The 56,984-nt window shown below is 60.4% G+C and carries 55 protein-coding genes and 1 tRNA gene (1 of these 56 running past the window's edge); 18 read left to right on the top strand and 38 right to left on the bottom strand.

Going from position 1 to position 56,984, the window contains the following annotated elements:
• The 5 genes from FHT85_RS21760 to FHT85_RS21740 form a co-directional block, all read right to left on the bottom strand.
• Positions 1-469: the 5' end (the start) of an efflux RND transporter permease subunit gene (locus FHT85_RS21760; RefSeq protein WP_112410089.1), read on the bottom strand. Its footprint begins 2,690 nt before the window's first position; only the first 469 of its 3,159 coding nucleotides appear in the window; it begins with the start codon at positions 467-469; its stop codon lies beyond the left edge, outside the window.
• A gap of 23 nt (positions 470-492) precedes the next feature.
• Positions 493-1,641 (bottom strand): efflux RND transporter periplasmic adaptor subunit, encoded by a 1,149-nt coding sequence (locus tag FHT85_RS21755; protein ID WP_112335251.1) that lies wholly within the window; start codon positions 1,639-1,641, stop codon positions 493-495.
• A 58-nt stretch (positions 1,642-1,699) separates the two neighbouring features.
• Complete coding sequence (locus FHT85_RS21750; RefSeq protein WP_112410090.1) at positions 1,700-2,308, bottom strand: TetR family transcriptional regulator; 609 nt, start codon at positions 2,306-2,308, stop codon at positions 1,700-1,702.
• Positions 2,309-2,536: 228 nt separating this feature from the next.
• A complete protein-coding gene (locus tag FHT85_RS21745) occupies positions 2,537-3,016 on the bottom strand; it encodes a hypothetical protein (RefSeq protein ID WP_112410091.1) in 480 nt (159 codons plus the stop codon).
• A gap of 117 nt (positions 3,017-3,133) precedes the next feature.
• Positions 3,134-3,565, bottom strand: coding sequence for an OsmC family protein (locus FHT85_RS21740; RefSeq protein WP_004117925.1), 432 nt, complete (start codon positions 3,563-3,565; stop codon positions 3,134-3,136).
• A gap of 343 nt (positions 3,566-3,908) precedes the next feature.
• Here FHT85_RS21740 and FHT85_RS21735 point away from each other — a divergent pair, with 343 nt between their 5' ends.
• Positions 3,909-4,703, top strand: a complete 795-nt coding sequence (locus tag FHT85_RS21735; RefSeq protein WP_112410092.1) for a FadR/GntR family transcriptional regulator — start codon at positions 3,909-3,911, stop codon at positions 4,701-4,703.
• Between the two features lie 30 nt (positions 4,704-4,733).
• Positions 4,734-5,882, top strand: a complete 1,149-nt coding sequence (gene dgoD, locus FHT85_RS21730) for a galactonate dehydratase (protein WP_092712672.1) — start codon at positions 4,734-4,736, stop codon at positions 5,880-5,882.
• A gap of 333 nt (positions 5,883-6,215) precedes the next feature.
• Here the strand turns inward: dgoD and FHT85_RS21725 are convergent, their stop codons facing one another.
• The 6 genes from FHT85_RS21725 to FHT85_RS21700 all read right to left on the bottom strand — a co-directional run bounded on the left by FHT85_RS21725 (position 6,216) and on the right by FHT85_RS21700 (position 10,444).
• Positions 6,216-6,932, bottom strand: coding sequence for a Bax inhibitor-1/YccA family protein (locus tag FHT85_RS21725; protein ID WP_112410093.1), 717 nt, complete (start codon positions 6,930-6,932; stop codon positions 6,216-6,218).
• A gap of 22 nt (positions 6,933-6,954) precedes the next feature.
• Positions 6,955-7,725: an anti-sigma factor family protein gene (locus FHT85_RS21720; RefSeq protein WP_112410094.1), complete on the bottom strand. Its 771-nt coding sequence runs from the start codon at positions 7,723-7,725 to the stop codon at positions 6,955-6,957.
• Complete coding sequence (locus FHT85_RS21715; RefSeq protein ID WP_112335257.1) at positions 7,712-8,251, bottom strand: sigma-70 family RNA polymerase sigma factor; 540 nt, start codon at positions 8,249-8,251, stop codon at positions 7,712-7,714. The genes FHT85_RS21720 and FHT85_RS21715 overlap by 14 nt, the downstream gene beginning before the upstream one ends.
• Positions 8,252-8,316: 65 nt before the next feature.
• Positions 8,317-9,240 (bottom strand): bestrophin family protein, encoded by a 924-nt coding sequence (locus FHT85_RS21710; RefSeq protein ID WP_112335258.1) that lies wholly within the window; start codon positions 9,238-9,240, stop codon positions 8,317-8,319.
• Positions 9,241-9,364: 124 nt separating this feature from the next.
• Positions 9,365-10,117 (bottom strand): peptide-methionine (S)-S-oxide reductase MsrA, encoded by a 753-nt coding sequence (gene msrA / locus FHT85_RS21705; RefSeq protein ID WP_112410095.1) that lies wholly within the window; start codon positions 10,115-10,117, stop codon positions 9,365-9,367.
• Between the two features lie 117 nt (positions 10,118-10,234).
• On the bottom strand, positions 10,235-10,444 hold the full coding sequence (locus FHT85_RS21700) for a SlyX family protein (RefSeq protein WP_112335260.1): 210 nt from the start codon (positions 10,442-10,444) through the stop codon (positions 10,235-10,237).
• 236 nt (positions 10,445-10,680) lie between these two features.
• Here FHT85_RS21700 and FHT85_RS21695 point away from each other — a divergent pair, with 236 nt between their 5' ends.
• Genes FHT85_RS21695 through FHT85_RS21675 form a run of 5 tightly spaced genes read left to right on the top strand, consistent with a single transcriptional unit; the run spans position 10,681 to position 15,721 of the window.
• Complete coding sequence (locus FHT85_RS21695) at positions 10,681-11,514, top strand: metallophosphoesterase family protein (RefSeq protein ID WP_112335261.1); 834 nt, start codon at positions 10,681-10,683, stop codon at positions 11,512-11,514.
• A complete protein-coding gene (locus FHT85_RS21690; protein ID WP_112410096.1) occupies positions 11,511-12,674 on the top strand; it encodes an ABC transporter ATP-binding protein in 1,164 nt (387 codons plus the stop codon). The genes FHT85_RS21695 and FHT85_RS21690 overlap by 4 nt, the downstream gene beginning before the upstream one ends.
• Complete coding sequence (locus tag FHT85_RS21685) at positions 12,667-13,590, top strand: carbohydrate ABC transporter permease (RefSeq protein ID WP_112335263.1); 924 nt, start codon at positions 12,667-12,669, stop codon at positions 13,588-13,590. Before FHT85_RS21690 ends, FHT85_RS21685 begins: the two co-directional genes overlap by 8 nt.
• Positions 13,587-14,423 carry a carbohydrate ABC transporter permease gene (locus FHT85_RS21680; RefSeq protein WP_112410097.1) on the top strand — a complete coding sequence of 279 codons (837 nt, stop codon included), beginning with the start codon at positions 13,587-13,589 and terminating at the stop codon, positions 14,421-14,423. Before FHT85_RS21685 ends, FHT85_RS21680 begins: the two co-directional genes overlap by 4 nt.
• A gap of 32 nt (positions 14,424-14,455) precedes the next feature.
• A complete protein-coding gene (locus FHT85_RS21675; RefSeq protein ID WP_112410098.1) occupies positions 14,456-15,721 on the top strand; it encodes an ABC transporter substrate-binding protein in 1,266 nt (421 codons plus the stop codon).
• 71 nt (positions 15,722-15,792) lie between these two features.
• Here FHT85_RS21675 and FHT85_RS21670 read toward each other — a convergent pair whose 3' ends face one another.
• Entirely contained in the window at positions 15,793-16,776 is a 984-nt protein-coding gene (locus FHT85_RS21670; protein WP_112410099.1) for a substrate-binding domain-containing protein, read from the bottom strand.
• Between the two features lie 251 nt (positions 16,777-17,027).
• Between FHT85_RS21670 and FHT85_RS21665 the strand changes: the two genes are divergently transcribed.
• Positions 17,028-17,942 carry a YncE family protein gene (locus tag FHT85_RS21665; RefSeq protein WP_112410136.1) on the top strand — a complete coding sequence of 305 codons (915 nt, stop codon included), beginning with the start codon at positions 17,028-17,030 and terminating at the stop codon, positions 17,940-17,942.
• A gap of 32 nt (positions 17,943-17,974) precedes the next feature.
• Here FHT85_RS21665 and FHT85_RS21660 read toward each other — a convergent pair whose 3' ends face one another.
• The gene (locus tag FHT85_RS21660; protein ID WP_112410100.1) at positions 17,975-18,430 is read right to left on the bottom strand and encodes a MarR family winged helix-turn-helix transcriptional regulator; all 456 of its coding nucleotides are present in this window, start codon (positions 18,428-18,430) and stop codon (positions 17,975-17,977) included.
• 74 nt (positions 18,431-18,504) lie between these two features.
• Between FHT85_RS21660 and FHT85_RS21655 the strand changes: the two genes are divergently transcribed.
• Entirely contained in the window at positions 18,505-19,665 is a 1,161-nt protein-coding gene (locus tag FHT85_RS21655) for an FAD-dependent oxidoreductase (RefSeq protein ID WP_112410101.1), read from the top strand.
• 69 nt (positions 19,666-19,734) lie between these two features.
• Here the strand turns inward: FHT85_RS21655 and FHT85_RS21650 are convergent, their stop codons facing one another.
• Positions 19,735-21,321 carry an aldehyde dehydrogenase (NADP(+)) gene (locus FHT85_RS21650; protein WP_112410102.1) on the bottom strand — a complete coding sequence of 529 codons (1,587 nt, stop codon included), beginning with the start codon at positions 21,319-21,321 and terminating at the stop codon, positions 19,735-19,737.
• A 225-nt stretch (positions 21,322-21,546) separates the two neighbouring features.
• On the opposite strand from FHT85_RS21650, the gene FHT85_RS21645 reads away from it, so the two are divergent.
• Positions 21,547-23,061 (top strand): mechanosensitive ion channel family protein, encoded by a 1,515-nt coding sequence (locus tag FHT85_RS21645; protein ID WP_112410103.1) that lies wholly within the window; start codon positions 21,547-21,549, stop codon positions 23,059-23,061.
• A gap of 43 nt (positions 23,062-23,104) precedes the next feature.
• On the opposite strand, the gene FHT85_RS21640 is transcribed toward FHT85_RS21645, so the two are convergent.
• Entirely contained in the window at positions 23,105-24,634 is a 1,530-nt protein-coding gene (locus tag FHT85_RS21640) for a S10 family peptidase (RefSeq protein WP_112410104.1), read from the bottom strand.
• Between FHT85_RS21640 and FHT85_RS21635 the strand changes: the two genes are divergently transcribed.
• On the top strand, positions 24,633-24,812 hold the full coding sequence (locus tag FHT85_RS21635) for a hypothetical protein (RefSeq protein ID WP_112410105.1): 180 nt from the start codon (positions 24,633-24,635) through the stop codon (positions 24,810-24,812). The two genes, FHT85_RS21640 and FHT85_RS21635, sit on opposite strands and share 2 nt — an antisense overlap.
• Here FHT85_RS21635 and FHT85_RS21630 read toward each other — a convergent pair.
• Both FHT85_RS21630 and FHT85_RS21625 read right to left on the bottom strand, forming a co-directional pair.
• Positions 24,802-25,506 carry an isochorismatase family protein gene (locus FHT85_RS21630; protein ID WP_112410106.1) on the bottom strand — a complete coding sequence of 235 codons (705 nt, stop codon included), beginning with the start codon at positions 25,504-25,506 and terminating at the stop codon, positions 24,802-24,804. The two genes, FHT85_RS21635 and FHT85_RS21630, sit on opposite strands and share 11 nt — an antisense overlap.
• A gap of 129 nt (positions 25,507-25,635) precedes the next feature.
• The gene (locus tag FHT85_RS21625) at positions 25,636-26,115 is read right to left on the bottom strand and encodes a MarR family winged helix-turn-helix transcriptional regulator (RefSeq protein ID WP_112400900.1); all 480 of its coding nucleotides are present in this window, start codon (positions 26,113-26,115) and stop codon (positions 25,636-25,638) included.
• A gap of 76 nt (positions 26,116-26,191) precedes the next feature.
• Here FHT85_RS21625 and FHT85_RS21620 point away from each other — a divergent pair, with 76 nt between their 5' ends.
• From FHT85_RS21620 to FHT85_RS21610, 3 genes are all read left to right on the top strand, one after another.
• Entirely contained in the window at positions 26,192-27,055 is an 864-nt protein-coding gene (locus FHT85_RS21620) for a haloalkane dehalogenase (protein ID WP_112410107.1), read from the top strand.
• Positions 27,056-27,201: 146 nt separating this feature from the next.
• Positions 27,202-28,092, top strand: a complete 891-nt coding sequence (locus FHT85_RS21615; RefSeq protein ID WP_112335274.1) for an amino acid ABC transporter substrate-binding protein — start codon at positions 27,202-27,204, stop codon at positions 28,090-28,092.
• A gap of 190 nt (positions 28,093-28,282) precedes the next feature.
• Positions 28,283-30,844 (top strand): FAD-dependent oxidoreductase, encoded by a 2,562-nt coding sequence (locus FHT85_RS21610; protein WP_112410108.1) that lies wholly within the window; start codon positions 28,283-28,285, stop codon positions 30,842-30,844.
• A gap of 65 nt (positions 30,845-30,909) precedes the next feature.
• On the opposite strand, the gene FHT85_RS21605 is transcribed toward FHT85_RS21610, so the two are convergent.
• On the bottom strand, positions 30,910-31,773 hold the full coding sequence (locus FHT85_RS21605) for an alpha/beta fold hydrolase (RefSeq protein ID WP_112410109.1): 864 nt from the start codon (positions 31,771-31,773) through the stop codon (positions 30,910-30,912).
• A 139-nt stretch (positions 31,774-31,912) separates the two neighbouring features.
• Between FHT85_RS21605 and FHT85_RS21600 the strand changes: the two genes are divergently transcribed.
• Positions 31,913-32,689: a class I SAM-dependent methyltransferase gene (locus FHT85_RS21600; protein WP_112410110.1), complete on the top strand. Its 777-nt coding sequence runs from the start codon at positions 31,913-31,915 to the stop codon at positions 32,687-32,689.
• Positions 32,690-33,108: 419 nt separating this feature from the next.
• Here FHT85_RS21600 and FHT85_RS21595 read toward each other — a convergent pair whose 3' ends face one another.
• The 4 genes from FHT85_RS21595 to FHT85_RS21580 form a co-directional block, all read right to left on the bottom strand.
• Entirely contained in the window at positions 33,109-34,251 is a 1,143-nt protein-coding gene (locus FHT85_RS21595) for an alpha-hydroxy-acid oxidizing protein (protein WP_112410111.1), read from the bottom strand.
• A complete protein-coding gene (locus FHT85_RS21590) occupies positions 34,251-35,963 on the bottom strand; it encodes a thiamine pyrophosphate-requiring protein (protein ID WP_312861354.1) in 1,713 nt (570 codons plus the stop codon). Before FHT85_RS21590 ends, FHT85_RS21595 begins: the two co-directional genes overlap by 1 nt.
• A gap of 231 nt (positions 35,964-36,194) precedes the next feature.
• Entirely contained in the window at positions 36,195-36,683 is a 489-nt protein-coding gene (locus tag FHT85_RS21585) for a MarR family winged helix-turn-helix transcriptional regulator (protein WP_112410112.1), read from the bottom strand.
• Between the two features lie 20 nt (positions 36,684-36,703).
• Positions 36,704-38,152 (bottom strand): aldehyde dehydrogenase, encoded by a 1,449-nt coding sequence (locus tag FHT85_RS21580; protein ID WP_112338528.1) that lies wholly within the window; start codon positions 38,150-38,152, stop codon positions 36,704-36,706.
• Between the two features lie 245 nt (positions 38,153-38,397).
• Here FHT85_RS21580 and FHT85_RS21575 point away from each other — a divergent pair, with 245 nt between their 5' ends.
• Positions 38,398-39,321: a ketopantoate reductase family protein gene (locus tag FHT85_RS21575; RefSeq protein WP_112410113.1), complete on the top strand. Its 924-nt coding sequence runs from the start codon at positions 38,398-38,400 to the stop codon at positions 39,319-39,321.
• 35 nt (positions 39,322-39,356) lie between these two features.
• Entirely contained in the window at positions 39,357-40,298 is a 942-nt protein-coding gene (locus FHT85_RS21570; RefSeq protein WP_112410114.1) for a LysR family transcriptional regulator, read from the top strand.
• A gap of 93 nt (positions 40,299-40,391) precedes the next feature.
• On the opposite strand, the gene FHT85_RS21565 is transcribed toward FHT85_RS21570, so the two are convergent.
• From FHT85_RS21565 to iaaH, 15 genes are all read right to left on the bottom strand, one after another.
• Entirely contained in the window at positions 40,392-42,860 is a 2,469-nt protein-coding gene (locus tag FHT85_RS21565) for a beta-glucosidase (protein WP_112410115.1), read from the bottom strand.
• Between the two features lie 29 nt (positions 42,861-42,889).
• The gene (locus FHT85_RS21560; RefSeq protein WP_112338532.1) at positions 42,890-43,981 is read right to left on the bottom strand and encodes an ABC transporter ATP-binding protein; all 1,092 of its coding nucleotides are present in this window, start codon (positions 43,979-43,981) and stop codon (positions 42,890-42,892) included.
• Positions 43,982-43,984: 3 nt separating this feature from the next.
• Positions 43,985-44,848, bottom strand: a complete 864-nt coding sequence (locus FHT85_RS21555; protein ID WP_095433456.1) for a carbohydrate ABC transporter permease — start codon at positions 44,846-44,848, stop codon at positions 43,985-43,987.
• A gap of 3 nt (positions 44,849-44,851) precedes the next feature.
• Positions 44,852-45,694, bottom strand: a complete 843-nt coding sequence (locus FHT85_RS21550; RefSeq protein WP_246780055.1) for a carbohydrate ABC transporter permease — start codon at positions 45,692-45,694, stop codon at positions 44,852-44,854.
• Positions 45,695-45,808: 114 nt separating this feature from the next.
• Complete coding sequence (locus FHT85_RS21545; protein WP_162709587.1) at positions 45,809-47,041, bottom strand: ABC transporter substrate-binding protein; 1,233 nt, start codon at positions 47,039-47,041, stop codon at positions 45,809-45,811.
• Positions 47,042-47,240: 199 nt separating this feature from the next.
• On the bottom strand, positions 47,241-48,224 hold the full coding sequence (locus tag FHT85_RS21540) for a branched-chain amino acid ABC transporter permease (protein WP_112410117.1): 984 nt from the start codon (positions 48,222-48,224) through the stop codon (positions 47,241-47,243).
• Complete coding sequence (locus tag FHT85_RS21535; protein WP_112338537.1) at positions 48,221-49,081, bottom strand: branched-chain amino acid ABC transporter permease; 861 nt, start codon at positions 49,079-49,081, stop codon at positions 48,221-48,223. Before FHT85_RS21535 ends, FHT85_RS21540 begins: the two co-directional genes overlap by 4 nt.
• Before the next feature lies 1 nt (position 49,082).
• The gene (locus FHT85_RS21530) at positions 49,083-49,778 is read right to left on the bottom strand and encodes an ABC transporter ATP-binding protein (protein ID WP_112338538.1); all 696 of its coding nucleotides are present in this window, start codon (positions 49,776-49,778) and stop codon (positions 49,083-49,085) included.
• On the bottom strand, positions 49,762-50,523 hold the full coding sequence (locus FHT85_RS21525) for an ABC transporter ATP-binding protein (protein WP_246780054.1): 762 nt from the start codon (positions 50,521-50,523) through the stop codon (positions 49,762-49,764). Before FHT85_RS21525 ends, FHT85_RS21530 begins: the two co-directional genes overlap by 17 nt.
• Entirely contained in the window at positions 50,520-51,827 is a 1,308-nt protein-coding gene (locus tag FHT85_RS21520) for an ABC transporter substrate-binding protein (protein ID WP_112410118.1), read from the bottom strand. Before FHT85_RS21520 ends, FHT85_RS21525 begins: the two co-directional genes overlap by 4 nt.
• Positions 51,828-52,094: 267 nt before the next feature.
• Complete coding sequence (locus FHT85_RS21515) at positions 52,095-52,601, bottom strand: nitrile hydratase accessory protein (RefSeq protein WP_246780061.1); 507 nt, start codon at positions 52,599-52,601, stop codon at positions 52,095-52,097.
• Positions 52,601-52,954, bottom strand: a complete 354-nt coding sequence (locus FHT85_RS31005; protein WP_112410120.1) for an SH3-like domain-containing protein — start codon at positions 52,952-52,954, stop codon at positions 52,601-52,603. Before FHT85_RS31005 ends, FHT85_RS21515 begins: the two co-directional genes overlap by 1 nt.
• Positions 52,944-53,267 (bottom strand): SH3-like domain-containing protein, encoded by a 324-nt coding sequence (locus FHT85_RS31000; protein WP_112410121.1) that lies wholly within the window; start codon positions 53,265-53,267, stop codon positions 52,944-52,946. Before FHT85_RS31000 ends, FHT85_RS31005 begins: the two co-directional genes overlap by 11 nt.
• A gap of 13 nt (positions 53,268-53,280) precedes the next feature.
• The gene (gene nthA, locus FHT85_RS21500; protein WP_112410122.1) at positions 53,281-53,889 is read right to left on the bottom strand and encodes a nitrile hydratase subunit alpha; all 609 of its coding nucleotides are present in this window, start codon (positions 53,887-53,889) and stop codon (positions 53,281-53,283) included.
• Positions 53,890-54,026: 137 nt separating this feature from the next.
• On the bottom strand, positions 54,027-55,433 hold the full coding sequence (iaaH, locus tag FHT85_RS21495; protein WP_162709592.1) for an indoleacetamide hydrolase: 1,407 nt from the start codon (positions 55,431-55,433) through the stop codon (positions 54,027-54,029).
• A gap of 262 nt (positions 55,434-55,695) precedes the next feature.
• Here iaaH and FHT85_RS21490 point away from each other — a divergent pair, with 262 nt between their 5' ends.
• Positions 55,696-56,421 (top strand): response regulator transcription factor, encoded by a 726-nt coding sequence (locus FHT85_RS21490; RefSeq protein ID WP_112410124.1) that lies wholly within the window; start codon positions 55,696-55,698, stop codon positions 56,419-56,421.
• A 362-nt stretch (positions 56,422-56,783) separates the two neighbouring features.
• Here the strand turns inward: FHT85_RS21490 and FHT85_RS21485 are convergent.
• A tRNA-Met gene (locus FHT85_RS21485) sits at positions 56,784-56,860 on the bottom strand.
• Between the last annotated feature and the right edge of the window lie 124 nt (positions 56,861-56,984).

The following is a 56,984-nucleotide window of genomic DNA, read 5'->3' as shown; positions in this document are numbered from 1 at the left end:
TCGAATGCAGCGTGATGAAGGTATCGCCAAATTCGTCGTTGAAATAGGGGCCGAGCAGGCCGGAGGGCAGCTCGTTGCTGATATCGCCCACCTTCTTGCGGATCTGATAGAAGGCGTCCTTCACCTCAGCGGTGTTGGTGTCGCCCTTGATCTGGATGGTGGTGATGGCAAAGCCGGCGCGGGTATAGGATTTGACCCAATCGAGATGCGGCGTTTCCTGCAGCTTGCGCTCGATCTTGTTGACCACCTGGTCTTCCATGTCCTGCAGCGAGGCACCGGGCCAAACGGTTTGCACGACCATTACGCGGAAGGTGAAATCCGGATCTTCCTTCTGGCCCATATGGGTGAGGCCAAGCGCGCCAGCGATGATGATGAGCCCGAAGAGGAACCGCGCGATGCTTGGATGGGCGATCGCCCACCGCGACAGGTTGAAACGCTTCCTCTCACCGGAGGTGCTATTGATGGACATAATCTCGTCCCCCTCGATCCGGGTCAGCGTACGATATCCGCCGAGGCGGCGTTGATTTCTGCGGAAGCCTGCTGGGCTGATGCAGCCGCAAGCTTGACCTTCATGTTCTCGGTCATGAATTGCGTGCCGGCGGCAACGACAACATCGCCGGCTTTCAGGCCATCGGCGACCCTTACGCCGTCATCGGCGAAATCGGCAACCTTGATCGCGCGGGAATGAACCGTGCCGGCGCTGCGATCGACCAGCCAGACGATCTGCTTTCCGTCCTTCTGCGCGAGAGCGCTGAGCGGAATGGAAACATAGGGCTGGGTATTGTCAGCAAGCGCCTCGATCGTCGCGGTCATGCCAAGCAGCACGCGCGGATCGTTCGGCACGCTCACGCGCACAGCGAAGGTGCGCGACTGATCGGCACTGCCGGACACTTCCCTCACCTTTCCATTGAGCACGAGGGCGGCGTCGGACCAGAAGCGCGCCTTGACGTCCTTGCCGACCTTGAATTGGGCGATGTCCATTTCCGGGACAGCGACTTGCACTTCCTTTTCGCCATCGACAGCAACGGTGATGACAGGTGTGCCGGAACTGACCACTTGGCCGACATCGGCATTGATTGCAGTCACGATACCGTTCATGTCGGACGTCAGGTCGGCATAGGCGACCTGGTTCTTGGCTTCGCTCAGTGCCGACACCGCAGAATCCCGGGTCGAGATGGCCTGCTCGTAGGAAAGTTCCGCCTGTTCGAGCTGCGACTTGGAGGTGACATTCTTGTTAAAGAGTGTCTGCGCACGCGTGCGGGCAAGCTCGGTCGTCTGCACCTGTTTCTCGGCCGCATCCAGATCGGCCTGCGAGCGGCGCACCGCGAGAATATAGTCGGTGGCGTCCATGCGGGCGATCACATCGCCGGGCTTTACCTTCTGGCCAATATCCACCTTGCGCTCTACGATCTTGCCGTTGACGCGAAACCCGAGATTCATTTCAGTGCGCGCCCGAACGGCGCCGGAATAATCAAGCTTGCGCGTCGTGTCAGCTTGAGCGATTTCAACGACCTTGACTGGCCGGACCACCTCCGCCGTCTCCTCTTTCTTCTCATTGCAGCCCGTAAGCCCAAGCCCGAAAGCGGCAAAGAGAGCCGCACCGGCAATGGTCCGTAAAGTGTTGGTCGTCAGCGAAACCATGTCGCTCTCCTAAAGTCGAACAAAGAGTGAGAGCACGCCGGACATCCGGAGCGCACCGTTATTTCTTCAAAGCCCTGATGACAAATTCGATGATATCCTCGGGATCCGCCTGGTAGGGCTTGGCAAGGCATTGCGCCACCATCTGCGGATGACAGAGATCGACGGTGGTCGCAGCAAAGCATTTGGCGGCAAGATGCGGGTCCTGTTCGGCGAATTCGCCGGCAGCAATTCCCTCCGCGATGATCTCCGCGACCAACGCCTGCGTGCGCTCGATATGCTTTTCGATGACGTGCCAGTCGCGCTCGATGGCCACGATGACCATCTCGTGAACCTTCTGCTCATCGAGCATGGTCTCCAATATCATCTTGTACTGGGATAGCGCGTAGGTCCGCAGCCGCTCGGTCGCGCTGATTGGGCGATTGCGGATGGCGAGAGCCATCTGGTAGCTCTGGCCGAGCATACGCCCACAGATAGCCTGGTGGATTTCCGTCTTGGAACCGAAGAACCGATAGATATTCGCCGTCGACATGCCGAGATCGCGCGCAATATCGGCTACGTTCGTCTTGCTGTATCCGTAGTGGCGAAACAGCCTTTCAGCGGCATCGAGAATGCGCGTGATGTTTTCCTGACGGGCAGGATCGGCGTTGACATCGGAAAGCTCGAGCATGAAGGAAGCCTGATAGATTACGAGTGACGATTTTCAATTTTCATCACTCGTAATCTATCAGAGTGCCGATGTCAAGAAGCCGCCCACAACCGTAGGCAGCTTCAGATGCTACCGAATAAACCGATGATGTGGCGAAGAACTTGAAACAACAGTTAAACGTTCAACAACGCTCCTTGCGGAACGCGCTAAAAGTGTCAGGCATTTTGCCGCAGGCTGATCGCCGCGTGATCAGGCGCCTACAAAAGCCGGATGGAAACGCCGAATGCTGAAATAGCCAACAAACAGGCAGACCACCAAAAGCGCCACCTGCGCCGCAAGGATCGGCGGCTCGTTACCGGTAGGCGCCAGCGCATTGAGCGTCGGAATCTTCTGGAACGATTGGATGATGAGCACCAGGCAGTTGAAGAACAGCAGCGCGAGCGCGCCGATCACGAAGACGGCACGCCATAAGCCGGCAAGGTGGAATGTGTAACGCGCCAGTGCCGTCGGAATGAAGATCAGCAGACAGATGATGCCGACGATGATCGCCGGCGTCACGCCATGGAACGGGAACAGAAAACCCGTCAAGCTCGTGAGAGCCGTCATCAGCATATAGACGAGCGTCGAGCGGTTATGACGATCGGCGGTGAGAAAGCCGTAGGCTACCACGATGCCGCTGATGATGGCGACCAAGCTGATGACGACGTGAATCAAGAGAATTCCAGACATTCGCCCCTCCAAGGGGCATTGCATTCCGACGGAAATGACAGCCCAACGCCCCGAATGCGGAATATATACGAAACGCGCCGCGCCAGCCAGCGCGACGCGAAGGCCTGAAAAGGCCACTTAGGCGGCGTGAACTTCCAGGGAGATCGGAACGGAGGCAAGCGCCTTGGAAACCGGGCAACCGGCTTTCGCCTTGTTGGCAAGCTCGGTGAAGGTCGCTTCATCGGCGCCAGGCACCTTGCCGGTCAACGTCAGGTGGATGGCGGTGATGGCGAAGCCGCCTTCGACGCTTTCGAGTGTCACCTTGGCCGTCGTCTCCATGCTTTCGGCGGTGAAACCGGCCTCGTTGAGGATCAGCGACAAGGCCATAGTAAAGCAACCCGCATGAGCCGCGCCGATCAGCTCTTCCGGATTGGTGCCAGCAACGCCTTCGAAACGGCTGGCGAAGCCGTAAGGATAGTGATTGAGTGCGCCGCTTTGGGTCGAGATCTGACCCTTGCCGTCCTTCAGACCGCCCGACCATTGAGCCGAACCCGTACGATTGATCTGCATGTCGTTCTCCTTGTCGTTGAATGAACTTGGGGAGGCGGTCCCGCCTCCCCGTAACGATCGACGGCAGGCGGAATGGCCGCCTGCGTCGTCACCATAATCCTTCTATCTCTCGAAGACGACGCCGCAGTAACAGCAGGGGCGCCAACTTTGAAAAGCCTGGTGGTCGCGGATTGTTCCCAAACGGCTGGAATGCAGCAGGCTAAATCATCATACAAGAATATTGCCAATGTATGATGATTAGCGTATCTTCATCTCAATGCGAAAAGGGAAGGTGCCAATACGCCCAGCTCCTTCGCAGTAAGAGGTTTCCGCAGAGAATGCGGAATGGTGTGGAGGAAAAAGCGTGGAATCGCTGCAAGGGCAGGAGCATGGCGCGTCGGCCAAGCCTGAGCGTCGTCCCCGTGTGCGCAAGAATGTGACGGCGGCAATCGCTGAAGACATCTGCGCCGAACGCTATTCATCCGGCTCGACCCTGCCGCGCGAAAACGATCTTTGCGAAATGTACGGCGTCAGCCGCACTGTTATCCGCGAATCCCTCAAGGTGCTGGAATCCAAGGGCCTCGTGCGCGGCAAGCCGCGCATCGGCACCACTGTCTGCGACAGGGATGACTGGAACATTCTCGACCAGGACGTGCTGGAGTGGATGGGTCCCTATATCGCCGATTTCGATATTCTCGGCTCCATCCTCGAGGCACGCCGCACCATAGAACCCGCCGCGGCAGAATATGCAGCCGAACGCGCCACGGCTCGCGAAATTGCGGACCTGGAGAGCGCATGGCAGCAGATGCGCGACAGCGGTGATGATCCGGAAGGCTTTACCGAAGCCGACGTGACGTTCCACAAGCTGCTGCTCAGCGCCAGCCACAACCAGGTGTTCCGCCGCCTCTCCAGTGCCATGCACGCCGGCCTCAAATATGCGCTGCACGCTTCCAACGTCGCTGCCGACAACCGCGACGAAGCAATCGCCGTACACGGCGAACTCGTCGAAGCCCTGCGCCTTCGCGACCGCGATGCGGCGCGCGTCTGCGCTCACCGCATGCTCGATCTTGCCGCCCGTGATCTCGCCGTCGAACGACGGCTGGACAAAGGCCGGAAAACAAATCCCGAAACCCCGAGATCTGCGGCATCGCGCCGCTGACACAACCCAAAGCCAAACGGAATCATTCCCATGAAAATCACCAAGCTGACGACCTATATCGTTCCCCCGCGCTGGCTGTTCCTGAAGATCGAGACCGACGAGGGCATCGTCGGCTGGGGTGAACCCGTGGTCGAGGGCCGCGCGCTGACCGTACAGGCGGCTGTGCACGAGCTGGAAGATTATCTGATCGGCAAGGATCCGTTCCTGATCGAAGATCACTGGAACGTCATGTACCGCGCCGGCTTCTATCGTGGCGGCGCCGTCCACATGTCGGCCCTGGCCGGCATCGACCAGGCGCTCTGGGACATCAAGGGCAAGGCGCTGGGACAGCCGATCCATTCGCTGCTCGGCGGCCAGGTGCGCGACAAGATCAAGGTCTATTCCTGGATCGGCGGCGACCGTCCCTCGGACGTTGCCAACAATGCCAAGGACGTCGTCGCCCGCGGCTTCAAGGCGATCAAGCTCAATGGCTGCGAGGAAATGCAGATCGTCGACACCTATGACAAGGTGGAGAAGGCCGTCGAAACCATCGCCACTATCCGCGAGGCGATCGGGCCATATATCGGCATCGGCGTCGATTTCCACGGCCGCGTCCATCGGCCGATGGCCAAAGTGCTCGCCAAGGAACTCGAGCCCTACAAGCTGCTGTTCATCGAAGAGCCGGTGCTGTCGGAAAACCGCGAGGCGCTGAAGGAAATCGCCAATCATTGCTCAACGCCGATTGCGCTCGGCGAGCGCCTGTATTCTCGCTGGGACTTCAAGTCGGTCCTGTCGGACGGCTATGTCGACATTCTGCAGCCCGACCTGTCGCACGCCGGCGGTATCACCGAGTGCCGCAAGATCGCCGCGATGGCCGAAGCCTATGATGTTGCGCTCGCGCCGCATTGCCCGCTCGGCCCGATCGCGCTTGCCGCCTGCCTGCAAGTCGATGCCGTCAGCTACAATGCCTTCATCCAGGAACAGAGCCTCGGCATCCACTACAACAAGGGCAACGACATCCTCGACTACATCTCCAACAAGGAGGTGTTCCAATATGCCGACGGCTTCGTTTCGATCCCGCAGGGTCCCGGCCTCGGCATCGAGGTTGACGAAGCCTATGTCATCGAGCGTGCCAAGGAAGGCCATCGCTGGCGCAATCCCGTCTGGCGCCACGAGGACGGCAGCGTTGCGGAGTGGTAAGACCACGCTCGTCACCTGACGGACGAGACACCGCATATCTCCAATGATGAAAGGCCCGATGGCAGCAGATCTGCGCTATCGGGCCTTTTCTTTAGACGGTGCTCTCTTGGTCCGGCACCTTCCCCCTTTGCCGCCTGGCGGCGAAGGTGATTTTCGAGCGGTTTAGCCCAGTTGGCTCGCCCTCAAAAAAGTTGCGCCTGCAGTATCGGCGCAGATACTGCAGGCGCGTCATGCGTCTCAACAAGCCCCCAGGGAGACGCATTACCGGAGCATAATCACCAAAGGCGTGGAGTGCCCTTTAGCTTAGACCATGCTCAAGCAGGCAATTTCAAACTACTCCCGCTCGCCGGTGACGTTCAGCAGCAGCTGGAAGATATTGACGAAGTTCAGATAGAGCGACAGAGCACCGAAGACGGCAAGCTTCTGCTGCGATTCCTGATCGTAGTTTTCGGCATACTGTTCCTTGATGTTCTGCGTATCCCAGGCGGTCAGGCCGACGAAGACCACGATACCAATGACCGAGATGGCGAACTGCAGCGCGCTCGAACCCAGGAAGATGTTGACGATGCTGGCGATGATGACGCCGAACAGACCCATCATCAGGAACGAGCCGATGTTGGAAAGGTCACGCTTGGTCGTATAGCCATAGAGGCTGGTCGCGCCGAACATGGTCGCGGCAATGAAGAAGGTGCGCGCGATGCTCGTACCGGTGAAGACCAGGAAGACCGAGGCCAGCGACAGACCCATGACCGCGCAGAAGGCCCAGAACATCATCTGCGCCGTTCCCGCCGACATCGACTGGATGCGGAACGAGAAGAAGAATACGAAGGCAAGCGGCGCCAGCATGACGACCCACTTCAGCGGGCTCTGGAAGATCGGCACATAGAGCGCCGGCGTCGTGCCGACGATCAGCGCGACGATTCCCGTCACGACAAGGCCGATACCCATGTAGTTGTAGACGCGCAGCATGTGCCGGCGCAGCCCCTCGTCGAAGAGCGCCTGAGAGCCGGCGGCGGCTCCGTAGCCGTATCGCGGATTAGTCGGGTTCATGGTCGTTCTCCTTTAATCCAAACTAGTAGAGGCTGCGGGCAAGCTTTTCGGCATCGCCGTCAAGCTGACCCGCCTTGCCGTTGCCGATCAGCGCATAGGCGACTTCGCCAATCTGCCAGTAGGCAGCCTGGACATCGTCACGCTTGATGTGACTGACATCCTGGACGGCGAAATTGCCCGGACGGACGGCAAACAGTGACAAATGTCCGTCTTCGCCGGCATCGACCATCATTTCGACGCTCGGCCCGAATTCGGATGGATAGATTTGCGCATCGGTGACACGCCAGCCACCCGGCAGCTCCGGCAATATGATTGCCGTCGATGCGCGGATTTCATCCGGATTGTAATTCGCAGACGCCGACTGCGGCTTGAGCTCCTCGCGCACGGCCGTCGTCTTGTAAGCGCGTACCGCGTCATCGACAAAGGCCGGTGGACGTGTCGACGCACTAACCTCGCTCGCCGTGAAGGCGCCGAAGGACGTATGCGCAACCCAGCCGGTGGTCACCAGCACGGCGATGGCGGCGATGCGCTGAAACGAGCCCAGCACGCGGCCATAGGCCAGTCCGCGCTCCAGCCGCCGTGCGGCCTCCCGCGTTTCCGCCCGGACCACATTGCCTTCGCCGGCCAGCGCCATGCGCAGCTCGCCACGGATGCTCATGTCGGCCATCACCTTCGCGGCGATCTCCGGATGCTCCGAAAGATAGGATTCCACCTCGATACGGCGCGCAAGCGTGAGCTCGCCGTCGACATAGGCGTCGAGATCGGTATCGATGATCGGATCAACGATTTTCATTGCCACCTCCCTCGATAAGCCTGAGATGCGAAACCTTGGAGGCGGTCTCCTCGAAACTACGCAGCGTCGCGCGAGCCCGGGCAATGCGGGACATCAGCGTGCCGACGGGAATGCCAAGCGCTGATGCCGCCTCCTGATAGGAAAGATCCTCGATCGCCACGAGATGCAGCGCCTCGCGCTGCTCCTCGGGCAGACTGAAGAAGGCTTCGCGGACCTGGCTCAAACGCACCGTATGGTCCTGCGATGCCGGCAATGCCGTTTCGAGGTCGGCCGCAGCCTCCTCGTGACGACGGCTCAGCGACTTTTTCTGGCGCAGGCGGTCAATATGCACATTGTGCAGGATCGACAGCAGCCAGGTGCGCAGATTGCCGTCGCGCCTGAACGATGCCTTGCGCTCATAAGCCTTGACCAGCGCGTCATGCACCAGATCCTCGGCCTCGTCCGCATTGCGCACAAGCGAGCGGGCGTAACGTCTCAGCGAACCGAGCTGCCCCAAAACATCGAATGTGCGTCCTTTGCGTTCCATACACCTATATACGGAAGCACTCCGGATTCTATTCCATCGCCCGGCGAATATTTTTTGCTGATTTTTTACATCAGCAGGAAATCCTTGGGCTGCGGCAACGGCGGCAGGTCGGTTTCCCCAAGCGCTTCGCGCAGATTGATCTCGATCGTATCGGCAAGCGCGCCGATGGCGAGCGCATTGGGGCGCTTGCCGAAAGGGTCTTCCAATTCGTCGCCCAGCGCATCCAGACCGAAGAAGGTGTAGGCGATGAGGGCAGTCACGAAGGGCGAGCCCCAGCCGAGCGTATCGACATAACCGAAAGGCAGCAGGAAACAGAAGAGATAGGCCGTGCGATGCAGAAGCAGCGTGTAGCCGAAGGGCAGCGGGGTGTTACGGAGCCGCTCGCACGCCGCCTGTACCGCACCCATCTGGCCGATCGTGATATCCAGCATCTGATATTGGATATCCGAAATCACACCCGATGCTTTCAGCCGTGCGAGATCGGCGGACATCAGGCGCAGAATGAGATCAGGCTTGTTGCGGGCCGCGTGGTAGAATTCCGCCTCGCTTGCGATCAGCAGGCGAAACACCTTGCCCTCGTCGCTGCCAGGCCGCAGAAGACAGACGAGCGCCTGTGTGAAGGCGATGGTCAGGCGCAGCAGGTTATTGCGCGCCTCGATACCGGCCTCCCCTGCACTCTCCAGCACCAGCGTCTGCCGGGCGAAGCCGCGCGCGAGATGGACGAGCTGCCCCCAATCCTTGCGGCCCTCCCACCAACGGTCGTAGCAGGCATTGTTGCGGAAGCCGAGGAAGATCGAAAGCGCGATACCGAGCAGCGATAGTGCCGAGCCGTTGAAGGAAACGATGAGGTTCGGCCGAGCCTCATGACCCCAGACGATCAGCGCCGATAGCAAAAAGATAGCGATGATTTGCGGCAGGATGCGGCGGATGATCGACCCGCGGACGATGAAGAAAAGCTGGAAGAGATTCGGCCGGTCGCGGACGATCATGACGAAACGCACTCTCGATGAATGTCTGACGGCGCAGCAATACACCAGACGAGCCGGGAGTAACGAGCATTTCTTGCAAGGCGGCCCTGACCGGCTGATATCGCTCGCCGGTCAGGGCAGGCCATCATTTCACACTGGCGCTTGCCGTCACCAGAACCGGGTCGGCGCGATAATCGCCGGGAAAGAGATGCTGCAGGTTCTTGATCTTAGGCAGGTCGTTGATGACGATATAGGGATAGGTCGGATGCGTCGTCAGGAAATCCTGATGATAGGCCTCAGCCGCATAGAATTGCCGCGCAGGCTCGATCTTGGTGACAACAGCCGCATCGAAGACCTTTGCACGATTGAGCTGTTCGATATAGGCCTTGGCGATATCAGCTTGCGACTGACTGGTCGGGAAGATCGCCGAACGGTACTGCGTCCCGGTATCCGGCCCCTGATAGTTCAGCTCCGTCGGATCATGCGCCACCGAGAAATAGATCTGCAGTAGATGCCCGTAGCTGACCTTATGGGGATCGAAGACGATACGCACGGATTCGGCATGACCGGTGTCACCCGCGCTTACCGCTTCATAATGAGCCGCATCCTTGCTGCCGCCCGTATAGCCCGAAGTCGCGCTGATCACGCCATTGACGTGCTGGAAGACGCCCTGGACGCCCCAGAAGCAGCCGCCGGCAAGCACCGCTGTTTCCGTGCTGGCGGTAATCGCCTTTTCATCCATACTCGGCGCGGGAATGACGCGTGCATCCTCTGCCGAGGCGCGGCCGACGAATTGCAGCGCAACGCCGCCGAGTAACACCGCGATCGCCGTAAAGCCGGCCAAGCGGGTGACGCGCGATGAATAAATGCGGATCGTGTCCTTCGATAAAATCTTCATGGTGATTTCCTCTCGACCGCGATTGTAAATGCGACAGTCACAAGGAAATACGGGAAGACGGGCATTTTTGTTACACACGCCCGCGTGCAACACCGAAACGTGAACGCCGAACGCAGCTCAGTAGTGCGGCGGCTTGGTAACGGCCGGTGCGTCGAGCGACTGCTCCTCCAGCGTCAGGAACCGCTCGGTCAGGCGGTCGAGCTTCTGCCTGGTCTGCTCGACTACCTTCCATTGCTCGGCGAGCTGATCGGAAAGCTCCTCGATCGTCTTGGCCTGGTAGGCGACCGTTTCCTCAAGTTTGGTGATGCGGCTCTGTTCGTCTGACATGTCTGATCCCTTTCGCAACGATCTATAGCACCGGTACCCTCGCGTACAGCCCTTCCATTCCGCATAAGGCCAGCTGCGGCGTCGTTTGACGGTAATGTGACAAAACTGAAAAACAGCTGAAAAGACCCGTTACCTAAATGACATGGCGGCCTTCTAAAGAGAGCGCAGAGACGCGCCGGTTTTGAAGGCCATTCCTTCCGCGGGCGCACCCTTTCTGAAGACTGCGGAGAAGCGCCTTGAAGATCATCCAGATCACCGACACGCATTTGAGCCCCAACAAGCCGCATTTCAACGGCAATTGGGAGCCGCTGGCGAAATGGATCGAGGCAAGCGGTGCCGATCTCGTCGTTCACACTGGCGATCTCAGCGTCGATGGCGCCGACAAGGACGAAGATCTCCTCTTTTCCATGGATCTGATGCGGCAAGTGTCGGTGCCGATGCTGATCGTGCCCGGCAACCACGATGTCGGCCACCTGCCCGGCTCCTATCAGCCCGTCAATCCCGAGCGGTTGGACCGCTGGCGCCGCCTCGTTGGCCCGGACTACTGGGCGAAGGACGTCGGCAACTGGCGCCTGATCGGCCTCAACAGCCTACTGATGGGCTTCGAGGACGCCGAGGAGCAGAAGCAGTTCGACTGGCTGCAGGAGAAGTTCGAAAACCGTGGCGAGCGCCGCATTGCCCTCTTTGCCCATAAGCCGCTCTTCGTCGATGCGCCGGATGAGGGCGATACCGGCTACTGGAGCGTTCGTCCGGCGCAGCGCCGCCGGCTCTATGATCTGATCGCGGCCCATGACGTGGCTCTCTTCGGCAGCGGCCACCTGCACTGGACCTGGGAAGGCCGCTTCAACGATACCAACCTGGTCTGGGCACCGCCCGCAGCCTTTATCCTCGGCGAGATGGAGCGCGAAATGCCGGGCGAACGCCTGATCGGCGCAGCAATTCACGAACTTGGCGAGATGGTCTCGACCGAGCTCGTCGCGGTACCCGGCATGAGCGCTTACTTCCTCGATGACGTCGTCATGGAAGTCTATCCGCAGGCCGCCCCCAAGGCAAAGGAGCCGACCGAATGAGTGCGCTTTCGCTTCGCGGCATCGCCAAATCCTTCGGCGGCAACGCCATTCTCAAGGGCGTCGATCTCGATGTCCAGCCCGGTGAGTTCATTGCGCTCGTCGGCCCGTCCGGCTGCGGCAAGAGCACGCTATTGCGCATCCTCGCCGGTCTCGACCATGCCGACAGCGGCGAAATCATCCTCGGCGGCAGCGACGTATCAGCCGTCGCGGCGGCCGACCGCAACATCGCCATGGTCTTCCAGTCCTACGCGCTCTATCCGCATCTGACGACCTCGGAAAACATTGCCGTGCCGCTCGCCATGCGCCGCCTGTCGCGCGTCCAGCGTCTGCCCTTCATCGGCTCGCTGATCCCCGGTCAGCGCGCTGCCCGCTCCGGCATCATCCGCGACGTCCGCGAAATGGCTGTTTCGCTGAAGATCGATCACCTGCTCGACCGCAAGCCCGGGCAGATGTCCGGTGGCCAGCGTCAGCGCGTGGCGCTTGCCCGTGCCATGGTGCGCCGCCCCGCCGTCTTCCTCATGGACGAGCCGCTTTCCAATCTCGATGCCAATCTGCGTGTCCATGCCCGTGGCGAAATCGTCGATCTGCATCGCCGCGCCGGCGTGCCGACTGTCTACGTGACACATGATCAGGCCGAGGCACTGTCGATGGCCGACCGCGTCGCCGTCATGATCGGCGGTCAGCTGCTGCAGCTTGCCTCTCCCCAGACGATCTATGACGACCCGGCCCATGTTGAAGTGGCCCGCTTCGTCGGTCAGCCGCGCATCAACCTTTTGCCGGCGCTCGCCGAAAACGGCATCGTTGCCTTCGGTGGCATCCGGCTTGCGCTGGAAGACGGCGGTGTTACCGGCAAGAACGTGACCCTCGGCATCCGGCCGGAATTCGTGAGCCTCACGCAAAACCGCCAGGATGCGCTCGCCGCCCATATCGAGCGAATGGAGTTCCTCGGCTCCGAAGTCATCCTCTACGCCAAGCTCGATGCCATCGGCGAAACCATGGTCGTCAAGCTCTCGCCGGCCGAAGCTGCCGGCCTTTCCGCAGGAATGCCCGTTGCGCTGACGCTTGCAGCCGAACAGGCGATGGTCTTCGCCGAAGACGGCCGCCGTTTGCGCGCGAGCTCGACGACCGTCGACGCCACGCGGGAGAAAGCGCATGGCTAGCATTGTCGCCACCTCCCTGCCGATGCAGGCGGCCGCGGCCCGCGAGCGAAATGAGGCCCGCACGGCCCTGCTCTTCGCCCTGCCCGCCATCATCCTGATCGTGCTCTTCATCATCGTGCCGATCGTCGCCGTCGTTGTGCTCGGCTTCACGGACTTCCAGCTCGGCGACAAGAGCCTGCGCTTTGTTGCCTTCGAGAACTATGCGCATCTGCTGCGTGACCGCGCCTTCGTAAAGTCGCTCTGGAACACGGCGACCTATACCGCCATCGTCGCGCCCGTCTCGATCGCGCTCGGCCTCGGCGTCGCGCTGCTGATCGAAAGCGAAGGCATCGGCCGCAGCTTCTTCCGCACCGCCTACTTCCTGCCCGTCGCTTCGCTGATCGTCGCGATGGCGACCGTCTGGCAGTATCTCTTCCATCCGACGATCGGCCCGATCAACGCCCTACTTGGCGAGATCGGCGTGCACGGTCCGAACTGGCTCGGCTCGTCGGCAACAGCGCTCTATAGCCTGTCTATCATCGGCGTCTGGCAATCCGTCGGCTTCAACATGGTGCTGTTTCTCGCCGGCCTTACCGCCATTCCGCGAGAACTCTACGCGGCGGCTGAAGTCGACGGCGCGAAATCGGCATGGGACCGCTTCTGGCTCGTCACCTGGCCAATGCTCGGGCCGACGACGCTCTTCGTGACCACGATCAGCATCATCAATGCGGTGAAGGTCTTCGACACGGTGAAGGCCCTGACCGACGGCGGCCCGAACCATGCGTCCGAGGTGCTGCTTTTCACCATCTACCAGGAAGGCTTCGTCTATCTCCGGGTCGGCTATGCCTCGGCGATGACGACGGTGTTCCTCGCCATCCTCGTGGTGCTGACCTTCCTGCAATATCGCGTCCAAGACCGGCAGGTGCATTACACATGACCTCGACAGGCTTCACTCCCGGCCGCATCCTGCGCCTCTCTCTGCTGATTATCGGCTCGCTCATCTTCCTGGCGCCCTACATCTTCATAATCTCGACCGCCGGCAAGGCGCAGGACGATATCTTTACCTCGGCGCTGAAGCTGATCCCGACGCATTTCTATTACGTCGAGAACATCGCCAAAGCGCTGAGCAAGGTTTCCATGGGCACGCTGCTCTTCAATGGCGTCCTCGTCTGCGGCCTGATCTTCTTCTTCCAGGTGCTGATCGCCATCCCCTGCGCCTATGCCATGGCGAAGCTCAAGTTTCCGGCGGCGCGCATGATGATGGTGCTGGTCATGCTCGGCCTGCTGGTCCCGATCCATGCGACGGCGCTGCCGCTCTATGTCGGCTTCAACAGCCTGTCGCTCCTGAACAGCTATACGGCTCTCGTCGCACCCTTCTCGATCTCGGTCTTTGCGATCTTCATGTTCCTGCAGTTCTTCCGTTCCATGCCCGATGATCTAATCCATGCCGCCCGCCTCGACGGCATGTCGGAAATCGGCATCGTCGCCCGTGTCATCGTGCCGAACGCATGGCCGGCCGTGACTGCTTTCGCGATCTTCTCGGTCGTCGCGCACTGGAACGACCTCTACTGGCCGCTGATCGTCATCACCAAGCAGGAATATTTCACGCCGCCGCTGGGTCTCATGTATTTCCGCGCCGCCGAAGCCGGGGACGACTACGGCGCGCTCATGGCGGCAACCCTCATCATTACCCTTCCCCTCGTCGCGGCGTTCCTTCTGGCACAGAAGCGCTTCGTCGAGGGCATCACCATGACCGGTCTCAAAGGCTGACCGGTTCGAAATTCGACAACGGAGAACGAGCGATGAAGCATATCACCCAGATTCTCGCCGCTGCGGCCATTTCTATGGTCGTGACGGTCCCGGCCTATGCCGAAACCACCCTGACGGTTCATTATCCCATGCCGGGTTTCTTCAAGAACGTGATGGACACGATCTCGAAGAAGTTCATGGAAGAAAATCCCGACATCAAGATTCAGTTCGCCGCCCCTTCGGCCACTTATGAGGAAGGTATCCAGACCATCCTGCGTCAGGCCGGCACCAGCGAAATGCCGGATGTCACCTTCATCGGCCTCAACCGCCTGCGCATGATCGACGAGCGCAACGTCGCCGTCGACCTCGGCCCCCTCGTCAAGAAAGAGGGCAATATGGCCGAGAAAGGCTTCTCGGACACGATCCTGAAGCTCGCCCAGGTCAAGGGCAAGCAGGTCGGCCTCGCCTTCGCGACGTCCAACCCGATCATGTACTACAATGCCGACCTGGTGAAGGCTGCCGGCGGCAACCCGGACAACCCGCCGAAGACCTGGGACGAGGTCATTACGCTTGCCGGCAAGATCAAGGCGCTCGGCAACGGCGTCGATGGCATGGACTTCCGCTGGCAGGGCGACGACTGGATGTTCTCCGCCCTTCTCTTCGGCGCCGGCGGCAAGATGCTGAACGACGACGAAAGCAAGGTTGCCTTCAACGGTCCCGAGGGCCAGAAGGCTGTCGAACTGATCCAGCGCTTCGTCAAGGAAGGCGGTATGCCGGTCTTCACCAAGGCTGCCGGCGAACAGGCCTTCGCTGCTGGCAAAGTCGGCTTCGAATTCCAGACCACGGGTGCTCTCGTCAACACCATCAAGAATGTCGGTACCAAGTTCGACCTGCGCACCGCCAAGCTGCCGCTGATCGACCCGGTCAATGGCCGTCTGCCGACGGGCGGTAATGCCGTCGTCATCCTGACCCATGATCCGGTCAAGGAAGAAGCCGCCTGGAAGTTCGCCAAGTTCGCCGCCGGCCCTTACGGCGCCTCAGTCGTCGTTCCCGGCACCGGCTATGTTCCGAACAACGAACTTGCCGCCAAGTCGGCCGAATATCTCGGCGACTTCTACAAGAAGAACCCGCTGTTCCAGGCTGGCCTCAGCCAGATGTCGATCATGGTTCCCTGGTATGCCTTCCCGGGCGCCAACGGCGTCAAGGTCACTCAGACCATCGTCGACAACCTCTCGCGCATCGTCGATGGCTCAGCCGCTCCGAAGGAAGCGCTCGAGGACGCCGCTTCTGACGTCGAAGGCCTGCTGCCGCGCAGCTGATCATTCGAACCGGCCTGAGCAACCTGCGCCGCCTCCCAACAAGAGGCGGCGTTTCCATTCCCAGGCAAGGGTCAGGATTGTATGGTGAGATCGCGCACTGTGCCGCCCGTACGCATTCGATAGGGCACAGTCAGATGACGCGGGGGCGCGGCATTTTCCGCCATATCCAGCAGCAGCGAGGCGGCAGCGGCCCCCATGGTTCCATCCGGAATTTCCACCGTCGTCAGGGACACTTCACCCAGAAAACCGAGGGAAATCCCGTCGAAGCCGGCGACCGAAATATCGCGCGGAATCGAAAAACCCTGACGCCGAAGCGCGCCCATGACGCCGAGCGCCAGAAGATCGTTGGAAGCAATGATCGCCGTCGGGTCGAACCGCGAAATCGCATCCGAAAGATCGAGCTGTTCCAGGCTGCTTACGAAGGAAATTTCGAGCGCATCGAGGGGCTGTTGCCCCGCCGCTTCCATCGCCCTGATATAGCCGAGATGGCGCAGCTTGGCCCGATCCGACGCGGAGAAGTGGCCTGATATGAACAGGATGCGGCGATGACCCTTGCCTAGGAGGTGATCGGTCAGATCCCGGCCCGCGCCGAAATTATCGGTCGCGACCGCGGCGGTAAAGCGGGCGGTCGGCAGGTTACCGAGCAATACGGTCGGCGGCAGGGCGGAGGACAGAACAAGACTGCGCTCGGGATCGCAGAGCGTCAGGATCAACCCAGTCGGCTGCTGCTGGAGCAGCGAGGCGACGGCATCGACCTCCTGCGCCGGATCGTAGTTCGATTGCGCGATCAGCACGCTATGCCCCGCGTGAAGAGCTCGGTTCTGGATGCTGGAAAGCGAAGCCGCGAAAACCGGATTGGTGATGCTCGGAATGAGCACGCCGATCGCCGGCCGGCCGGTGCCGGTACGCCCACCTGTCCGATAGCCAAGCTCCGCCGCCGCCCGGCGCACGCGCCGCACCATCTCGTCGCTGACCGGACCGCTGCGATTCATCACGCGGCTGGCGGTCGCGACGGAACAGCCGGCGCGGAAGGCGATCTGCTGGAGCGTCGACATGATATCAATCACCTCCGGCTTCGGTTTAAGCCCTGGACTGGCGCAGTCGTATAGGAATGTGGGGGATTTATATCAGGCCGATGACACTTATTTGACAGCCCTCCCCGCACACCGCGACATTCGGGCCCTTGATCTTTGCTGCAGCGCAGCAGATGCTCGTTCCGATCGCAGCGGCGAATGATGCTGTCATCAATCGATGCCATGATTGCCGCGCTATGATCCGCAGATCCGCCCCTCGAAAGGATGCTCTCATGTCAGAAGCACGGACGCCTGCCACCACCACCGACAAGACCGAAAGACTGTTTTTCCTCGATATCAACGATGGACGAATCCTCTCCTCCGCCATCGACGGCACCGATCTCAAGCTCATCGTCCAGCGGGCGGGCCGCAGCCCCGACGGCATTCTCGTCGACAGCGAGAACGGCTGGATCTACTGGACCGAGATGGGCAACGACTACAACGCCCATGACGGCTCCATCGAACGCATGGACCTCGACGGCGGCAACCACATCACGCTGATCCCGCCGGGCAGCACGCTCGTCACGCCGAAGCAGATCCAGCTCGACCGCGACAACGCCAAGCTCTATTGGTGCGACCGCGAAGGCATGCGCGTCATGCGCGCCAATATCGATGGTAGCGACATCGAAACTCTGGTGCAGAACGGCGACAGCCCGGAAGACAGCGCCGATATCGCACGCTGGTGCGTCGGCATTGCCCTCGACCTGCCGCTCGGCCAGATCTACTGGACCCAGAAAGGGCCGCCGGATGCTGGCCTCGGCCGCATCTTCCGCGCCGGCATCAACATCCCCGCCGGCGAAACCGCGACGAACCGCAGCGATATCGAAATTCTGCTGGATAAGCTGCCGGAACCGATCGACCTCGAGCTGGATCTTGCCACCCGCACCATCTACTGGACCGACCGCGGCAATCTTCCGCGTGGAAATACCGTCAACCGCGCCCAGATGGATAATCTCGCCGGCACATCTGAAGTCGTTCTCGAAGGCCTCGATGAAGGCATTGGCCTCTCGCTCGATCTACCCAACAACCGCATGTTCTTCACCGACATCGGCGGCAATCTCTATTCCGCCAGCCTCGATGGTTCGGGCGAGCGCGAACTTCTTCATCATGCCGGCTCGTTCACCGGCATCGTCTACGCCGAAATCTGAATGTTGATCATCGTAGGCGCACATCAGCGCGCCTACGACCCATCCTCCTCGGCCACCATCCGATCCAGATTCTGGTTCAGCCGACGCATGAGCTGAAGCAGCGTCTGAACTTCATCAGCGCTGAAGCCAGAAAGAACCTGGTCTCGCCCCTCTTCCAGCGCCTGGCGCGCTGCCGGGAGTTTCGCGACTGCGGCCTCAGTCAATGACACGAGACTACTGCGGCCATCGGCTGGATCGGGCGTGCGCCGGATCAGACCATCCCGCTCCATGCGCGCTAGCATCTGAGCCATCGACGGCTGCTCGATCTTGGCGAATTTCGCCAAATCCTTCTGCGACATCTGCGCGCCATTCCGGAGCAAATACAGCACCGGCAGCTGGCCGATATTGAAGCCCAAAGCCCTCACCCGACGTTCGCCAAGACGTGAAAACGCGCGCGACGCCATGTTGATGAGCGGCGCCGGTGTGTCGAACAAATCCCAATCCATCATGTCTCCGCCACTTGAATAGGTGCCTATGTTAATTTATATAGGTACCTATGTACGAAATTATGAGGACCCTGTCCATGACATCCTATCCCCGTATCGCCATCATCGGCGCAGGCCCCGGCGGTCTGACCCTGGCCCGCATCCTTCATCAGGCGGGTGTGCCGGCCATCGTCTTCGAACGCGAGGAACATGCACTTTCCCGGCCACAAGGTGGCACGCTCGACCTGCATGTGGAATCCGGCCAGCTCGCGCTGCGCCGCGCCGGCCTCTACCGCGAATTCCTGGCGATCGCCCGCTATGAGGATCAAGGAAGCCGGCTCTATGACAAGCATGGCGCGCTGCTCTTTGCCGATGACGACGCTGATGAATCCGATAGGCCCGAGGTCGACCGCACCGCGCTCAGGCAAACGCTGCTCGCCTCTTTGCCATCAGAAGTCATCCGCTGGAACCACGGCCTGCGCGAAGTCCGCCCGCGCGACGATGGCACCTATGATCTGGTCTTCGAAAACGGAACGGTTGGTCCCTTCGACCTCGTCGTCGGCGCCGACGGCAGCTGGTCCAAGGTCAGACCGCTGGTCTCCTCCTACCGCCCGCAATATAGCGGCATCACCTTCATTGAATTCGGCATCGACGACGTCGACGCCAGCCACCCGGATCTCGCAGCCCTTGTCGGCCGCGGCAAGATCGGCGTCGAGGCCGATGGAAAAAGCCTGATCGTCCAGCGCAACGGCAATGCTCATCTCAGAGGCTACGCGATCTTCCGTGTGCCGGCCGACTGGGCAGAGAGGACCTTCGACTTTGCAGCGCCGGCAAAAGCCCGCGCGCGGCTGATGGCCGAGTTCGAAGGCTGGACGCCGGAGATCCTGCGCCTCATCGAAGCCAGCAACGACCATATCGTTTCCCGACCGATCTACGCGTTGCCGGTCGGCCACCACTGGCAGAACCGCATCGGCATCACGCTGCTCGGCGATGCGGCGCATGTGATGTCGCCCTTCGGCGGCGAAGGTGTGAATATGGCGATGCTGGATGCAGCGGAACTCAGCCGCCAGCTTCTTGAGCAGGCGGACTGGAAACATGCCGTCCAAGCCTATGAAGCAGAGATGTTCGAGCGCGTCATCGAGCCGGCAGAACAGGCCGCCGAGGCCGTGGCGACGGAACTTTCCCACCTCGGAGCCGAGCTATCGCTTCAGCACTACAAGGCCCATCTCGAGGCCCGTCAACAAAATGCGGCAGCGTAGCCGCACTCAAAGAAAAGCGGGCCAACCTGACCCGCTCCAAAGAATGTCATCTATCCCGTCCGGGGCGGCTCAGCTGCCCTTGCGCACGCCATCCAGCAGATGCGGCAGCGCCCTGACGCCCTCATTACGCAATTCAGCCGGCAGCAAGCCTTCCGGCAGATCCTGATAGGAGACCGGGCGCAGGAAGCGGCGGATGGCGAGCGTGCCGACCGAGGTCGTACGGCTGTCCGAGGTCGCCGGGAAAGGCCCGCCATGCACCATGGCATGAGAAACTTCAACACCGGTCGGCCAGCCATTGGCGAGAATGCGCCCGGCCTTGCGTTCCAGCACCGGCACCAGCTTGGCGGCCGTGGCATAATCTTCCGCTTCGATCTGCAGGGTCGCGGTCAACTGGCCCTCGAGCTTTTCCGCAACGGCAATCATCTGGTCGACATCCTTGCAGCGTACGAGAAGGCTTGCCGCGCCGAAGACTTCATGGCCCAAACGCTCGTCTGCCAGGAATTCCGCCGCTTCCGTTTCGAAGAAGATGCCCGGGCTCCGGTTGACGCCTTCAGCCGGCGCTCCATGAGCGACGGTCTTCACCGCATCATGCTCCGCCAATGCCGCAACGCCTTTGTCGAAGGCGGCGTGAATGCCGGGCGTCAGCATCGGCGCCGGCGCGCGGCCGGTCAGCGCATCACTGGCAGCCTGTAAGAAGCGGTCGAGATCAGGGCTTTCGATGGCGAAAAGCAGGCCCGGATTGGTGCAGAACTGGCCGGCACCGAGCGTCAGGGAATCGATGAACCCCGTGCCAATCGCCTCAGCGCGTGCTGCGAGAGCGGCCGGGAACAGGAAAACGGGGTTGACGCTGCTCATCTCGGCATAGACCGGGATCGGCTCAGGCCGGGCCGCGGCAATGGCGCCGAGCGCCAGGCCGCCGCCGCGCGAGCCGGTAAAGCCGACGGCCTTGATGCGGGGATCGCGCACCAGCGCGGCACCGGTCTCGTTGGCACCGGTCAGCAGCGAGAATGTGCCCTCCGGTAGGCCGCATTGGGCGACGGCGGCACGGATGGCGCGGCCGACAAGCTCGCCCGTGCCGGGATGGGCAAGGTGGCCCTTGACGACGACCGGGCAGCCGGCGGCAAGTGCCGAAGCCGTATCACCGCCGGCAACCGAGAAGGCGAGCGGGAAATTGCTGGCGCCGAAGACGGCAACCGGGCCGAGCGGGATCTGTCGCAGGCGCAGATCCGGCCGCGGCAGCGGCTTGCGCTCCGGCAGTGCCGGATCGACGCGCAGATCGAGCCACTCGCCGGCGCGGACCACCTGCGCAAAGAGCCGCAGCTGACCAACGGTGCGGGCGCGCTCGCCCTGCAGGCGCGCCACCGGCAGGCCGGTCTCCTCCGTCGCGCGCTCGATCAGGGTATCGCCAATCTCCATGATGTTGTCGGCAATCTTTTCGAGAAATGCTGCGCGCTGCTCGGGGCTGGTCGCACGGTAGACGTCGAACGCCTGAGCGGCCAACTCGCAGGCTTTAGCGACATCGCTCTCGCTGGCGACCGCAAAGGCCGGCTCCAGATTTGCGCCGGTTGCCGGGTTGATGGCACGCACGGTTCTGTTGCCGCCGGTAGAATCTGAGCCGATCAACAGATCGCCGCGAATCTCGAAAGACTGTGTCATGGGTATTCCTTAAGGATGTCGGAGCGCCAGGGCGTTGCGCTGCGAGAGCAGATAGCAGGATGGGATGACAGATATAAGATGATAATCGTCATCTAATTATCAAGGTGCATGTCCTGAGATCAAGGCGGCAACGTCAATTAATCATACTTTTTCTGCATATGGCGCTGCGGCCTCTTTCATGCCAATTTAGCGCCCATCCGAAAGACCGAGTGCGACCGAGTCCCCATGTCCATTGCGCTTCTTGGCGATCCGATCGTCCAGTTCTTCATTCTGGTTGTCGTCGGCACATTCGTCAGCCGCGTCATGCTGCGTCATCAGCGGGCCGGCCGTCTGATCGGTCAGATGGCCTTCTTCGTCTGCCTGACCGCACTTTTATTCTATCACGGCATCGTCCCCTATGAGCCGAGCCCATCGCAGGAATCGGTGACGCTGCGCACCTTCACGGGCTTTGCCAAGATCGTCTGGTGGGTCAACGGCGCCTGGGTGCTGATCGCCTGCGTGCGGCTGTTCCTGATCTTCGAGCGCAAGCCCCGCGAGGGCCGGCTGCTGCAGGATCTGATCGTCGGCGTCATCTATCTCGGCGCCATTCTCTCCATCGTCGGTAATGTCTTCAGCGTCCCGATCGGTACACTGATCGCAACATCGGGCGTCTTCGCCATCATTCTCGGCCTTGCCCTACAGAGCACTTTGAGCGACGTCTTCTCCGGCATCGCTCTCAATCTCGGCCGCCCCTACTCCGTCGGCGACTGGATCGTCCTCGAAAATGACGTCCAGGGCCGCGTCGTCGAAACCAATTGGCGCGCCACGCAATTGCTGAGCGGCACCAACGATCTGATCGTCATTCCGAACAGTATCCTTGCCAAGACGCGGCTGACCAATCTTTCCTCGCCTGACGAAAGCCACGGCGCAACCGTCAACGTACGCATTCAGCCCACCGCCCTGCCACGCATCATCGCGGATGTGATGCAAAACGTCTTGATCAGCTGCAACTCGATCCAGAAGAACCCGGAACCCAGTGTCGCCATCACTTCCATCGATGGGCAGGCGATCGAACTGCAGCTGTCCTTTCGAGTACGCGATATGTCGCTGACACAAGCCGCAAAGAACGAGATCTATGATCTGCTAGTTCGTCACACCAAGGCGGCAGGCTTGAAACTCGCCGATCCGCCCGGCACGATCATGCTTCCGATGCAGCAAAAGCCTGAGACGACCGACGAGAAGCAACATGCGCCCGGAACGCCCTGGCGGCTTGTCAGCAATATCCCTCTGTTCTCTTCGCTGACCGAGGATGAAAAGGAGCATCTGGCATCGCATATGCAGCGGCGGACCTATCGCAAGGATGCTGTCATCGCCGAACAGGATGCCCGCATGCGGGCACTCACGATCGTCCGCTCGGGCGTCGTCAGCATCACCCGCCGCGAAGGGCATCGCCAGATCGAGCTGACGCGCCTTGCGCCAGGCGATTATTTCGGCGAGAACGGGCTGCTGATGGGATCGGGCGAAGTTGGCACGGTTCGTGCCCTCACCTTCGTCGTCACCTATGAGATCGGCGAGGAATGCCTGGCACCGCTACTGCACGACCGGCCGACCCTTGCCGAAGAACTCGGTGCCATGCTGGCAAAACGCATTGAGGCGGAGCAGCATCTCTTCGCCAATGCCGATATGCTCGGTCATGGCGCTCACGTGACCTCGCTAAGCTCGCGCATCAAGCATCTCTTTCAACTGCAACAGCACGATTAGGCCGTATCCGCTTTCTCGGGATGCCTTGCGCGAGGCCAGCCGGTCAGTTCGATTGCGCGGCCGGCGCTGCCTTGATCTGCCCGGCATAAAACGCCTTAGCATCACCCGTGAACTGCTCGCGCGACATCGGCCGCGTGTAGAACATATGGCCGCCGCGATAGAGCTTCAGCGCCACGCGATCGGCAAGGGCCTGCGGCAGGTGGTCGAGCACATATTTGTTCACGCCGAAGGGGATGACGAGATCGCTGTAACCCTGCCCGATCATCACGCGAAAGGATGGCGAGAGCGATAACAGCTCCTTGAGATCGTCGCCAACACCGGCGGTCCCGCGCGAGCCGCCATTGTGCCCGCCCCATTTCCATTCCCGGTTCACGGACGACGACAGCAGCGTGTAGGTCATGTCGGTATGAAAGCCCAGCTCGTCACGGGCATAGCCTGAAAAGGCACCGCCATAGGCGCGAACAAAGCCATCCAGAATCGGGTCGCCGCCATGCTCGGCCTCCGACTGCGGATAGGGGTCCGGCGCGAGGAACGAGGCGTCATAAGCACTCGCCACGTCCGCGCCATCGCCATCGGAATGTTTGCGGTAGACCCCGCCGAGAAAACCTTGGTTCTTGGCAACGACATCCTGCGGTATGCCGGTCAGCTTCGCGACGCGCCCATAGAAGGCCTGGCCGGAATCTCCCGACGGCGGCCGCCTGGCAAGAGTTGGCAGATATTCGTTGAAGGCGAAGGCTTCGGCATCCTGCACCGCTTTTTCGCTGAAGGCGTTTTGACGCTCCAGTTCGGCCGCTGCCAGCGACGGCAGTTGTAGGGCTGCGCCAAGCGCATCCTCACCGCCCCCGAAGACGAACCGACCCTCCAGCAGCGGCGACAGCATGACGATGCCGGAAATCAGAATGCCCTGATCCTCGCGCAGGTCGTTGGCAATCCTGACCGAACGAAACCCGCCATAGCTTTCTCCAAGAATGTACTTCGGTGACGACGCCCGGCTGTTATGGGCGATGTAGAGGGCGATCGCCTTGGCGAGGCTTTCGGCATCGCTGTCGACACTATAGAAATCATTCTGGTCATCAGGCTTGGCAGTGCGGCTCCAGCCGGTGCCGATCGGATCGATCAGTACGAGATCGGTGAATTCGAGCCAGCTTTGCGGATTGTCGACCAACTTGGCATTGGCGCCGTCACGGCCGTCTGCGCCGAAATCGACGATGCGCGGACCGACAAGCCCGAGATTGAGGAAGGCGGAGGCAGCACCCGGCCCGCCATTGAACACGAAGGTCACGGGGCGGTTCGCATCGCGGTTCTTCGCGACATAGGCGGTGTAGAAGATCGCGGCGCTTCGCTGGCCATCCTGGCCGAAAAGATCGAGCGTACCCGCCGTCGCCGTATAGGGAATGGTCTTGCCATCCGTAGTCAGCCCATGGTCGCTCACGGCATCGGGCGGCAGGAGCGAGAGCACGCCGCTCGCACCGGCAGGTGCGCCATGGCCTTGCTCGGGCGGAGCGGCGGATGCCGTTGCCGATATCAACGAAAGGGCCAGGGCCAGGCCAGGAACCATCTGGCGAAAAGACATGAAACGCATCCTCCAAAGGGATCATCGCATAGCTGTCGTTGCCGGCGATACTATGTCACAGACGATAAGCGCCGAAACTCAAGAGATGTTGATCGACGGATTATCGGTCATGGCACTTCTGGAGAATGGCGCGCTTGAGGGCGTGCTGGCCGGCGGGCTGCAGCAAATCAAAACTTGATCCTGTCGATGCTGGTCAGTGTCGTCTTCTGCGAAACGCCGGGCGCATTGACCATGTGCCAGGCCACATATTGCTCACCGTAAAGCTCTGTCGATGACATGCCGTCGACGGGCAGGACAATGTTCATGCCGTTGAGCGCCGCGTCCGTCGCCGTATCGAGCACCGCCCCCTCCGAGGCCGTGCCTGTCACGATGATGGTCTTGATGCCCTTGTCCGAGAGAATACTGCGCAGATTGGTGCCGATGAATTTGTCCGGCCCGGATTTGACGATCGGCTCGCTCGCCAGGGGCGCCAGCGCCGTTGCGATATCCTGCGGCTCGCCAACACCGGCCAGGCTGAAGACGACGAGCATCTCCTTGGCGCGCGCCTGATCGAGCAGAGTTTTCACCTTGGGGACGGACGCCAGGCAACGGGGCTTGGTCTTCACGTTGCACGGTCCCTTGGTCGGGTCCTGCGCGCCGTTAAAATCGAGGACCAGCAGTGCCGTCGTCTTCGGATCGACGGTAACGGTCTTCAGCTCCGGCGCCGCCGGCGGCTTCACTTTCTGCCAATCATCGATGATCGTCTGCGCTGCTGCCGGCGAAGGCAGCGCGAGGCCAAAGGTCCCACAAAGAACCGAAAAGCCGAAGCCGAAAGCGAGGCCCGATTTCCGCCTCGCTCCATTTGTCTTCCTGATCAGGCTCCTCTCCCGCATCGGCACATCCCCTTCGCTTGACGGTCGTGGAGGAGAGATAGGCCATAAACCAGAACGGAGTAACGAAACTCTTCGTGATAGCGCTCCAAAGTGTGCGGCCCGCATATCTCAGGCAGATCACCCGAACTCCTATGTCGCCGCCTCGTCCATCGGCTCTGCGGAATCCCGGTCGCCGCGGAGCTTGCCGAGCACCTCCTGCAAAGCCTGCTTCAACGCATTAATCTCCTCAGAACCGGCGATATCGGACCAGCGCTGATCCACAAGGCGACCCGTTGCCGCTGCTATTGGCCGCACGCCTCTGCCACGCTCGGTCAGAAACACAAGTCTTGCACGTCGATCGTCAGGGTCCGGTCGGCGCTCGACATAACCCAGGCGCTCCAACTCCTCCACCGCCTGCGTCATCGTCTGCTTGCGGACATGGGCAAGCCTAGTGAGCTCACTCACCTGAACTCCTTCCGGACGCATGAAGGTAAACACATTGGCGTGCGGTGGTCGGATATCGCCATAACCGGCCTCTTCCAGCGCGGCTTCGACATCCTGTGTCCAATGTTGATGCACGAGCCGCAGCAGCAGGCCCAGGGACGGGCGAGTGGGAACACAATCTTTCATGATATAGACAGGTGCCTGACTATTATGTTAAATAGACAGGTACCTTACCATTTTATTTCACGAGAGGATACCCTACATGCCCTCCCTCAATGTGCTGGACTCGACGATCTTCTACGAGGATGCCGGAACGGGAACACCCTTCGTCTTCCTGCATGGCAATCCGACCTCATCCTACCTGTGGAGGCATATCAGCCCGGCCCTTGCCGTGCGTGCCCGCTGCCTGGCTCCTGACCTCATTGGCATGGGCCAGTCCGGCAAACCTGATATAGCCTATTCATTTGACGACCATGCACGCTATCTTGAAGCTTGGTTCGACAAACTCGCGCTCAATGATGTCGTATTGATCGGCCATGATTGGGGCGGCGCACTCGCCTTCGACTGGGCCGCCCGCCATCCGGAACGCGTGCGCGGCATCGCCTTCATGGAAACGATCATCAGGCCTTTAACCTGGAACGACCTGCCGAATGCACGGGCTCGCTATGAACTGCTGCGCTCACCGGGCACGGGCGAAGCGAAGGTTCTCGACGAGAATTTCTTCATCGAACAGGCTTTGAAAGCCACGGTGCTAAATGGATTGAGCGCCGAGGATCATGCCGTCTATCGCGCGCCCTACCCGACGCGCGAAAGCCGCCGTCCGCTGCTTGCCTGGCCGCGCGCGATGCCGATCGAAGGCGAACCCGCCGATGTCGTCGCGCGCATCGAAGCCTATGATGCCTGGCTTGCCCGCAGCGAAGATATCCCGAAACTGCTGCTGACTTTCGATGGTCCGGCGGAGACGCTGCTGGTCGGCGAAAGGATGATAGACTGGTGCCGCGAGAATATTGCCGGATTGGAGATCGAAAATTGCGGACCGGCAAGGCATATCGCGCCGGAAGATCAGCCCCAAGCGATTGCGGCCGCCATCTCCAACTGGGCCGCTAGTCATAGTCTGTCTCGCTGAAAAGCCGATCTTCGCGACAGGAAAGGCCGCCACCTCTGCTCGACGGCAGGCGATCAAGGACAATCCATCGTTGACAAAAAACCGTCAGGCCATAATCTGCGCCTAAGCCTTTGCGATTGCCCAATTTTCTTTTGGAGATCAGGATCATGCCGGCACATTGCATGAGACGACTGGTTCTGGCAGGCATTATCCTCGGCATATCCGCCTACACGGCTACGGCCGCGCAAACGCTGGATCTCATCGCCCAAAAGGGCACGATCCGGATCGGCTATATCAGCGACGAAGCACCCTTCTCCTTCAAGAAGAAGGATGGCAACCCGGCGGGATATGCTATCGATCTCTGCGGCAAGATTGCCGATGCCGTGGGGCGCAAGGTCACCGATCTCAAGCGCGACTATGTCGAAACCACGCTTGCCGATGGCTTCGATGCGGTGAAGAGCGGCCACGTCGATCTTCTCTGCGGCGCCATCACCATCAATCTCGGACGGCGTCAGAGCGTCGACTTCTCGCAGCCGATCTTCATCACCGGTGCCAGCGCCCTGCTGCGCAAGGATTCGCCCGATTATCTAATGGCTTTGTTCCTCGACAAGCGGCTGGCGCAGGTTTCGGCCAAGCCGGCCCCCGCGACGAGCACGATCGGCGTTCGCGCCGACACGACGACGGGCGCGACGCTGCGCGAGGCGCTAGGTTCCGACGTGCCGAAGACGCGGATCGCCGATTTCGCCACGCATCAGGACGGCTTGGCCGCGCTCGAAAACCATAAGATCGATGCCTATTTCGCCGATCGCGCCCTGCTCTTCGATCTCGCTTCCCATGCCCATAGTCCGTCCACGCTCGCGATCGGCAACCGCCTCTTCACGCACGAGCCCTATGGCATAGCCCTCCGGCAGGATGACTCCGCCTTCCGCCTGCTCGTCGATCAGACGCTGACCGAGACCTACCAGTCGGACGATTTCGCGAAGTTGCTGACGACCTATTTCGGCCAGGAAGGCCCGATCCTGCGACGCGAGATCATGATGCAGTCGATCCCGCAATAAGCGCATTCAGGAGATGCCGTCGCCTTTGCGACATCTCCGATCAGCATATGTCGCCGACAAACCCAGCCATTTCCTGATAGGACAGCATGATGGTCGTCGTGCAAGCATCTTGAATATGTCGTAGACAGGCTCTGGTCGCCGCCGCACACATCATAAAATCCGTTTTCAGTATCAATCAGGGTCGCACGCAATGGCAGTATTTCCTCAAAAGGCGAAGGTCGTCATCATCGGGCTTGGCGGTATCGTCGGCGCATCGATCGCTCATCATCTGATCGAGCGCGGCTGGGACGATATTGTCGGCATCGACAAATCAGGCATCCCGACGGATATCGGCTCGACGGCGCATGCCTCCGACTTCTGCTACACGACCAGCCACGATTTCCTGTCCTGCTGGACGACCCTCTACTCCATCGATTTCTACGATAAGCTCGGTCACTATGCCCGCGTCGGCGGCCTCGAAGTCGCCCGCGTCGGCGATGACGACCGCATGGCCGAAATCAAGCGCAAGGTGACCTCGGGCAAAGCCTTTGGCACGCGCGTGAGCTTGATCGACCCCGCCGAGATCAAGGAAAAATTCCCGCTGATCGAGGAAAGCATGGTTCAGGGCGGGATGTGGGACCCGGATGCCGGCCTCGTCATTCCCCGCTCTCAGACCGTTGCCGGCAAGCTGATCGACCAGGGTGAAAAGAGCGGCAAGCTGCAGTCCTTCGCCAATACGCCGGCCCAGTCTCTGATCGTGAAAGACGGCCGCATCTCTGGCGTCGTCACCCATCGCGGCACGATCGAAGCCGAATATGTCATCGTCTGCGCCGGCCTCTGGGGCCGCCTGATCGCCGAAATGGTCGGCGAGGACCTGCCGGTCATGCCGGTGGACCACCCGCTGACCTTCTTCGGCCCCTATAATGAGTTTGCCAACACCGGCAAGGAAATCGGCTTCCCGCTGATGCGCGACCAGGGCAATTCCGCCTATATGCGCGACACCGGCGACCCGAAGACCGCCGAAGGCGGCCAGATCGAATGGGGTTACTACGAAGAGAAGAACCCGCGCCTCTGCCATCCCCGCGATCTCCTCGAGAAGCATGAGGCCCGCCTTTCGCCTTCACAGCGCGATCTCGACATGGAACAGATCATCGAGCCGCTCGAACGCGCCATGGAACTGACGCCGATCCTCGGCGAACTCGGCTACAATGAAGGCCATTCCTTCAACGGTCTGTTGCAGGTCACCACCGATGGCGGCCCGTCCGTCGGTGAAAGCCAGAAGGTCCGCGGGCTCTGGTATTGCGTCGCGATCTGGGTGAAGGACGGCCCCGGCTTCGGCAAGCTCGTTGCCGACTGGATGACCGACGGCCGCACGCCGATCGACCACAACAGGATCGATTATTCCCGCTTCTACCCGCATATGCTGGAAGAAAAATTCATCGAAGGCCGCTGCACCGAGGCTGCGCAGAAGATCTACAATCCCGCTGTCCACCCGCGCGAACCCTATGCGACCGGCCGCAATGTCCGTCGCTCGCCCTTCTATGAACGAGAAAAAGAGCTCGGTGGCTACTTCATGGAACTTGGCGGCTGGGAGCGCGCGCATGGCTACGCCGCCAATGAGCACCTGCTCGAGAAATATGGCGATCGCATTCCCGTACGCCCAAACGAGTGGGACAACCGCCATTTCTGGCGCGTCTCCAATGCCGAGCATCTCGCGCTGAGCGAAGATTGCGGCATCATCAACCTCTCGCACTTCGCCATGTATGACATCGAAGGCCCCGATCATGTCGAGCTGCTGGAATGGCTTTGCGCGGCAAAAATCGGCGGCGATGCCAATATCGGCAAGGGCATCTACACCCACTTCCTCGATGACGAGGGCATGGTACGGGCCGACTTTACCGTGATCCGCATGGCCGATCGCTGCCGCCTCATCGACGGCGCCGATGCCGGCCCGCGCGACTTCCACTACATGCGCCGCGTTGCCGAGGACAAAGGTTTTGACGTCACGATCACCGATGTCACCGAACGCTATGTCACGATCGGCATCTGGGGACCGAATGCCCGCACCAACCTGCAGAAGGTCGTCGAGAACCCGGAAATCCTGTCGCAGGAAAATTTCCCGTTCGCCGCGATCAAGCAGATCCGCATCGCCGGTAAGAACGTTACGGCCTTCCGCATTTCCTACGTCGGCGAACAGGGCTGGGAATTGCACATGGCCTATGGCGACGCATTACCGGTATGGGACGCACTGCGCTCGACGGGCGCCATCGCCGTCGGTGTCGAAACCTATGCCAACAGCCGCCGCATGGAAAAGAGCCTGCGCCTGCAGAATGCCGACCTGTTGACGGAATATAATCTTCTCGAAGCCGATCTCGCCCGCCCGAAAGTCAAGGAAGCGGATTTCCGCGGCAAGGCCAAGCATCTCGAATACCGCGCCCGCGAACACCAGCCGGCCATGCTCTGCACGCTTGTCGTGACGGACAATGTCGACTCCAACGGTGTTGCACGCTACCCGGTCGGCATCCTGCCGGTCATGGATCCCGAAACTGGCGAAACGCTCGTCGACGAACTCGGCCGCCGTTCCTTCACAACCTCGATCGCCTATGGCCCGACCATCGGCAAGAATATCGCGCTCGCCTACCTCCCCTGGTCCTATGCCCAGGAAGGCCGCAAACTGAAGGTCGAATATTTCGGCGAAACCTATCCGGTCGAAGTTGCCGGCGTCGGCTACAAGCCGCTCTATGACGCAGAGAACCTGAAGCCGAGAAGCTGATCTCTAACGAACCGGAAAGCGAGGTCATGCCTGGCTTTCCGGTTGTCTCTCGGGCCGGTCGTCTGTCAGGCTGTATGATCGATGATGGCCTGCACGATCTCGCCAATGTCGCGCTCGTGGATTTCGTGCCCTCCACCTTCGACCCGGTGCAACCGCGCGTCTCGGACGACCTTTGTGAAGGCCTCCCCGTGCTCTATGGGAAACAGCGGATCGGCTGTGCCGTGGATCGCAAGGACCGGCAGCTTGATATCGGAGGCTTGAAGCCTTGCAGGCCTTTCCTCGCTCATGAGCGTGAAATGGTTCGTAGCACTGGCAAATGACGGCGCCCGTGCCATGTCGCGGGCGATCAAGGTACTTGCAGCGTCAGGATCGTGGGGATGCCTGGTGCCGGCAAGCATGGCCGTCTCGCGACGCAGGAAATCGGCAATAGCTTCGAGGTTCGACCAATCGATTGCTTCGGCCGACCTGGAATACTCCTGATAGGCCTCTGTCGAAGAAGGCAAGCCCTCGACGCCGAGCGGTGATGTGCTGATCAACGTAAGCGTCCGCACGCGCCGGGGATGACGCAACGCGACTTCTTGCGCAACGGCGCCGCCCATCGACATGCCCGCCACATGCGCCGTTTCCAATCCGTAGCCATCGAGAATGGCGATGGCATCGTCGGCAAGATCGGTGAACGAATAACGGGGTTCGCCTTGCGGATAATGTGTCGAGAGGCCGGTGTCGCGCTGGTCGTACCGGATCACATAGCGCTGGCGGGCAGCAAGTGCCTCGCAGAACCTGTCCGGCCACCACAGCATCGAAGCCATCATTCCCATGATCAATATGATGGGCGGGCTGGAGGGATCACCGAAAGCCTGGGTCTGCAACTTCGCTCCCTTGACCTCGATTGACGTCTCGGTGGCGGCGAATGATCTCGTTCGTTCCATGACAAACTCCATCCGATTGCAACTTGCAACTGGAATCCATATTGCATGACTGATCTTATTATGCAATCAGTTTATGAGGGAGCTGCAACACCGGGTATCGACTTCCGTCAAAGAAATTCCGAGATGAGGGAGGCTTGTAGTGCTGCAATGTGCTGACTTTTACGACGCCGAACTATCACGGCATAACCGGCATTTGCGAGCCGCAGCCAGCGTCCGGACGCATGACCGGGTACTCGATATCGGCTGCGGCGCCGGGCAAACCACCCGGCAAGCAGCTCTTGCCGCAGCACAAGGCAGCGCGGTCGGCGTGGACACTTCCGCCGAGATGCTTGAGATTGCGCGCCAGCGTAGCGCTGAAGCAGGACTACGCAACGTCAGCTTCGAGCTGGACGACGCGCAAACCTACGCCTTTCCAGCTGCCGCCTTTGATCTATGCATCAGCCGTTTTGGCGTCATGTTCTTCGCCGATCCGCCGGTAGCATTTGTCAATATCGCCCATGCAATCCGCCCGGCTGGACGCATCGCCTGGATGGTATGGCAAAGCCAGGAGCGCAACGAATGGTCTGGCGCAATCCGGGATGCGCTGGCTCCGGGAAGCGCAATTCCAGGAAATGCCGGCAAGGCGTTTTCACTCGGCGATCCCGCCATTGCCACGAAGCTATTGAGCACCGCCGGCTTCACCTCGATCGACTTTATCGAAGTGGAAGAACCGGTATTTTATGGAGCCAATGTCGATGCCGCCCTTGATGCCCTTGCCGGCCTCTATATGGTCAAGGACGCGCTCATGCACACCGATGAGGCGCCCGACCAGCCACTTCTGCGGCTGCGTGATTTACTGGAAGCGCATATGACCTCCGAAGGTGTGCTCTTCGACTCCCGCGCATGGATCATCACCGCCGATCGAGCCGGCGGCTAAGTAGCTCCCCCTCTCCGCGAATGCGCTACGGCGCAGATCTACGAACGCTCGCTTTTAGGTTTGCACCCGAGATTTTGACATGAGTTTTGTATCGCTCGGTAGGAAAGTTTTGGAAAGACTTGGTTTTGTGGGCGGGCTTTGAGCCGTTCGCGTTGCTCACCCTTGCGGTTATGGTCCTGAGGCACGGGGAGCTACCGATTGCCATTGAAGATGAAGTCTTCGCGCCTGCGACAAGGCTGTTTTAGGTGTAAATTTTGGTTGCGGGGGCCTGAACCCTCAGAGACTTGTAGATTTCAAGCCAAAACGTGAAAGAAGGATAGCTCCGTTCTTCCAACTCGCACATCTCTTATGCTTTCGGCGGTCTTTCCTCCAGGACGAGCTTACCTCAAGCTATGACACATCATTAGCCAATTCAAAAACTAGTCGGCCCCGAGCGCCCCTCTGGCATCAGGCAAGAATGCGCCCGAAGTTGGTCGCACAAGCTCCCTCGTCCCTAACAGCGCTTGTGTTCTGTCAATCTCGCGTCTCAGAAACTCAATCACCTCGACTACCCCCTGCTCACCGCCGACAGCAAGGCCGAACAGGGCAGCGCGGCCGATCATCACCGCGCTCGCACCCAACGAAATCGCCTTGACGATATCGCTGCCACGCCGGATGCCGCTATCGACGATGATCGGGGCGTTGACGATGGAAAAGCGAGGCAGAGCGTCGATAGGTGCGGGAGCTATGTCGAGTTGGCGGCCGCCATGGTTGGAGACAACGACGGCATCAACGCCGAGAGCGATAGCGCGCTTAGCGTCGTCTGGGTGTAAAAGCCCCTTCACCAGCAGACGACGGGGCCAGCGGTCACGCAGACGTTTCAAGTCGTCCCAATCGAAACTCGCATCCATCTTGCGGGAAAGAAGTGCTGCCTGCGTATTGGGATCTGTGACCATGTCCGTGGCGAGATTAGCCATTGATGGCGCGCCATGCCGGCCAACGTCCCACAGCCAACGCGGATGACACAGGATATCGGCGATTGTCCTGGGGCGGAAGCGGAACGGCATCACGAAGTTGTTTCGTTCGTCGCGCTCCCGCTTACCGCCCATCGCAACATCCACCGTCAAAACCAGATGACTGAAGTCGGCCGCAAGCGCCCGATCCACCAACTGATCGGCGAAATCGCGGTTCATGACATAAAGCTGAAACCACAGATCGCCATTCGAAGCCTTGGCGACGTCTTCGATGGAATTATTCGAGGCCGTCGACAAGGTGAAGGGGATACCCAGCCTGGAAGCAGCCCTGGCGAGCAAAATATCTCCGTCGCGCCGGTAAAGGCCGTTAAGCCCGGTCGGCGCGATGACGATCGGCATCGGCAGACGTTGCCCGAACCATTCGACGCTCTGGTCGCGGACGGAGACATTGTTGAGCAGTCGTGGCGTCATTTTGATCGCCTCGAAAGCCCTGCGGTTTTCCTTGAGCGCGACCTCGTCTTCTGAGCCGCCGTCCAGATAATCAAAGACAAAGCGTGGTAACAGGCGCCGTGCCTTCCGCCTGTATTCCTCGACGTTGAGAAAGGTCATCAGGGCGCGATCCGGATTTCGACGAGGGCTTGGGTCTTGTGCATCGTCACCTGTTCGATCGCGGCTGCCAGAGCCCCGGCTAGGTCCTCCGCGCGATCCACCCGCGCAGTCCAGGCGCGGCTCGCCGCCGCCACCTTGGTGAAGTCCGGCGTCGGCGCAAGCGAAACCAGCGGCATGGTGTTTGCCTTCGCCGCATATCCATCCGGATAGACGCCGAGCACCGACTGGCGCACCGCACCCCATTCGGAATTGTTGAGAACTAGTATGAGAAGCGGAATGTCGGCTGCTTCAGCAATCTGGTGGCAGGCAACTGGGTTGGAGAACATGTAGGAGCCATCACCCATGGTGGCGACGATCAGCCTGTCCGGCCGGGCGAGCTTCATGCCAAGCGCTGCCGGAAAGCACCAGCCAAGACCGCCGGAATGCGGTTCCTGATACCAGGTGTCCGGCGCTTGCAGGGTCAATTCTTCGAGCGGCACACCGAGTTCGGACAGGATGGCGGCGTCCCTGCCCTCGATGGCCTTGGAAAGGCAGGTACTGACAAAAGCCTTGGACATGACCGGACCACGGCCCGCTGCGGCGCGTTCGAGAATGGTGGAGCGGCGCTTAGCGGCGGCAGTTGCGACCTCGGCGCGGCGGGCATTACGTGCCGTTTCCGTCCTCGGCAGGAAGCTTGAAGCTGCATCGGCGAGCTCTATGATGACATCGGCGGTATCGCCGACAAGCGCAAGATCGCAAGGGAAGTTGCGGATGGGGAAGCGCGCATAGAGCGGATCTTCGCCGATATGCACAACCTTGCAGCCAGGCTTTAGCGCGTGAATATCGGGCGACCAAGGTGCAAGGCTGTCGATCACCAGTACGAGATCGGCTTTGGCAAGCCATTCGGCTGGGTCGCCGCCCACCGCCATAGGATGGTCGGTTGGCGCGGCTAGTTGGATGGCCCAATATTGACAAATAGCAATGCCCCAGTCGTCGGCAAGGCGCGACAGGGTCTCGAAACCTTCCGCCGAGCCTGCGCCACGCTGCGCGATGATCAGCGGGTTCTTGGCTTCGCTCAGCAGTTTCGCGGCAGCCTCGATATCGGCGCGGCGCGGCGCGGCGCTCGCGGCAGCAATCGTTGCCGGCGCCTCCAGTTCGTCCGATGGGCACGGCTCGCAGAGAACTTCGCGCGGCAAGCTTAGGTAGACCGGCCCGCGTGGGGTGGAATTGGCGATAGCGAAGGCCCGGTCGACGATGTCGACCGCCTGTTCAGGAAATTTCAGCTCGTAGTCCCACTTGACCGATTCGCGGATCATGGCGGCCTGGTCACGCATCTCCTGACCCCAGCCGATCGGCACCGTGCGGGCGCCGAGCCGGCCCTTTTCGACGACGGGCGTGCGACCGGAAAAGACGAGCATGGGAACATGCTCGGTCGCCGCGTTGATCGCACCAATAACGCAATTGGCGAGGCCGACATTGGTATGCGCCATGACGGCCTGTGCGCGTCCCGTTGCCAGATAGTAACCATGCGCCATGCCCATGGCGGCGTTTTCATGCGGGATGACGATGGCCTTCGGCAGCGGGATCTGTTTGGCCGAAGCTTCTGCCAGACCCTCGATGATCGGCGGGAAATCGGTCCCGGAATTGGCGAAGATATAATCGACGCCCACGGCCTTCAGGCGCGCGAGAAGAGCGCCGCCGGCGGTAATGGTTGGAGCCTTGGTGTCCATCATGAATGTGACTCGCTTTCATTCTGCTCAGAGGTGGCTGAGAACGCAGATTAGTGGGATGGGACGTACTTTTTGACTGAACGCCCTTTTCCGTCCTTGAAGTTCACGGGCACACCACAACCGTTTCTGGCTCTCCTCCAAGCCGAACTGCGCGGGAAATCCCGGGGGTTCGAATGTCTTCTAATCGCCAGCGAAGCGGTGCCTGAAGGGCGGTCAGCGACGCTGTGAGCGACCTCAGCCTTTGCCGAGCGCCTCGACAATTCTCGCCAAAATCGCGATCAAGGCTTCCTTGTCCTTTCCGACGATGGCATCGAGACGGCGGTCATGCTCGCGTGCAACGGCATGCAGCCGCTTATGCATTTTGCGACCCTCGTCTGTGAGGCTGACGCTGTAGCTGCGCTGATCGTTAGGATTTTGTCGCCGTTCGATCAGGCCGCGAATGGCAAGCCCCTTCAGCGTCGAAGTCAGGGTCGAGCGGTCGCGACCGCAGACCCTGCTCAATTCCGAAGGGGTCAGCTCGTCATATTCGGAAAGGATCGTCAGGATCGAATACCAGCCAGGCTTCAGGTCGCTCTTTTCAAGCATCGCGCTGAATGTCTGGAAAGAAACCTCCTGGGCCACGCGAAGGTGATAACCGACGACGTCCCTGAATACCGTCGGTATGAGATCGTCACTTTCGTTCTTACTCGGCGAATCTTCGGCGGGCTTGGGTGATACTGTCACGATCGCTCTCCGTTGCGGCTTCAAAACGGGTAATGCTGCTGTGCGTCTTCGACCGTGATCCAACGCAGATCGGTGAATTCGGCAATCGCTGCACGTCCGCCGAAGCGGCCGTAACCTGAAGCCTTGACCCCACCAAACGGCATTTGGGCTTCGTCATGCACGGTCGGACCGTTTATGTGGCAAATTCCGCTTTCAATTCGGCGGGCAACGGCCATAGCGCGCTCGACATTCCGGCTGAAGACGGCGGATGATAAGCCATATTCCGTATCATTCGCGACGCGGATCGCCTCTTCATCGCCGTTCACACGTATTACGCTTTTGGCCGGACCGAAGGATTCTTCGGAGTAGATGCGCATGTCGGGCCTGACGCGATCGACGAGCGTTGCCTCCATGATGGAACCATTATGAGTACCACCGGCAACGAGTGCCGCACCCTTGGCGATAGCGTCATCGACCATTTCCTGCACTCGTTCGGCCGCCTCAGGCGTGACGAGTGAGCCCAGAACAACGTGACCGCGCGGATCGCCGGCCGGAAGCGCCTTCGCCTTGGCCGCCAGTTTTTCAACGAAAGCATCCGCGACCTTGGCATCGACGATGATGCGCTCCGTCGACATGCAGATCTGGCCCTGGTTCATGTAGGCGCCGAAAGCGGCGGCATTGACGGCCGCATCGAGATCGGCGTCATCGAGAACAAGGAAGGGTGCCTTGCCGCCGAGTTCGAGCAGAACCGGCTTGAGATGCTCGGCTGCAAGCTTGGCGATGATTTTGCCAACGCGGGTAGAGCCCGTGAAGTTAACGCGCTTGACGGCCGGATGGGCGACCAGTGTCTCAACGACCTTGGCCGCATCGGCCGGCGCGTTGGTGACAACATTGACGACGCCGTTAGGGAAGCCCGCTTCGCGCAGCACCTGGCCAATGAGCCGATGCGTGCCGGGGCACATCTCGGAGGCTTTGAGGATGACCGTGTTGCCGCAGGCAAGCGGCATGGCGATTGCACGCGTGCCGAGGATGACGGGGGCGTTCCAAGGCGCGATGCCAACGCAGACGCCGGCTGGCTGACGGATGCCCATGGCAAGCGTGCCGGGCTTGTCGGACGGAATGATCTCGCCGGAAATCTGCGTCGTCATCGCTGCGGCCTCACGCAGGATATTGGCGGCGAACATGGTATTGAACCCGCCCCAGGGCGCGGTCGCACCCGTTTCGGCGGTCATCAGACGGATGAATTCGCCCGCTTTGGAATCCATGATGTCGGCCGCCTTCAAGAGCAGCTTGCGGCGTTCGCCCGGACCCGATGCCGACCATTGCGCGAAGGCGGCAGCGGCAGCATCAGCCGCGGCATGGGCATCGTCCGCCTGGCCGGCGGCGGCCTTGGTCGCGATCTCTCCGGTCACCGGATCGATGCGCTCATATACCCCGCCCGAAAATGCTGCACGGTCTTCATTGTCGATCAAAAGCTGAATGTTATCCATGGTTTCCTCCTCCTCGGACGGTAGTGTCGCAATTGCCGGATCTGCCGCCCGATGCACCGCAGCAGGTATCCCAGCCGTTGCGCCAGCTTCAACCTGCCCATCTCCTGTACGCCTGAACCCTATCCGATGCGCCATTGGTCAGCAAGATAGTTTGATGTCAAAATATTTGATGACAAACTATCCTAATAAAGGTATTTCCAACCCCTATGGCCAGGACGAAGGAGCCGGAAAAGGAGGGAGGACGCATGAAGATCGCTATTATCGGGGCTGGAGCCATGGGAAGCCTGTTTGCCGGACGCTTGGCGGAAAAGGACTACTCGGTCTCCCTTATCGAAGTATCCGGCAGGATGATTGACGCCATTGGCGCTAAAGGGCTTCGGATGATGGGCCTTTTCGGCGAGAAGGCTTACAGCCTGCCGGTCGGCCCGGCGGATCGCTATATTAATCCTTTCGATCTGCTGATCGTCTTCACCAAGGGCATGCATACCTCCTCCGCGATGGAAGCGGCGAAACATGTCATTGGCAAGGATACCTGGGCACTAACGGTTCAAAACGGCATCGGCAATGTCGAGGCAATCGAGTCCTTCATTGCCCGCGACCGCATCGTCATGGGCATGACCAACTGGCCTTCGACGCTGATCGAGCCGGGCCTGGTCAACGTTCCCGGCGAAGGTGAGATCAAGGTCTGGGCCGCGAGCGGTCAGGCTTCCGAGAAGTTGGAGGCTATTGCCAGCGCCCTCGATGGGGCAGGCCTCAACTGCAAGCTCGATCCGCATGTCGAAGTGGCAATTTGGGAAAAGTTGGCCTTCAATTCAGCGCTCAACTCGCTTGCCGCCATAACAGGACTGACCGTCGGCGAAATGGGCGACCGGCAGGAGTCGCGCAACATCGTCTTCACCATCCTCGATGAGGTTATCGCGGTCGCAAAGGCGCGCGGCCTTGCCGTCGATGCAGATCATATCCGGGAGTCGGTCGAACACGCCTTTGCCAATCACAGGCAGCACAAGCCATCCATGTTGCAGGATCGGCTTGCGGGCCGGCGTATGGAAATCGGCACGATTACCGGGGCAGTCAGCAAGACCGGCGAAACACTGGGTATTGCCACGCCGGTCGCGACGACCTTTGCCAGCCTGCTCACCCTTGTCGATGGAGCAGACCTGCGCGTCTGAGACGTAAATGTTGAGCATCTCGGGAGGAGGCCTACATGCAAGACTTGAATCTGTTGCGCGTCCTCGTTGCGATACACGAGTGCCAGACGGTGACTGCGGCTGCAAATCGGCTGAATATGTCGCAGCCAACCGTGTCGCAAGCGCTTTCGCGCCTGCGCGACATTACCAGCGATCCGCTTTTCCTGCGTGGCCCACAGGGTATGTCGCCAACCGCGCATGCCACGCATCTCTATCGCGAATGCGCGACGGCGCTGCACCGTCTCGATCATGCCCTGAAGGCAGACGAGCCTTTCGTTCCGGCTGAGGCGAAGGAGCATTTTACCATTGCATTGTCCGACCTGGGTGAGATGACCTTCCTGCCACCGATTGCCGAATCTTTGGCGAGCATCGCACCCTCGATCCGCCTCGACATCGTGCCGCTGGCCGTCCATGAGGTCGAACAGAAGCTCAAACTCCGGCAGATCGATTTCGCTATCGGCAACCTGAAAAAGATCGATCCGGATCTCAGGCAGCGCGATCTTTTCGAGGAGAACTATGTCGCGCTCATTCGGAAGAATCATCCAACCATCGGCAATACGCTCTCATTGGACGAGTTTCTGGCGAACGGCCACGCCGTAGTCAACGGTGCTTCCGAACATTGGCAGGTTTCAAGCCTTGCAACGGTCGGAGGGCCGAAGCCGGCGCACGTCCATATCGTGCTACCGCATTTCACCGCTCTCCCCTTCGTGATCAGCCAGAGCAATCTCATCGGCGTGTTGCCATCACGCACCGCCGAAAGCTTCTCCGAGCGCTTTAATCTCCGATGGCTGCCGCTGCCCTTCGTCATGCCGAATTTCAAGGTCCGGCTGCTTTGGCATGGCGGGCAGACGCTGCGCAGCGACGCGCGCAACTGGATGGTGGAACAAGTGAGCGATATTTTGCAAAACTTTCAGCCCTGTCCCTACGATTATCATCGGACCCCGGAGACACTACGCTAGAACGGTCCAGCAAACCGCGTGGCGAAGCCGTCCGACGTGAGGCCCAAAACACGAAAGAGAGAGCCGCCTAGAGTTGGCCTCCAGACGGCCCCGTCAGGTCTCAGGGGCCGCCATCGCACAGACTTCTTCCCAGTCATCCCCCAGAGTGACTGTAATGTTGCGCGGCAGATCGACAGAGGATGTGCCGATCAGGATCGTGTAGTCGCCAGCCGGTGCGCGCCAGGCGTTGTGTTGGGCATCGAAATAGGCGAGGGATCGCATGCCAAGAGTAATGTCCGCCCTCCCTTCTTCACCGGCGGAAAGCATGAACGTGCTGAAGCCGCGCAACTCCTTCACCGGACGATCATGCCCCTTCGGCGGAGAGACATAGACCTGAACCACGGCCTTGCCGGCCCGCGCACCGGCATTACGGACCGGCGTAGTGATCGTCACGCTGTCGCCGGGACCGATCGTCCGGGCGGATGCCCGAGGTTCACCCAATTCGGAGATCGTGTAGGAAAGACCGAAGCCAAACGGATAAAGCACGCCCTCGCCGCCAGCGCGATCATAGTGCCGGTAGCCGATGAACACGCCTTCGCGATAGGCGACATGGCCGTTCTCGCCGGGATAATTGCCGATCGTCGGATTGGCTGATAGCGTCGCGGGGAAGGTCTGCGGCAGGCGGCCGCCGGGTTCGGCGTCACCGAAGAGCACATCTGCCACGCCATGACCGAGTTCCTGTCCCGGATACCAGCTTTGCAGGATCGCCGCGACCTCACCTTTCCACGACATGGCAACCGGCCCGCCGGTCTGCAACACGACGACACAGTTTGGATTGGCCGCCGCCACGCGGGAAATCAGTTCGTTCTGCGCGCCCGGGAGATCGATGCCCGGCAGATCACGGCCTTCGCTATCCCACTCGGCCGTCCGCCCGACAAAGACGAGAGCGACATCTGCGGCGGCAGCCGCGCGTTCGGCGCGGGCGAGCCCCGCCTCGCCCGGCGGCAGCGAAAGACCAACCCGGAACGCCTGAATGCCATCCATGACTCCGGTGGTCGAGCGATAGTCGACACGGAAGTGATAGGTCCGGCCTTCTTCGAGCTCGATTTCGACCTGACGCTCGTCGCCACCAAAATGATAATAGGTTGCCCCAGTTGGTACCCAGCCTTCCCAGCCGTCGATGGTCAACACGTCGTCGACATAAAGTCGTGCAAGGCCGGCATTGGCAAGGCCGAGTTCATAGCGCCCAGTCCTATCCGGCGTGACATCGAAAGAAGAGCGCGCCGTGAAGAGATGCAGATCGACGCCCGGCTCATGCGAGCCGAACCATTTGGCGTCCGAACTCGGATATTCCCGTTTGAAGACAGCCGGCCCGCCGAAATCTTCGTTGTTGTAAAAGCGTGTCGTCATCGTGCCCGACACGACCGGCAGCAGGAAATGGTTGGTGCAGCCTTCCTCGAATAAGACCTCGACATTGTCACGGGCCATCACGCCATCGAGCGGACTTACCCGATAGTGTGCGTTTACCCGCGCACTGCCGCCCCCCATGATCCGCGCCACGGCGGCATTGGGGCCGATCACTGCGACTTTAAGCGGCTTGGTTCCGTCAAGCGGCAGGATACTATTGTTCTTCAGCAAAACAGATCCTTCCGCCACGGCACGGCGGATGAGCTCGCGATGTTCCGGCAGATCGACGGACGTCTCCGCCTTGACGCGGGGCGTGTTGCGTACGCCCGAGCGATCCACGAGTCGCAGCACGCGACGCGCCCCGTCTGTGACCATGTCGAGATCGACCTCGCCGCACTCAATGGCATCGAGAAGCTTCTTGCCGCGATAGAGCGCGGGGCCGGGCATTTCGAGATCGAGGCCGGCATTGACGCTTTCCGCCACACTCTTCACCGCCGTCCAATCGGATATGACGAGACCGTCAAACCCGTATTCGACCTTCAGGAGATCGTGCAGCAGCCATTTATGCTCGCTGGTAAAGGTGCCGTTGAGGCGGTTATAGGAGCACATCAGCGCCCAGATACCCGCCTTCGCCGCCGCCTCGAAAGGCGGCAGGTAGATTTCGCGCAAGGTGCGGATATCGATGTCGGAGGACATGGTCATCCGCTCGTATTCGCTCTCATTGCCGATGAAATGCTTGATCGTCGCGCCGACGTCTTGCGCTTGCAGTCCGCCGATATAGGCCAGCGCCATTTCCGTCGTCAGATGCGGGTCTTCGGAATAGCATTCGAAATTGCGGCCATTGAGCGGGCCACGATGCATGTTGACGGTGGGTGCGAGCAGGACGTTGCTGTCCTTGGTGCGCGCCTCCTGCGCCAGCGCCTTGCCGATTTCCCGCAGCAGGTCCGGGTTCCAGCTTGCGCCGAGCGCGATACCGGAGGGGAAGACGGCGGCCGTCGGTCCGTTTTCCGTCACCCCGCCGCGCGCGCCGTTCGGCCCGTCGGACACCTTGACCGAGGGCACGCCCAGGCGCTCGATAGCCACGGTTTCCCAGAAATTCGCGCCCGACAGCAACGACACCTTTTCCTCAAGTGTCAGCTTTGCCAGCGTGTCTTCGATCCAGATTTCGTCAGTCATGTCGTCTCACGCACCCTTGTTCATGAAATTCAAAGCCGCACGCCGTCGGCCTGTGAGAAGAGCGAGGCGCTGCCGAGCGAGAAGCCGAGCTTCAGCGTGCTGCCGCGCGCCGGGTTGAGCTTGAGTTCGCTGTTGACCCGCACCGAGATTTTTTGAGAACCGCACGTTCCCCAAATGACCGCATCCGCACCCATCGTCTCGATGACATTGACCACCATGTCGAGCGGCAGCAGGCCCTCGCGTGGCGAAATTGCCAGGTGCTCCGGACGGATGCCAAGAATAGCCTCCATCGGCGCTGCCGGTCGCCTGGCGAAGGGATAAGGGCTGACATCGAGCGCATGGCCGTCCTTCAGCTTGAACTCGACCCGCTCGCCTTGCGGCACAATCGTGCCGGAGAGGAAATTCATAGCCGGCGAACCAATGAAGTCGGCAACAAAGAGATTGGCCGGACGGTTATAGATTTCCTCCGGCGAGGCGAGCTGCTGGATGACGCCGTTTTGCATGACGGCGATACGGGTCGCTAGCGTCATCGCCTCGACCTGATCATGTGTCACATAGATCATCGTCTTGCCGATATCCTCATGGAGCGTCTTGAGTTCCACACGCAGTTCGGCGCGCAGCTTTGCATCGAGATTGGAGAGCGGCTCGTCGAAGAGATAGACATCGGCGTCGCGCACCAGCGCCCGGCCGATCGCCACGCGCTGGCGCTGGCCGCCGGAAAGGGCGGACGGACGGCGCTTCAGATAGGGCTTGATCTGGAGCATGTCCGAGACCTTTGCAACGCGGCGCTCGATCTCGTTCTTCGGCAGTTTCGCCATGCGCAGCCCGAAAGTCAGGTTTCCCTCGACGGTCGTCTGCGGATAAAGCGCATAGGATTGGAACACCATTCCGATGCCGCGATCCTTCGGCTCGGCATGGGTCATGTCCTTGTTGCCGATCATGATCTTGCCGCCATGCACGTCGATGAGGCCGGCAACGGAGTTGAGCAGCGTCGATTTCCCGCAGCCTGACGAGCCGAGAAGCACGATGAATTCGCCGCTGGCAATGTCGAGATTGAGGTTTTGCAGGACCTTGACAGCCCCGAACTGAATTTCGAGGTCCTGGATGGAAACGGCGGTCATCGATTATCCCTTCACTGCACCGGCGGCAATGCCGCGGACGAACCAACGTCCGGATGCGAGGTAGATTACGAGAGGAACGAGGGCCGTCAGGATGGTTGCGGCCATGTCGACATTGTAAGCCTTCTCGCCCTGTGTCGTGTTGACGATATTGTTGAGCAGCACGGTCATCGGCCGGTTGTCGGAGCCGGCAAAGACCAGGCCGAACAGGAAGTCGTTCCAGATATGGGTGGATTGCAGGATCACCGCCACGATCAGGATCGGCGGGGAGAGCGGCAGCATGAGCCGGAAGAAGATATCCCAGAACCCGCCCCCATCGACGCGCGCGGCGCTGAAAAGGTCGCGCGGCAAGCCGGCGTAGTAGTTGCGGAACATCAGCACCATGACCGGCAGGCCGAAAATAACATGCACCATGATGATGCCGGCAAGGCTGTTATAAAGCCCGACCTGGGAGAGAACCCGGACCAGCGGATAAATGAAGACCTGATAGGGGATGAAGGCCGCAACAACGAGAACTGCGAAGATGATGCCTGCTCCCTTCGGGCGCCAGAAGGACAGTGCATAACCGGTTACAGCCCCGAGCAGGATCGATAGGAAAGTCGAGGGGATCATGATCTTCAGCGAATTGAAGAACCCGACCGAAACGCCGGAGCAGGTGAGACCCGTGCAGGCCGAACTCCAAGCCGTCTTCCACGCCTCGAGCGTCGGGCGCAACGGAAAGGCGAAGATGGATGATCCGCGCACCTCGTCCATGGTTTTCAATGAAGTCGCCACCATCACGTAAAGCGGCATCAGGAAGAAGGCCGCCATGATGGCGAGAAAGGCGTAGACGCCGATTCGGGCAATATTTTTCTCTTGACGTTGCGCCATGGCTCAGCCCGCTGCTTTCTGCGCCATATAGCGGCGCGCATAGTAAATGGGCGTGGCGATGACGACGACAGCAGCGAGCATCATGATCGCACCCGCATTGGCCAGCGCCACATTCTGGCGTTCGAACAGGTTTTCCATGACGAACTTGGCCGGCACTTCTGTCGCATTGCCGGGGCCGCCGCCGGTCAGCGCCACGACGAGGTCATAGGCCTTGACGACGGAAACCGAGAGCAGCACCGTCGCAGTCGCTGCCATGGGCGCAATGATGGGGAGGACGATTGACGTATAAACGCGCCACTTGGCGATGCCGTCCACCTTCGTGGCTTTCCAGAGGTCTTCATCCACGCCGCGCAAGCCCGCCAGCAGGATCGCCATGACGAGGCCGCTGCCCTGCCAGACGGCGGCCAGAACCAGAACGAAGATGGCGCGGTCGGGCCGGACGATCCAGTCGAAGACGAAATTGTCGAAGCCCCAGCTGCGCATCGTCGCCTGAATGCCGAAGGTCGGATTGAGCACCCATTGCCATACAAGGCCGGTAACGACGAAGGACATGGCATAGGGATAGAGAAAGATGGTGCGGAACAGGCTTTCGGCCCTGATCTTCTGGTCCATCATCACAGCCATGAGGAAGCCGAGAACGAGACACACCAGGATGAAAAGCACTCCGAAAACGACGAGGTTCCCGACCGAGACCAGCCAGGCATCCTGGTTCATCAGCCGCACATACTGGTCGAAGAAATTGAATTTATAGATCGGGATCAGCCTGGAATTCGTCATCGAAATGACAAAGGTCCAGATCATCGCGCCAATAAAGACGCCGATGACAATGATCCACGCTGGAAGCATGGCCAGAGTGACCTGCAACCTTCCGCGCCAAAGCCCATGCATTGTTCTAACCCTGGATGATGCTGACGAAAATGGAGCCGACCGACGATGCCGATCAGCAAGCGTTTGGTCCGATCAGTATTTTTCGAGGACGCCCGCGACCGCCGTGACGTAATCATCCGGCTTCGCATCGGGCTTGGCCCAGAGAACCTTGAGTTCAGCACCCAGCGCCCCGACCTTTTCCGGCGAGAAGGGGATCATGAGCGCCGCGACGGAATTGCCCTTCTCGATGGCGCTAGCACCGGCTGCGGCGCAAGCATTGTAGCGGGAGGCATCAACACCCGTGCGGATCGGCAGCGAGCCCATGGCGGTCGTGAATTTCGACTGAACCTCGAGCGACGTCGTCAGTTCGGCAAGCTTCTTCTGCGCCTCGGTCAGGTTGTCGCCCTTGACGGGCATTGCCCAGACGTCGCCATTGACGACGGCCGGCGCATTGTTCGGGGCGATCGAGCACAGCACGTCCTCGCCCGGCTTCTTGCCGGCCGCAACGATTTCACCGATGGCCCAGCCACCCATGATGAAGAAGCCGGCTTCGCCCTTGAGGATCATCTGGTTCGTGACATTCCACTGGCGGCCCGATACGCCGCTATCGGCATATTTCGGCAGCCTGGCGAGAATTTCTGCGACCGGCTTGAAGGCGTCGGAGTGCACATAGTCAGCGCCCTTCGGCCCGGTGAACTGCTTCCAGCCATCAACACCCCCAACCGAGGCGAGCACTGCGGCAAACGTGTTCATGAACCAGACATCGCGATCGCCGGCCTGCGCGTAAGGCACGATACCGGCCGTGCGTAGCTTGTCGCCGGTTGCGAAGAACTCGTCCCAGGTCTTCGGCATGGTCGCCCCAACCTTATCGAGTGCGGCCTTGGAAGCGAAGAGGAAATTGGTCGCCTGAAGCTGGACCGGAACAGCATAGATATGTCCGTCGCGGGTGATCGCACTCATAACGGTTGCCGGTATAACCTGTGACCAGTTCCCGGCCTGAGCAACGGTATCAAGATTGGCAAGCAACCCGCTTTCGACGAGATTGTTGATGTCCGCGCCCATGCTGAACTGGGCTGCATCCGGCGCATTGCCGCCGACGATCCGGTTAATTGCGGCAGTCTTGGCCGCACTGGCACCGGCGACAGCCTCGTCCTTCCACTCGCCGCCGCTCTGGTTGAAGGCATCGGCGATCACCTTGATGCCGGCCGATTCCGCCTTCGATGTCCACCAGTGAATGACTTCGGTTGGCTGGGCCTGGGCCACGCCCGACACAGTGCAGATCGCCACTGCTGCGGCACTCGCCAAGGCCTTGTTAATCACGCGCATAAAATTCCTCCCCGCGAATGAGATTTCGCGCATATCGACGGCAGAAACTGCCGCTACATACGAAGCCCTACCTCCGGCTTGCATATGCCAAGGGCTATTGTCGGGAGAGGCTAGAGGACGCGCTCGGCGCCGGCCAATCGCGTTTCTTTTGCGAGCTTCATTGCCGTGACTAATATCGGGGGATAGCAGGGCGCGGCCTTCAGGCGCCTTGCCCCACCTCCCGCATCTTGCGGCGAATGGGCAGAAGGTCGATCCTGATCACCGATTTCAGGAGCCCCCAGGCTCCGCCCGGAACGAACAGCGTGACGCCGATCGCCAGCAGGCCCAGGATGATGAAATAGAGCGAGCCGATATTGCCCATGGTCTCGCGCAGCAGGAAATAGATTGCCACGCCAACGATCGGACCTTCGAGCGTGCCGATGCCGCCGAGAATGACGGCGAAGAGGATGATCGCCATCCAGTTCATGGAAAAGCCTGCCGTGGGGCTCACCTGCAAGGTGACCATATAATAGCAGGCTCCGGCCGCACCACCGATCGCTGCAGCGATCAGAAGCACATAGGTCTGCGTCCTGCGGATCGTCACGCCCATGGCTTCGGCTGCAAGCGGACTATCCTTCATGGCGCGCAGGGCCAACCCGAAGCGGCCGCGCATGAGACCGACGCAGGTCAGAAGCGCAATGAGCAGAATAATAGCTGCCGTCCCGTAGGTGGCAAAAAGCCGGACCGAACGGTCGATACCACGCACCGCCGTCAGCGCGATGCCACCGCCGCCGCCGAGCACGGCGGTATGATAGACGATCAGCCGAACGACTTCGGAAATCACCCACGAACCGATGGCAAGCTGCGCACCGGAGAGGCGAAACAGGATCGGCGTGATTAGCAATGCAAAGGCCGCGCAGACCAGCGCCGAAACGATGACCAAGGGAAAGGGCGGCAGGCCGAGACCGTTGGCGACCATGAAGAGCGTGTAGCCGCCGATGCCGATGAAGACCTGGAAGCCCATGAAGACAATGCCGCCGAAACCGGCAAGTAGGTTCCACATCAGGGCAATCGATAGCACCGCCGCGATTTCAGTCGTCAGCAGCACGGCATAGCGCGAGCCGGCGAACGGAATGGCAATCAGGACGGCAGCGATCAATCCGACTGTGACGAGCGACCGGGCGAAGGGCGAGGCGAGCGTCATACACGTATCCTTTTGGTAAAGAGACCGCCCGGCATCAGCAGCAGGCCGGTGAGAAAGACGACGTGGCCAACAAGCGGCCCCAGGCTTGGGACGATGAGCGTGCCGGCCGCCTGGGCGATGCCGAGAATGATGCCACCGGCGAGCGTTCCCCAGATCGAGCCGAGCCCGCCGAGGATCACCGCCTCGAAGGCGAAAAGCATCCGCTCCGGCCCCGTAGACGGGTCGAACGTGCCGCGCATCCCGTAGAAGATCGCGGCAACGGCGGAAATCGCCAGCGCAAAGCCCATCGCAGTGGCAAAGACGCGACGTGTCCCGATGCCCATCAGTTGCGCGACCGCTTCATTGTCCGAAGTCGCCCGGACCGCGCGGCCAAAGCGCGTGCGGCCAAAGACGGCGGCGGTGAGTGCAAAAATCCCGACCGCTACCGCCAGCGTAAGAAGCGGCAGGACACCGATGGCGACCGAGCCGATATTGATGGCAGCCGTTCCGAGCGGGCCTGGATCAAGACTCTTCGTATCGGCGCTGAAAAGCTGCAACATGACGTTCTGCAGAATGACCGACAGACCGAAGGTCACGAGAATGGGCGGCATCTCCCCACGCCCCAACGTTCGCTCGATGACGAAACGCTGCAAGAGCCGTCCGATCACAAACATGACCGGCACCACGATGGGCAGCGCCAGCAGCGGTTGGATGCCGAGATGCGTCGTGAGCTGCAAGGCCAGAAAGGCCGAGAAGACGATAAAGTCGCCATGTGCCAGGTTGATCTGCCGCATGAGACCGAGGCAGAGCGACAGTCCGAGACCATAGAGGCCGTAAAGTGCGCCGACCAACGCGCCGTTGATGAGTGTTTCCAGCATATCAGCGCATCCCGAAATAGGCGTTTGAGATTTCCGCCCTGTCCGCCGACTTGGATGCGCCTGAAAGCACGATCTGACCATGGCGCATGCAGGCGAAACGATCCGAGGCGGAGAGCGCACGGGCAATGTCCTGCTCAACGATCACCGTCGTCAGCCCCTCGCCCCGCAGCTTCTGAAGCGCCGAATAGACGATATCGACAGCAGCCGGGGAGAGACCGAGCGAGAGTTCGTCGCAGAGCAGAACGTCAGGATTGGACATGAGCGCCCGACCGATGGCGACGAGCTGCTGCTGTCCGCCCGAAAGCGCCATGGACGGACGGTTGCGGAATTCCGCGACCGTTGGAAAGATCTCGTAGACGCGTTCGATGTTCCACCCGCCCGACCGGCGCGAATGCGCGCCGACAAGCAAATTCTCCTCCACACTGAGGCTCGGGAAGAGCTGCCGCCCCTCGGGCACCAGCGCCAGCCCATGAACGACGATGTCTATGGTGGTGAGACCGGCAATGTCGCGGCCATTGATCGAGACGCTGCCCGTCTGCGGCTTCAGCCGACCTGTCATCACGGCAAAGGTCGTGGTCTTGCCGGCGCCGTTCGCCCCGATGAGCGCGAGCGTCTCGCCCCGCGCCACATTGAGGTCGAAGCCGAACAGGACCGGCAGCGGACCATAGGATGCCCGCAAGTCAGTGATCGATATCATCGATGTCAGGCTCCATGCCTAGATAGATTTGACGCACTTTCGGCATCCGCATCGTCTCATGCGGCTCGCCATGCGCGATGATGCGCCCTTCGCCCAGCACCGCGAGTTCGTCGGCGGCATGTGTCAGGACGTGAACGAGATGTTCGATCCAGATGATCGCCAGACCGCTTGCCGCGAGTGCCTTCACGATGGCCGCAACGCCGGCGGCCTCGTCGTCTGTCAACCCACCGGCAATTTCATCGAGCAGGAGGACCGATGGCTTGGTGGCCAGTGCCCGCGCAAGCTCGAGCCGTTTGCGGTCAAGCAGTGGGAGTCTGCCGGCTATCAGGTCGCCGCGGCTCTTGAGCCCGCAGATTTCCAGCGCCTGCAACGCCGCCTCTTCCGCCGCGCGCCCCTTGAACGCCCCCGCAAACGCGGCGGCGACCAGCGCGTTTTCGTAGACGGACATCTGCGAGAAGGTTTGTGGGACCTGGAACGTCCGGCCGATGCCTGCAACGGCACGCGCCGAAGCTCCAAACGAGGTCACGTCCCGTCCGGCAAGGAATACTTTGCCGGAGGAAGGCGCGAAGGTTCCGGAAATCACGCTGAACAGCGTCGTCTTACCAGAGCCGTTGGGGCCGATAATTCCGAGAATTTTCCCACGATCAACTTCGATGCTGACTCCGTCCAGCACGATCGGTCCGCCATAGGACTTCACGACATTTTCGACAGTGAGCGCCCTGATCGTGTCAGCCGCCGGCATCATCCAGCCTTCCTGGCCAAGTCCATTGTGAAGTCGGCCTGGATTGGAACTTCAGGAGCATTCTTGTTGTAGGTCACCTTCAGATCATAGGTATCGTCGGGCTGGAGACGCCATTGGCCGCCCGCGATCTTGAGCTTGGCGACATTCTTGATTGGGCTTCCGGCCCAGTCGATATCGCCGACGACGGTCGTCATCTTGGTCGATTTGATAACGGCCTGAATGGCGTCCGGATCGGTCGGGTCGGCGGCATTCTTCAACGCGTTGATGCCCAGTTCCCACATGGCATGGATGACGCCGATCGGCTGCGTCCAGCGCTTGCCAGAGAATTTGGAATATTCCGACGCGATCTCACCGCAGGACTGGCCTGTCAGCGTCGACTTGAAGGGATAGTTCGGCGTCCACCAGATTTCCGTGGACATGCCGTCGCCGGCCTTGCCGAGCGCTTCGATGCCGGAGGGAAAGAGCAGCGCCTTGGCCGGCGTCGCGATTTTCGGCTTGAAGCCGAGCTGTTGGGCCTGACGCCAGAAGACGGCCCATTCCGGCGGGGAGAAGAGACCGGTCACAATCTCGCAGCCGGCATCGCGGAAGGCGACAATTTGGCGCGAGAAATCGTCTGCACCCGGCTGGAACTCGCCGACGTCGACAATTGAGTAGCCGCCCTTCCCCAAAGATGCGGGAAAACCGATCTCCGCATTGCCGAAGACCTTGCCGGGAGGGTCGTTTGACCAAACCGTGCCCACTTTCTTGTTGGTGGCCTGAGCATCCCACATGCCGATGAAGGTCGAGATGATGTCCTCGATACCCCAGAAGAAGTGGTTCACATATTTGAAGCCCTCCTCCGGGCGCCCCTTCAACGGGAACATCCAGCCCTGCCACGGATCCATGGTGGTGATGCTCGGGATACCCGCGGTTTCGCATTGTGATGCGACCGGAACATTGGTCAACGCACCCTGCGCCAGCATGAGATTGACGCCATCGTTGTTGATCAACTGGCTTGCCGAAGTGGCGGCGCGGTCGGAGTTCGACTGGTCATCGATGTCAATGATCTCGACCTTGTAGGTCTTGCCGTTATTGACAAGCCCATCCTTCAACACCCCGCGCACCTTGCCGAGAATGAAAGGGTCAGCTTCGGCAAACGGGGCAAGCGCGCCGGTCTTCGAGCTGATATAGCCGATCTTGATCGTCGGGCTGGCAGCGATAGCTGGAGCCGGCAGAACGGACGTTGCCGCACTGGCGGCGGCACCGGCTCCTACAGCCTGCAGGAAGCTACGGCGAGTGAACCTCATGTTGTCGCGCGAGAATGTCATTGTTCTTCCTCTGTCGATTTTTATTGCCGTCAATGCGGTTCTTTGCGGTCGCCAGCCCGTCTCCGGTGGCTGCACGGGGCACTGCCTGCGGGCCGTCTCCAGCATATTAGGAGGCGGATCCAGACGGCGGGATCAACAGTTTTGCGGATAATCGGGCGGCTGCCCTGAGCGAATTTTCAGCTTTAAAATCAAATAGAAAAACAAATGCGGAACCTTTCAGTTCCACAGTCGGCCACTCGTCGCAACTGATGGTTTATGGAGGAAGGATCAGGCCGAAGAGTGCCAGCGCGCGGGACTCACCGCCACCGGACCGACATGCGTTTCATGATCGCCGACCTCGCAGTGATCATGGTCGTGCGCATCGTGATGATGGTGATGGTCATGTTCATGCTCGAGCTCTTCCAGCGCGCCGGGCGGGATTGGCGCGAGTCCCTTGCGGAACTCGATCGGCTTGCCATGCTCAGTGTGGAAATAGGAGCGACGCCAATGTTCCTGATAGTCGGTAACTTCCGCGTCCGTCGTCATGCCACGCCCGGCCACGATCTTTTCAAGCGCCTGCATCCATTGGCGATAATAGGCGGTGTTGACGTCTTCTTCGTCGCGTTGCGGCGAAGCCCTGATCTCGCTCGAAAAGGCCTCAACCCATTCCGCCCAGTTGAAATGCCCAGCGCGCGACAATTGCATGGTCAGCGCAAAGGCCTCCGCCTGCCACGGCTCGGAAAAGGCCGGGCCCTTGTCCAGCCATTGCGGATCGATGGTCAGATCGCCCGGCATCACGACACCTTTCCGGCAAGAAGATAGCTTTCCCAGAGGCTCAGATAAACGGCACCCGGCCCGTCGCTCCCCTTGCCCCAGAGCGTTTCGCTGTCGAAGCGGACGCGATAGAGATGATCCGGGCATTCCCCGCGTCCGGCCGAATGGGCATCGGGGAAGACATGCGCGCCTTCGTAACCCACCACGGTTCCGCGCTTGTCGCGCGCATAGCCCGGCAGGCGGGTATGAGTGGAAACGTTATCGTTGGTGGTCCTGATGTCGTCGCCCGGCTTGAACTTCGGCGCAGTCTCGATTGCGCGCAGCGTCGGCGCGCCGGTGGCCATGGCAATGGCGACCATTTCTTTAGGCAGCATGGTCGTCCTCCTTTGCCGCAAGCTCGGCGATCCGTGCCTGATATTCCTCCTGGCTGAAGACGCCCTTGGAAATCAGCAGGTCTTCCAGCGAATACAGCCAATGTTCGTAATAGGAGGTATTGAGATATTCGCCCGGCGGCATCCTCTCCATGGAGTAGCGACTTTCATCGATATTGAAGCAACCGGCAGCCAGCGACAGGATATTGACAGCGAAGGTCTTGGCTTCCCACTCTGCCTTGAACCTCGTATCGTCATGGGCGCGATTGACCGGGCCGAAGCCCTGCATCCCGCCCATATCTGCAATCGATCTCATGATATTGTGCTCCTCAGATTGTCGAAGCCGCCAGCGGGATGCCGGTGCCGATCATGGAATCGCGGGTGACGAGTGCCGCAAGCTCCTCCTCGCTCCAGCCTTCGGTGCCGGCCGGGCGCTCCGGCAGCACCATGTAGCGGATCTCTGCATTGCTGTCGTAGACTCTGACCTCGCGGTCGTCGGCAATATTCACGCCGAATTCAGCGAGCACAGCGCGCGGTTCGATGACGATGCGGCTGCGATAGGGTGCGGATTTGTACCATGTCGGCGGCAAGCCAAGAACGGTCCAGGGATAGCAGGAGCACAGGGTGCAGACGATCACATTGTGAACCTCCGGCGTATTCTCAAGGATGATCATTGCCTCGCCCTGCAGGCCGCTGACGCCCACTTCCTTCAGCGCGTCGGTTCCGTTTTCGAGCAGGCGCACCTTGAACGCGGGATCGGACCAGGCCCGCGCCACAACGCCGGCGCCGATGCGCGGACCGAGCTTGTTCTGAAAGATATCAACGATTTCCGTCACTGCACCGGGGTCGATCTTGCCCTTTTCGACCATCAGCGTCTCGATGGCCTTAATCCGGAGCGCGAGTGTGGAAGGTGGCATCGTGTGATCGTCGTGGCTCATCGAAGTCCTCTGGAGATATCACGAAATGGGTCAAGGATAACGCCGATGGAGGGTTTCTTCATCAGCAATATTGAGGATAAGGGGCGGGCCGTCGTTCGCCGGAGACGCACGCGGACCGAGCATTTCCCCGGATCGCCTCATGCCGGGGGCGACGGAATGGGAAAAAGCGTCTCGATCGCAAGCGAGAACGCGAGAAGCGCCTGATCCTGTTCGAATGGGAAGTCCAGGCCCAGGCCTACGGGCAGGCCCGCCCGCGTGAGGCCGGCCGGAACGGAAACCCCAGGTAAGCTCGCGACGCTGCCTATATCCGTATTGTGAATGAGGGCTGGAAAAATAGGCAGCACCTTGCCGGCGATTACTACCGTTGAGGACTGATCAAGCTCTGGGGCCGGCAGACGGCAGACGGGGAATGCAAGCGCGTCGATTCGGTTGGCCTTGAATATATCTGCATAGGCCGACGTCAAGGCGGGGAGATGCTCCGTCGTGGCGATCTCGTAAGCCAAGGGACTAATGGCCGTCGCCGGATTGAGCTGAGCGAGAAGAATTTCGCGCACATCCGGGCTTGCCACCTGATCTGCAACCTCCGCAAAGGTCAGCGAAATGTCGTGATCGGACAGGAATGCCGAGAGTGCGAGCGTTCCTTCGTAGATCGAAATGGACATCGCGGCTGCGGCATAGGGCTCTGGAAGTGCTCGCGAATCAACCTCGACAAGCTCCGCGCCTTCGGCAACGAGCCGTTGAAGCGCCTCCATGCAGATCGCGGCGACCTCGGAATCGACGAGGTCCCAGAAATGCTTGTGAGGAATGCCGAGCCGAGTGCCCTTTATAGCCGACGCCACGACCGGCGACGAGGACGTAACAACGCTGTCCAACAGCACCATGTCTGTCGCGGAGAGCGTGATCGGGCCAGGCGTGTCCCGCGTCGTGGAAATCGGCACGATGCCGGCAGTCGGCCACCGCCCGGTTGTTGGACGATAGCCCCATGCGCCGCAGAAGGCTGCGGGAATGCGCACCGAGCCGCCGGTGTCCGTCCCGATGGAGGCCGGCACGAGCCGCGCACCGACGGCTGCCCCGCTTCCGCCGCTGGAACCACCTGAGGTGCGGGCCTGATCGAAGGGATTTCGCGGCGCGCCGTAGGCGACATTTGCGGAGGTTGCGCCATAGGCAAGCTCATGCATGCCGTTCTTGCCATAGGCAATCGCGCCTGCCTTCAAGAGCCAGGCCGCGACGGGAGCATCCTTCACCGGCCTGAAGTTGCGAAGTGCCGGCGTTCCACCCGTCGTGACATAGCCGGCAACATTGATGTTGTCCTTGAAGGCAATGGGAAGGCCATGCAACGCTCCCCGCAGTTGTCCGGTCGCCCGCTCCGCATCCGCCTGACGCGCATCCCGAAGCGCCCGCTCCTCGTCCAACGACACAAAGGCGTTGATCGAGGCAAGGCTCGCTTTTCTCATCAACAGATCGGTGACGAACTCCTCAGCGCTGAGCCTGCCCCGCGCCATGGCGGCGGCGATCTCGGTCAACGTGAATGCCTTGAGCGTCATTTTAGTCCCCGCACAGAATTTCGACATGTGAAGGGCTAGTTAAATGACGGGCGCACCGCCATCCGCAATTTTGTTGGTGAACGCTTGTTCTTGTTAGTCACCGCTGAGGCAAAGCGCCGCGGCTAGGGTCCCGGCGTACTCTCTGGTCAGCAAGCTCATATTAGACGCGTCGAAAATTCTTGATCTTTGGCATGTTGTTTGCTTCCATTCCGGAAAAGGGAACTAAGCGGACAAAAAGATTCCGCCAATTATTGGGGGTCTCATGAGCGGGACTGTGTTCGATTTGACATTCGATGAGGCAAGTCTGTTCGCGGATATTGTCGGTAGACTGACAAGCCCAGGGCCGGTGGAGATCAGGGAAACTATCTTTCCGGACATATTGCGCCTGATGCGGGCGGATGTGCTGGCGTCTTACAAATGGAATCCCAAAATAAGCTCCTATGACGAGCCCTTCGTAATCAACCAGTCCCCCGACAGCATCAAGGCTTACAGGAATTGGTTCCAGTATCGCGATCCAATGACCCGGCAATTGCGCAGTCTCTGGCGTCCGGCCTATGTCGATGAGGTGATTTCCAAACCGGACTTGAGCAAAACGGAATTCTTCAACGACTTTCTAATGAAAGACGGGCTCGACCATGGCATTAATGTCTTCCTCAAGGACAACGGACGGGCACTGGCGGACCTGCGCATCTGGCGGACCAAGCGCCAACCGGACTTCGCAGACCGTGAAATCGGCCTATTAAAAGTCCTCGCACCGTTGCTCAAGCGCGCTTTATCCGTCGCGCCTGACGTAACACTCTCCGTCCTGACCGATCGCGAGCGAGACGTCGCGCTCCTCATCTCACGCGGCTGTTCTGACAAAGACATTGCGCGCGTCCTCAATATCGGTTTTGCAACTGTGCGAACACATCTTACGCGCTGCCTTGAGAAGATGGGCTGCTCAAACAGGGCGGAGCTCGCCGCCTGTGTCACAAGGCTTTCACAATAGACGGATGAGCCTACCAACAGGGCGGTCTTTGAAAATCAAAGCGGTCCACTGACAGCATTTTGTCAAAGTGGAAATCTGGTCAACAAGCGCCAAATAGAAGCTCTTGAAAGGGATTTTACTGCGGCCGCTGATAAATTCCGGCGACCGCGGCCCGGAACGATCTGGTCATTCGGATTGCTTCAGATGAGTTTGAAGCAGAAGCCAAACGCCAAAAGCTCCTCGACGCTTACGCGGAGGAGCTTGATGCTGACAATGTCAAATTTGTATTTGGTTTCGGATCTAGCATCGCCATTGAAGATGAAGTCTTCGCGCGAGCGATAGGGTATGTCTAAGATTTCGCAAATAGGAGGGAAGGAAGGACTTGGTTGCGGGGGCAGGATTTGAACCTGCGGCCTTCAGGTTATGAGCCTGACGAGCTACCGGGCTGCTCCACCCCGCGTCACCAGCGCAAACCGCATTACGGTTTGTCGCGTCACCAGCGCAAACCGCGTTGCGGTTTGTCGCGAGTAGCAAGCCGCGTTTCGGCTTGCGTCATCCGAGCAAATTGCTTTAGCAATTTGTCA

Source organism: Rhizobium sp. BK312, from assembly GCF_014193605.1.
Taxonomy (GTDB): Bacteria; Pseudomonadota; Alphaproteobacteria; order Rhizobiales; family Rhizobiaceae; genus Rhizobium.
Note: the sequence above shows the minus strand (reverse complement) of the source record. Positions and strands in the feature narration are given on the sequence as shown.

Coding starts and splice junctions, on each gene's coding strand:
- FHT85_RS21755 (WP_112335251.1), bottom strand. CDS start 1,641: ATGGTTTCGCTGACGACCAACACTTTACGGACCATTGCCGGTGCGGCT.
- FHT85_RS21750 (WP_112410090.1), bottom strand. CDS start 2,308: ATGCTCGAGCTTTCCGATGTCAACGCCGATCCTGCCCGTCAGGAAAAC.
- FHT85_RS21745 (WP_112410091.1), bottom strand. CDS start 3,016: ATGTCTGGAATTCTCTTGATTCACGTCGTCATCAGCTTGGTCGCCATC.
- FHT85_RS21740 (WP_004117925.1), bottom strand. CDS start 3,565: ATGCAGATCAATCGTACGGGTTCGGCTCAATGGTCGGGCGGTCTGAAG.
- dgoD (WP_092712672.1), top strand. CDS start 4,734: ATGAAAATCACCAAGCTGACGACCTATATCGTTCCCCCGCGCTGGCTG.
- FHT85_RS21725 (WP_112410093.1), bottom strand. CDS start 6,932: ATGAACCCGACTAATCCGCGATACGGCTACGGAGCCGCCGCCGGCTCT.
- FHT85_RS21720 (WP_112410094.1), bottom strand. CDS start 7,725: ATGAAAATCGTTGATCCGATCATCGATACCGATCTCGACGCCTATGTC.
- FHT85_RS21715 (WP_112335257.1), bottom strand. CDS start 8,251: ATGGAACGCAAAGGACGCACATTCGATGTTTTGGGGCAGCTCGGTTCG.
- FHT85_RS21710 (WP_112335258.1), bottom strand. CDS start 9,240: ATGATCGTCCGCGACCGGCCGAATCTCTTCCAGCTTTTCTTCATCGTC.
- msrA (WP_112410095.1), bottom strand. CDS start 10,117: ATGAAGATTTTATCGAAGGACACGATCCGCATTTATTCATCGCGCGTC.
- FHT85_RS21700 (WP_112335260.1), bottom strand. CDS start 10,444: ATGTCAGACGAACAGAGCCGCATCACCAAACTTGAGGAAACGGTCGCC.
- FHT85_RS21690 (WP_112410096.1), top strand. CDS start 11,511: ATGAGTGCGCTTTCGCTTCGCGGCATCGCCAAATCCTTCGGCGGCAAC.
- FHT85_RS21685 (WP_112335263.1), top strand. CDS start 12,667: ATGGCTAGCATTGTCGCCACCTCCCTGCCGATGCAGGCGGCCGCGGCC.
- FHT85_RS21680 (WP_112410097.1), top strand. CDS start 13,587: ATGACCTCGACAGGCTTCACTCCCGGCCGCATCCTGCGCCTCTCTCTG.
- FHT85_RS21675 (WP_112410098.1), top strand. CDS start 14,456: ATGAAGCATATCACCCAGATTCTCGCCGCTGCGGCCATTTCTATGGTC.
- FHT85_RS21670 (WP_112410099.1), bottom strand. CDS start 16,776: ATGTCGACGCTCCAGCAGATCGCCTTCCGCGCCGGCTGTTCCGTCGCG.
- FHT85_RS21665 (WP_112410136.1), top strand. CDS start 17,028: ATGTCAGAAGCACGGACGCCTGCCACCACCACCGACAAGACCGAAAGA.
- FHT85_RS21660 (WP_112410100.1), bottom strand. CDS start 18,430: ATGATGGATTGGGATTTGTTCGACACACCGGCGCCGCTCATCAACATG.
- FHT85_RS21655 (WP_112410101.1), top strand. CDS start 18,505: ATGACATCCTATCCCCGTATCGCCATCATCGGCGCAGGCCCCGGCGGT.
- FHT85_RS21650 (WP_112410102.1), bottom strand. CDS start 21,321: ATGACACAGTCTTTCGAGATTCGCGGCGATCTGTTGATCGGCTCAGAT.
- FHT85_RS21645 (WP_112410103.1), top strand. CDS start 21,547: ATGTCCATTGCGCTTCTTGGCGATCCGATCGTCCAGTTCTTCATTCTG.
- FHT85_RS21635 (WP_112410105.1), top strand. CDS start 24,633: ATGAAACGCATCCTCCAAAGGGATCATCGCATAGCTGTCGTTGCCGGC.
- FHT85_RS21640 (WP_112410104.1), bottom strand. CDS start 24,634: ATGTCTTTTCGCCAGATGGTTCCTGGCCTGGCCCTGGCCCTTTCGTTG.
- FHT85_RS21630 (WP_112410106.1), bottom strand. CDS start 25,506: ATGCGGGAGAGGAGCCTGATCAGGAAGACAAATGGAGCGAGGCGGAAA.
- FHT85_RS21625 (WP_112400900.1), bottom strand. CDS start 26,115: ATGAAAGATTGTGTTCCCACTCGCCCGTCCCTGGGCCTGCTGCTGCGG.
- FHT85_RS21620 (WP_112410107.1), top strand. CDS start 26,192: ATGCCCTCCCTCAATGTGCTGGACTCGACGATCTTCTACGAGGATGCC.
- FHT85_RS21615 (WP_112335274.1), top strand. CDS start 27,202: ATGCCGGCACATTGCATGAGACGACTGGTTCTGGCAGGCATTATCCTC.
- FHT85_RS21610 (WP_112410108.1), top strand. CDS start 28,283: ATGGCAGTATTTCCTCAAAAGGCGAAGGTCGTCATCATCGGGCTTGGC.
- FHT85_RS21605 (WP_112410109.1), bottom strand. CDS start 31,773: ATGGAACGAACGAGATCATTCGCCGCCACCGAGACGTCAATCGAGGTC.
- FHT85_RS21595 (WP_112410111.1), bottom strand. CDS start 34,251: ATGACCTTTCTCAACGTCGAGGAATACAGGCGGAAGGCACGGCGCCTG.
- FHT85_RS21590 (WP_312861354.1), bottom strand. CDS start 35,963: ATGATGGACACCAAGGCTCCAACCATTACCGCCGGCGGCGCTCTTCTC.
- FHT85_RS21580 (WP_112338528.1), bottom strand. CDS start 38,152: ATGGATAACATTCAGCTTTTGATCGACAATGAAGACCGTGCAGCATTT.
- FHT85_RS21575 (WP_112410113.1), top strand. CDS start 38,398: ATGAAGATCGCTATTATCGGGGCTGGAGCCATGGGAAGCCTGTTTGCC.
- FHT85_RS21570 (WP_112410114.1), top strand. CDS start 39,357: ATGCAAGACTTGAATCTGTTGCGCGTCCTCGTTGCGATACACGAGTGC.
- FHT85_RS21565 (WP_112410115.1), bottom strand. CDS start 42,860: ATGACTGACGAAATCTGGATCGAAGACACGCTGGCAAAGCTGACACTT.
- FHT85_RS21560 (WP_112338532.1), bottom strand. CDS start 43,981: ATGACCGCCGTTTCCATCCAGGACCTCGAAATTCAGTTCGGGGCTGTC.
- FHT85_RS21555 (WP_095433456.1), bottom strand. CDS start 44,848: ATGGCGCAACGTCAAGAGAAAAATATTGCCCGAATCGGCGTCTACGCC.
- FHT85_RS21550 (WP_246780055.1), bottom strand. CDS start 45,694: ATGCTTCCAGCGTGGATCATTGTCATCGGCGTCTTTATTGGCGCGATG.
- FHT85_RS21545 (WP_162709587.1), bottom strand. CDS start 47,041: ATGCGCGTGATTAACAAGGCCTTGGCGAGTGCCGCAGCAGTGGCGATC.
- FHT85_RS21540 (WP_112410117.1), bottom strand. CDS start 48,224: ATGACGCTCGCCTCGCCCTTCGCCCGGTCGCTCGTCACAGTCGGATTG.
- FHT85_RS21535 (WP_112338537.1), bottom strand. CDS start 49,081: ATGCTGGAAACACTCATCAACGGCGCGTTGGTCGGCGCACTTTACGGC.
- FHT85_RS21530 (WP_112338538.1), bottom strand. CDS start 49,778: ATGATATCGATCACTGACTTGCGGGCATCCTATGGTCCGCTGCCGGTC.
- FHT85_RS21525 (WP_246780054.1), bottom strand. CDS start 50,523: ATGATGCCGGCGGCTGACACGATCAGGGCGCTCACTGTCGAAAATGTC.
- FHT85_RS21520 (WP_112410118.1), bottom strand. CDS start 51,827: ATGACATTCTCGCGCGACAACATGAGGTTCACTCGCCGTAGCTTCCTG.
- FHT85_RS21515 (WP_246780061.1), bottom strand. CDS start 52,601: ATGCCGGGCGATCTGACCATCGATCCGCAATGGCTGGACAAGGGCCCG.
- FHT85_RS31005 (WP_112410120.1), bottom strand. CDS start 52,954: ATGCTGCCTAAAGAAATGGTCGCCATTGCCATGGCCACCGGCGCGCCG.
- FHT85_RS31000 (WP_112410121.1), bottom strand. CDS start 53,267: ATGAGATCGATTGCAGATATGGGCGGGATGCAGGGCTTCGGCCCGGTC.
- nthA (WP_112410122.1), bottom strand. CDS start 53,889: ATGAGCCACGACGATCACACGATGCCACCTTCCACACTCGCGCTCCGG.
- iaaH (WP_162709592.1), bottom strand. CDS start 55,433: ATGACGCTCAAGGCATTCACGTTGACCGAGATCGCCGCCGCCATGGCG.
- FHT85_RS21490 (WP_112410124.1), top strand. CDS start 55,696: ATGAGCGGGACTGTGTTCGATTTGACATTCGATGAGGCAAGTCTGTTC.